At 45.7% G+C, this 57671-nt stretch carries 53 protein-coding genes, 12 tRNA genes, 1 rRNA gene and 1 other annotated feature (1 of these 67 running past the window's edge); of the genes, 8 read left to right on the top strand and 58 right to left on the bottom strand.

Annotated features, from left to right (window positions below; translation table 11 throughout):
• The 12 genes from ACJMM4_RS00330 to ACJMM4_RS00275 form a co-directional block, all read right to left on the bottom strand.
• Window positions 1-84, bottom strand: the 5' end (the start) of a protein-coding gene (locus ACJMM4_RS00330; RefSeq protein WP_405382495.1) for a hypothetical protein. Its footprint begins 132 nt before the window's first position; the window shows 84 of its 216 coding nt (coding positions 1-84); its start codon is at window positions 82-84; its stop codon lies off the left edge, out of view.
• An 83-nt stretch (window positions 85-167) separates the two neighbouring features.
• Window positions 168-256: transfer RNA gene (locus ACJMM4_RS00325), tRNA-Leu, on the bottom strand.
• Between the two features lie 26 nt (window positions 257-282).
• Window positions 283-356, bottom strand: a tRNA-Cys gene (locus ACJMM4_RS00320).
• 8 nt (window positions 357-364) lie between these two features.
• Window positions 365-439 (bottom strand) — tRNA-Gly (locus ACJMM4_RS00315).
• 5 nt (window positions 440-444) lie between these two features.
• Window positions 445-520: transfer RNA gene (locus ACJMM4_RS00310), tRNA-Phe, on the bottom strand.
• A gap of 5 nt (window positions 521-525) precedes the next feature.
• A tRNA-Asp gene (locus ACJMM4_RS00305) sits at window positions 526-602 on the bottom strand.
• Between the two features lie 52 nt (window positions 603-654).
• Complete coding sequence (locus tag ACJMM4_RS00300) at window positions 655-1344, bottom strand: hypothetical protein (protein ID WP_405382493.1); 690 nt, start codon at window positions 1342-1344, stop codon at window positions 655-657.
• Window positions 1345-1375: 31 nt separating this feature from the next.
• Entirely contained in the window at window positions 1376-2689 is a 1314-nt protein-coding gene (locus tag ACJMM4_RS00295) for a uracil-xanthine permease family protein (protein ID WP_405382492.1), read from the bottom strand.
• Between the two features lie 9 nt (window positions 2690-2698).
• Window positions 2699-3283 carry a xanthine phosphoribosyltransferase gene (locus ACJMM4_RS00290; protein WP_405379734.1) on the bottom strand — a complete coding sequence of 195 codons (585 nt, stop codon included), beginning with the start codon at window positions 3281-3283 and terminating at the stop codon, window positions 2699-2701.
• 142 nt (window positions 3284-3425) lie between these two features.
• A complete protein-coding gene (locus ACJMM4_RS00285) occupies window positions 3426-5981 on the bottom strand; it encodes an AAA family ATPase (RefSeq protein WP_405382490.1) in 2556 nt (851 codons plus the stop codon).
• Window positions 5978-7138: an exonuclease SbcCD subunit D gene (locus tag ACJMM4_RS00280; protein WP_405379738.1), complete on the bottom strand. Its 1161-nt coding sequence runs from the start codon at window positions 7136-7138 to the stop codon at window positions 5978-5980. Before ACJMM4_RS00280 ends, ACJMM4_RS00285 begins: the two co-directional genes overlap by 4 nt.
• Window positions 7139-7140: 2 nt before the next feature.
• Window positions 7141-7977 carry a deoxyribonuclease IV gene (locus ACJMM4_RS00275; protein WP_405379740.1) on the bottom strand — a complete coding sequence of 279 codons (837 nt, stop codon included), beginning with the start codon at window positions 7975-7977 and terminating at the stop codon, window positions 7141-7143.
• Window positions 7978-8152: 175 nt separating this feature from the next.
• Between ACJMM4_RS00275 and ACJMM4_RS00270 the strand changes: the two genes are divergently transcribed.
• The 4 genes from ACJMM4_RS00270 (at window position 8153) to ACJMM4_RS00255 (ending at window position 9327) form a co-directional block, all read left to right on the top strand.
• Window positions 8153-8226, top strand: a tRNA-Gln gene (locus ACJMM4_RS00270).
• 4 nt (window positions 8227-8230) lie between these two features.
• A tRNA-Glu gene (locus tag ACJMM4_RS00265) sits at window positions 8231-8305 on the top strand.
• Window positions 8306-8368: 63 nt separating this feature from the next.
• On the top strand, window positions 8369-9172 hold the full coding sequence (gene lgt, locus ACJMM4_RS00260; RefSeq protein ID WP_405379742.1) for a prolipoprotein diacylglyceryl transferase: 804 nt from the start codon (window positions 8369-8371) through the stop codon (window positions 9170-9172).
• Between the two features lie 78 nt (window positions 9173-9250).
• Window positions 9251-9327, top strand: a tRNA-Arg gene (locus tag ACJMM4_RS00255).
• Between the two features lie 285 nt (window positions 9328-9612).
• Here the strand turns inward: ACJMM4_RS00255 and ACJMM4_RS00250 are convergent.
• From ACJMM4_RS00250 to ACJMM4_RS00145, 22 genes are all read right to left on the bottom strand, one after another.
• Window positions 9613-10731 carry a CaiB/BaiF CoA transferase family protein gene (locus ACJMM4_RS00250; protein WP_405379744.1) on the bottom strand — a complete coding sequence of 373 codons (1119 nt, stop codon included), beginning with the start codon at window positions 10729-10731 and terminating at the stop codon, window positions 9613-9615.
• A gap of 15 nt (window positions 10732-10746) precedes the next feature.
• Window positions 10747-11970, bottom strand: coding sequence for a class I SAM-dependent rRNA methyltransferase (locus ACJMM4_RS00245; RefSeq protein ID WP_405379746.1), 1224 nt, complete (start codon window positions 11968-11970; stop codon window positions 10747-10749).
• Window positions 11971-12082: 112 nt separating this feature from the next.
• Entirely contained in the window at window positions 12083-12901 is an 819-nt protein-coding gene (locus tag ACJMM4_RS00240) for a MetQ/NlpA family ABC transporter substrate-binding protein (RefSeq protein WP_405379748.1), read from the bottom strand.
• A 140-nt stretch (window positions 12902-13041) separates the two neighbouring features.
• Complete coding sequence (locus tag ACJMM4_RS00235; RefSeq protein WP_405382488.1) at window positions 13042-13608, bottom strand: Fe-S-containing hydro-lyase; 567 nt, start codon at window positions 13606-13608, stop codon at window positions 13042-13044.
• Between the two features lie 13 nt (window positions 13609-13621).
• A complete protein-coding gene (locus ACJMM4_RS00230; RefSeq protein WP_405382486.1) occupies window positions 13622-14467 on the bottom strand; it encodes a fumarate hydratase in 846 nt (281 codons plus the stop codon).
• An 11-nt stretch (window positions 14468-14478) separates the two neighbouring features.
• Window positions 14479-15705, bottom strand: a complete 1227-nt coding sequence (locus ACJMM4_RS00225) for an NADP-dependent malic enzyme (RefSeq protein ID WP_405382497.1) — start codon at window positions 15703-15705, stop codon at window positions 14479-14481.
• Between the two features lie 245 nt (window positions 15706-15950).
• On the bottom strand, window positions 15951-17192 hold the full coding sequence (locus ACJMM4_RS00220) for an HlyC/CorC family transporter (RefSeq protein ID WP_405382484.1): 1242 nt from the start codon (window positions 17190-17192) through the stop codon (window positions 15951-15953).
• A gap of 146 nt (window positions 17193-17338) precedes the next feature.
• A tRNA-Met gene (locus ACJMM4_RS00215) sits at window positions 17339-17415 on the bottom strand.
• A gap of 131 nt (window positions 17416-17546) precedes the next feature.
• Window positions 17547-17622, bottom strand: a tRNA-Thr gene (locus ACJMM4_RS00210).
• Between the two features lie 9 nt (window positions 17623-17631).
• Window positions 17632-17707: transfer RNA gene (locus ACJMM4_RS00205), tRNA-Met, on the bottom strand.
• Window positions 17708-17716: 9 nt separating this feature from the next.
• A tRNA-Tyr gene (locus ACJMM4_RS00200) sits at window positions 17717-17801 on the bottom strand.
• A 52-nt stretch (window positions 17802-17853) separates the two neighbouring features.
• Window positions 17854-18639 carry a TrmH family RNA methyltransferase gene (locus ACJMM4_RS00195; protein ID WP_405382482.1) on the bottom strand — a complete coding sequence of 262 codons (786 nt, stop codon included), beginning with the start codon at window positions 18637-18639 and terminating at the stop codon, window positions 17854-17856.
• Window positions 18639-19301: a potassium channel family protein gene (locus ACJMM4_RS00190; RefSeq protein WP_405382480.1), complete on the bottom strand. Its 663-nt coding sequence runs from the start codon at window positions 19299-19301 to the stop codon at window positions 18639-18641. Before ACJMM4_RS00190 ends, ACJMM4_RS00195 begins: the two co-directional genes overlap by 1 nt.
• A gap of 13 nt (window positions 19302-19314) precedes the next feature.
• Entirely contained in the window at window positions 19315-20649 is a 1335-nt protein-coding gene (locus ACJMM4_RS00185; RefSeq protein WP_405380126.1) for a TrkH family potassium uptake protein, read from the bottom strand.
• Window positions 20650-20701: 52 nt separating this feature from the next.
• The gene (locus ACJMM4_RS00180) at window positions 20702-21628 is read right to left on the bottom strand and encodes an AEC family transporter (protein WP_405380124.1); all 927 of its coding nucleotides are present in this window, start codon (window positions 21626-21628) and stop codon (window positions 20702-20704) included.
• A gap of 91 nt (window positions 21629-21719) precedes the next feature.
• On the bottom strand, window positions 21720-22073 hold the full coding sequence (rplT, locus tag ACJMM4_RS00175) for a 50S ribosomal protein L20 (protein WP_405380122.1): 354 nt from the start codon (window positions 22071-22073) through the stop codon (window positions 21720-21722).
• 31 nt (window positions 22074-22104) lie between these two features.
• Window positions 22105-22302 (bottom strand): 50S ribosomal protein L35, encoded by a 198-nt coding sequence (rpmI, locus tag ACJMM4_RS00170; protein ID WP_009145115.1) that lies wholly within the window; start codon window positions 22300-22302, stop codon window positions 22105-22107.
• Window positions 22303-22319: 17 nt separating this feature from the next.
• Window positions 22320-22823: a translation initiation factor IF-3 gene (gene infC, locus ACJMM4_RS00165; protein WP_405380119.1), complete on the bottom strand. Its 504-nt coding sequence runs from the start codon at window positions 22821-22823 to the stop codon at window positions 22320-22322.
• Between the two features lie 53 nt (window positions 22824-22876).
• Window positions 22877-22984: a sequence feature (ribosomal protein L20 leader region), on the bottom strand.
• 65 nt (window positions 22985-23049) lie between these two features.
• On the bottom strand, window positions 23050-23889 hold the full coding sequence (locus ACJMM4_RS00160; protein WP_405380115.1) for an Asp23/Gls24 family envelope stress response protein: 840 nt from the start codon (window positions 23887-23889) through the stop codon (window positions 23050-23052).
• On the bottom strand, window positions 23880-24692 hold the full coding sequence (locus ACJMM4_RS00155; RefSeq protein WP_405380113.1) for a PHP domain-containing protein: 813 nt from the start codon (window positions 24690-24692) through the stop codon (window positions 23880-23882). The genes ACJMM4_RS00160 and ACJMM4_RS00155 overlap by 10 nt, the downstream gene beginning before the upstream one ends.
• A 5-nt stretch (window positions 24693-24697) precedes the next feature.
• A complete protein-coding gene (locus ACJMM4_RS00150) occupies window positions 24698-26185 on the bottom strand; it encodes a leucyl aminopeptidase (protein ID WP_405382478.1) in 1488 nt (495 codons plus the stop codon).
• Between the two features lie 32 nt (window positions 26186-26217).
• Window positions 26218-27510 carry an SH3 domain-containing protein gene (locus ACJMM4_RS00145; protein WP_405382476.1) on the bottom strand — a complete coding sequence of 431 codons (1293 nt, stop codon included), beginning with the start codon at window positions 27508-27510 and terminating at the stop codon, window positions 26218-26220.
• A 236-nt stretch (window positions 27511-27746) separates the two neighbouring features.
• Between ACJMM4_RS00145 and tyrS the strand changes: the two genes are divergently transcribed.
• The 3 genes from tyrS to ACJMM4_RS00130 are packed head-to-tail and all read left to right on the top strand — an operon-like array spanning window position 27747 to window position 31219.
• The gene (tyrS, locus tag ACJMM4_RS00140) at window positions 27747-28967 is read left to right on the top strand and encodes a tyrosine--tRNA ligase (protein ID WP_405382474.1); all 1221 of its coding nucleotides are present in this window, start codon (window positions 27747-27749) and stop codon (window positions 28965-28967) included.
• A gap of 51 nt (window positions 28968-29018) precedes the next feature.
• Window positions 29019-30353 (top strand): branched-chain amino acid transport system II carrier protein, encoded by a 1335-nt coding sequence (brnQ, locus tag ACJMM4_RS00135; protein WP_405382472.1) that lies wholly within the window; start codon window positions 29019-29021, stop codon window positions 30351-30353.
• Between the two features lie 2 nt (window positions 30354-30355).
• Window positions 30356-31219 carry a P-loop NTPase gene (locus ACJMM4_RS00130; protein ID WP_405382470.1) on the top strand — a complete coding sequence of 288 codons (864 nt, stop codon included), beginning with the start codon at window positions 30356-30358 and terminating at the stop codon, window positions 31217-31219.
• A 56-nt stretch (window positions 31220-31275) separates the two neighbouring features.
• Here ACJMM4_RS00130 and pepT read toward each other — a convergent pair whose 3' ends face one another.
• The 23 genes from pepT to leuS form a co-directional block, all read right to left on the bottom strand.
• Window positions 31276-32526: a peptidase T gene (gene pepT / locus ACJMM4_RS00125; protein WP_405382468.1), complete on the bottom strand. Its 1251-nt coding sequence runs from the start codon at window positions 32524-32526 to the stop codon at window positions 31276-31278.
• 33 nt (window positions 32527-32559) lie between these two features.
• Window positions 32560-34113: an AbgT family transporter gene (locus ACJMM4_RS00120; RefSeq protein WP_405382466.1), complete on the bottom strand. Its 1554-nt coding sequence runs from the start codon at window positions 34111-34113 to the stop codon at window positions 32560-32562.
• 166 nt (window positions 34114-34279) lie between these two features.
• Window positions 34280-35065, bottom strand: coding sequence for a tryptophan synthase subunit alpha (trpA, locus tag ACJMM4_RS00115; protein ID WP_405382464.1), 786 nt, complete (start codon window positions 35063-35065; stop codon window positions 34280-34282).
• On the bottom strand, window positions 35058-36242 hold the full coding sequence (trpB, locus tag ACJMM4_RS00110; protein ID WP_405382462.1) for a tryptophan synthase subunit beta: 1185 nt from the start codon (window positions 36240-36242) through the stop codon (window positions 35058-35060). The genes trpA and trpB overlap by 8 nt, the downstream gene beginning before the upstream one ends.
• Entirely contained in the window at window positions 36235-36867 is a 633-nt protein-coding gene (locus ACJMM4_RS00105) for a phosphoribosylanthranilate isomerase (RefSeq protein ID WP_405382460.1), read from the bottom strand. The genes trpB and ACJMM4_RS00105 overlap by 8 nt, the downstream gene beginning before the upstream one ends.
• Window positions 36860-37639 carry an indole-3-glycerol phosphate synthase TrpC gene (gene trpC / locus ACJMM4_RS00100; protein WP_405378801.1) on the bottom strand — a complete coding sequence of 260 codons (780 nt, stop codon included), beginning with the start codon at window positions 37637-37639 and terminating at the stop codon, window positions 36860-36862. The genes ACJMM4_RS00105 and trpC overlap by 8 nt, the downstream gene beginning before the upstream one ends.
• Before the next feature lie 12 nt (window positions 37640-37651).
• Complete coding sequence (gene trpD, locus ACJMM4_RS00095) at window positions 37652-38668, bottom strand: anthranilate phosphoribosyltransferase (RefSeq protein WP_405378798.1); 1017 nt, start codon at window positions 38666-38668, stop codon at window positions 37652-37654.
• A 436-nt stretch (window positions 38669-39104) separates the two neighbouring features.
• Window positions 39105-39683 carry a hypothetical protein gene (locus ACJMM4_RS00090; RefSeq protein ID WP_405378795.1) on the bottom strand — a complete coding sequence of 193 codons (579 nt, stop codon included), beginning with the start codon at window positions 39681-39683 and terminating at the stop codon, window positions 39105-39107.
• 9 nt (window positions 39684-39692) lie between these two features.
• The gene (udp, locus tag ACJMM4_RS00085; protein WP_405382458.1) at window positions 39693-40481 is read right to left on the bottom strand and encodes a uridine phosphorylase; all 789 of its coding nucleotides are present in this window, start codon (window positions 40479-40481) and stop codon (window positions 39693-39695) included.
• 94 nt (window positions 40482-40575) lie between these two features.
• A complete protein-coding gene (locus tag ACJMM4_RS00080; protein WP_405382456.1) occupies window positions 40576-41766 on the bottom strand; it encodes a phosphopentomutase in 1191 nt (396 codons plus the stop codon).
• A gap of 33 nt (window positions 41767-41799) precedes the next feature.
• Window positions 41800-42438 (bottom strand): lactate utilization protein, encoded by a 639-nt coding sequence (locus tag ACJMM4_RS00075; protein ID WP_405378807.1) that lies wholly within the window; start codon window positions 42436-42438, stop codon window positions 41800-41802.
• Window positions 42439-42450: 12 nt separating this feature from the next.
• Complete coding sequence (gene pyrR / locus ACJMM4_RS00070) at window positions 42451-42999, bottom strand: bifunctional pyr operon transcriptional regulator/uracil phosphoribosyltransferase PyrR (RefSeq protein ID WP_405378787.1); 549 nt, start codon at window positions 42997-42999, stop codon at window positions 42451-42453.
• A 30-nt stretch (window positions 43000-43029) separates the two neighbouring features.
• A complete protein-coding gene (locus tag ACJMM4_RS00065) occupies window positions 43030-43977 on the bottom strand; it encodes an RluA family pseudouridine synthase (RefSeq protein WP_405378784.1) in 948 nt (315 codons plus the stop codon).
• The gene (lspA, locus tag ACJMM4_RS00060) at window positions 43932-44384 is read right to left on the bottom strand and encodes a signal peptidase II (RefSeq protein WP_405382454.1); all 453 of its coding nucleotides are present in this window, start codon (window positions 44382-44384) and stop codon (window positions 43932-43934) included. Before lspA ends, ACJMM4_RS00065 begins: the two co-directional genes overlap by 46 nt.
• 181 nt (window positions 44385-44565) lie before the next feature.
• Window positions 44566-45705, bottom strand: a complete 1140-nt coding sequence (locus ACJMM4_RS00055; protein WP_405378780.1) for an acyl-CoA dehydrogenase family protein — start codon at window positions 45703-45705, stop codon at window positions 44566-44568.
• A gap of 67 nt (window positions 45706-45772) precedes the next feature.
• Entirely contained in the window at window positions 45773-46150 is a 378-nt protein-coding gene (locus ACJMM4_RS00050; RefSeq protein WP_405378778.1) for a PaaI family thioesterase, read from the bottom strand.
• Between the two features lie 234 nt (window positions 46151-46384).
• A complete protein-coding gene (locus ACJMM4_RS00045; protein WP_405378776.1) occupies window positions 46385-48292 on the bottom strand; it encodes a glutamine synthetase in 1908 nt (635 codons plus the stop codon).
• Window positions 48293-48459: 167 nt separating this feature from the next.
• The gene (gene holA / locus ACJMM4_RS00040) at window positions 48460-49500 is read right to left on the bottom strand and encodes a DNA polymerase III subunit delta (RefSeq protein WP_405382452.1); all 1041 of its coding nucleotides are present in this window, start codon (window positions 49498-49500) and stop codon (window positions 48460-48462) included.
• Window positions 49501-49527: 27 nt separating this feature from the next.
• The gene (locus ACJMM4_RS00035; protein WP_405378772.1) at window positions 49528-49800 is read right to left on the bottom strand and encodes a helix-turn-helix domain-containing protein; all 273 of its coding nucleotides are present in this window, start codon (window positions 49798-49800) and stop codon (window positions 49528-49530) included.
• A gap of 51 nt (window positions 49801-49851) precedes the next feature.
• On the bottom strand, window positions 49852-50154 hold the full coding sequence (locus ACJMM4_RS00030; protein ID WP_405382450.1) for a type II toxin-antitoxin system RelE/ParE family toxin: 303 nt from the start codon (window positions 50152-50154) through the stop codon (window positions 49852-49854).
• A 54-nt stretch (window positions 50155-50208) separates the two neighbouring features.
• Window positions 50209-52335 (bottom strand): DNA internalization-related competence protein ComEC/Rec2, encoded by a 2127-nt coding sequence (locus tag ACJMM4_RS00025; protein WP_405382448.1) that lies wholly within the window; start codon window positions 52333-52335, stop codon window positions 50209-50211.
• Window positions 52336-52343: 8 nt separating this feature from the next.
• Window positions 52344-52943, bottom strand: a complete 600-nt coding sequence (locus ACJMM4_RS00020) for a helix-hairpin-helix domain-containing protein (RefSeq protein ID WP_405382446.1) — start codon at window positions 52941-52943, stop codon at window positions 52344-52346.
• Between the two features lie 166 nt (window positions 52944-53109).
• The gene (gene leuS / locus ACJMM4_RS00015; protein ID WP_405382444.1) at window positions 53110-55599 is read right to left on the bottom strand and encodes a leucine--tRNA ligase; all 2490 of its coding nucleotides are present in this window, start codon (window positions 55597-55599) and stop codon (window positions 53110-53112) included.
• Window positions 55600-55930: 331 nt separating this feature from the next.
• On the opposite strand from leuS, the gene ACJMM4_RS00010 reads away from it, so the two are divergent.
• Window positions 55931-57127, top strand: a complete 1197-nt coding sequence (locus tag ACJMM4_RS00010; RefSeq protein ID WP_405381819.1) for a pyridoxal phosphate-dependent aminotransferase — start codon at window positions 55931-55933, stop codon at window positions 57125-57127.
• Window positions 57128-57472: 345 nt separating this feature from the next.
• Here the strand turns inward: ACJMM4_RS00010 and rrf are convergent.
• Window positions 57473-57589: ribosomal RNA gene (rrf, locus tag ACJMM4_RS00005) — 5S ribosomal RNA — on the bottom strand.
• Between the last annotated feature and the right edge of the window lie 82 nt (window positions 57590-57671).

Here is a 57671-nt window from a genome sequence, read left to right as displayed (position 1 = left end):
TGTCTTTTTGGGTCTACCTGCTCCCGCTCGTGCACCTCCAGAGTTTGGGCGTGCACCTCCCCATGTTCCTTTTTGTTCTGTCATTATTGCTCACCTCTTTGCAATTACATTACGCCTATGTATATAAAAAACCTCCCTAACAACGTTAGAGAGGTTATTTTCTGTATTGGTGCCGCGGACCGGAATCGAACCGGTACGGGTATCACTACCCGAGGGATTTTAAGTCCCTTGCGTCTGCCAGTTCCGCCACCGCGGCAGACAAACTAAAAAAGAAAATAAAAATGGAGGCGACACCCAGAATCGAACTGGGGATAAAGGTTTTGCAGACCTCTGCCTTACCGCTTGGCTATGTCGCCTTAAAAAATGGAGCGGAAAACGAGATTCGAACTCGCGACCCCCTCCTTGGCAAGGAGGTGCTCTACCACTGAGCTATTTCCGCATATATGGTGCCTCAGCACAGAATCGAACTGTGGACACAAGGATTTTCAGTCCTTTGCTCTACCAACTGAGCTACCGAGGCATGTTTGGCGACCCGGATGGGACTCGAACCCACGACCTCCGCCGTGACAGGGCGGCATTCTAACCAACTGAACCACCGGGCCAAACAACATGTTTATTATAACGCAAAGTTACGTATATGTCAACTACTTTTTTCTACTTTTTTAAAAACTCCATGGTCTCCAGCAAATGCTTCTGCAAATGCTCCGTCAAGAGCTCCAACTTCTTGTCGTCAGGCACCACCGCAGGCACATCAAAGACGTTAGTAGTCAAAGGCAGACCATGCTGCTTCATCTCCGCAAAAATCTCGTTGCGGAAAATGTTGTAGGAAAAATAAATTTGATTACCACCTGCAAAATCGGTGTAATCCAAAAAGATAAAGGAGCCATTGATATAGGGCAGCAAATGCTCCGGAGTAATGAATAGTTCAAAGCCATCCACAGGCTGGGGCAAATCACGCCAAGCGTTCCATCCGTCCATGCCAATACCTGCACCTTCATAGCCCAAACTGCGCATCCTGCTCATATCCATTTCCGCCAGCATGGCAGGCAAATGCTCCCTCAGCTCTTGGAAAAATTTATCCCGTTCCCGCGAAAAATAGCGTTCATCCCTAAAGGTATGCAAGCCCACTGTCTTCACAGGCACATAATCGAAAGTTTCAGATGTATAAGTAATATCAAGACGACAATGGGCAGCTTCATTAACATAGGCAGCAATATTCAGAATCTGTCCTTGTATGCCACTGCCCTGCTCCAGCTTAAAGCCACCTATTTCCTTAGGCAATTCTTTAAGGGGTTCGTAATCCTGCAGACTTTCTTCAATTTCTGTAATACTAGCCTGACCCATTTATGCCTCCCACCGCAACCGCGGTTTTATTTTACGCTTCTTTATCTTGGGGCAGAATCAAATTCAACACTGCTGCCACCAAGAAAACTACTGCTACACAGTTTTCTGCAAAAACATTCTTCACTAAAGCCGGCGCAATCTTAAAAATCGCAGGTGTTTGGGTAAAGCCAATACCAATAGACAACGCCAAAGAGGCAATGGTAATATTGCGATGAGTAGCACCACATTTAGCAATCATCTGCACACCACTAACTACGATGGAGCCAAACATCATCAAAGTGCAACCACCTAGAACAGATTCCGGCAGAGATGCCAAAAGCACGCCCAAAGCAGGGAATAAGCCTGCCATAATCATAATCACAGCACCGCTGGCAATAGCAGAACGATTGACAACCTTTGTCATAGCGATCAAGCCAACGTTTTGGCTAAAGGAAGTAATTGGCATACAGCCAAAAACAGATGCCAAACTGGAAACAAGACCATCACAAGTAATAGAGCCGGAAATCTCCTTTTCTGTAGCTTCACGATTCAAGCCGATGGCGGTCATGGCGGTAGTATCGCCAATTGTTTCCGTCGCAGAAACCATGAAAATCAGGAAGAAAGCAAAAATAGCGCCAGGTTCAAATACCATTTCAAAGGGCATAATAGTAGGAATAGCAATTAAATCTACATTGGACAAACGACTTAAATCAACCATACCCATGAAGGAAGCCACAATATAGCCTACGACCAAACCAAACAGCACAGAAAGCTGCTTATAGAAAGATTTAGCAAAAATATTAAAACCAATGCAGCTTAATAAAGTAATAGTACCTACTAAAATATATTTACCATCACCAAAATTAGGATTGCCAAAGCCTCCGCCAAAAGAGTTAGCGCCTACAGCCAAAAGGCTGAAACCAATGGAAGTTACCACTGTCGCAGCCACAATAGGAGCAATAATGCGGCGCCAATATTTTGCGAACAACCCCAAAACGCCTTCCAAAATACCGCCCACCAGAACTGCACCCATAATACCACCGTAACCGTACTTGCTGCCAATTACGCAGGCAATGGAAACAAAGGTAAAGCTAATACCCATAACTATAGGCAGACCACTGCCAACGCGCCAAATAGGATATAGCTGGATTAAGGTACCAATGCCTGCCACCAACATAGCAGACTGTACCAAAGCGCCACTTTGTTCCACAGGCATTTTAATAACGCCAGCCACAATCAAAATCGGAGCGATATTAGCAACAAACATCGCCAAAATATGCTGCAACCCAAAAGGAACAGCCTTACTTACAGAAATTTTCCCATCTAATTCATAAATTGCATCAGTAACAGCTTTCTTTTCTTGCATACTTCCCTCTTAATCTTCCTGACGGAACTGAATGGTACCCGTTCCAGCGTCCATTTTGTCGATAATTGCCAAGGAGTGCAGATTTACCCCCATTTGACGCAGCTTATCGCCACCGCCTTGGAAACCTTTCTCTACTACCACACCGATACCTTCCACAATACCGCCTGCTTGACGTACGATATCCATCAGGCCTTCCAATGCACAGCCATTAGCCAAAAAGTCATCAATAATCAGCACGTGGTCGCCTTTATTCAAGAATTTTTTGGACACAACTACATCATTGGTTTTGCTATGAGTATAGGAATAGATCTGGGTGAAGTAGACATCCTTATCCATGTTGCTACCGCTAGTCTTTTTGGCAAAAACTACAGGCACACAAAAATACATGGCAGCAACGCAGGCAATACCGATACCGGATGCTTCAATAGTAAGAATTTTATTAATAGGACGATCAGCGAATAAACGCTTAAATTCCTTGCCACATTCCGCAATAAAAGGCACATCGATTTGATGATTCAAGAAACTATCCACCTTGAGCACATTACCGCTTCTAATAACGCCATCCTTGAGAATTTTCTCTTCCAACAATTGCATAAATAAAGCCTCCCCCTTCAGAAAAAATAACCGTTTTTATAGAATTACCGTTAAATTATAAGGTCTATTCTATCACAACGTAAAGAACAGGTAAAGGGAAAATCGTAACTTTTTTGACAGTTCCGTAATTAATGTTCGGGTTTTATGGTGTCTGAATCGTCACACTGCTGCCTACGCCCCCGGCAGTGTGGTTTTTCGTTACGACAACCTTACGCTCTATCATATCCTGTAAATCCTGCACATGGCTAATAATGCCTACCAAGCGACTGCCTTCGCTAAGTCCTTGCAATGTTTGCACCGCCTGCTGCAATGCATCCCCGTCCAAAGAGCCAAAGCCTTCGTCTACAAACATAGTATCCATATGGATACCTCCGGCGTTAGCCTGCACTTCGTCCGCCAAGCCCAGTGCCAAAGCCAAACTTGCCAAAAAGGATTCACCACCGCTTAAAGTTTTAACGCTACGGCTTTTTCCACTATAATGGTCGATAACCTCTAGCTCCAATCCTGTCTTACTGCGTTTATTATCAGCATTTTCCACTGCCTCGCGATGGAGTTCGTACTGACCTTTGGTCATATTAGTCAAACGGATATTAGCCTTGCGAATAATACGGTCAAAATATGTCATCTGGATATAAGTTTCCAAATCAACTCGTTGCTTACCTGTCAAATTGCCATTAACAGTATCGGACAAAGTACGCAACCATTGGTTTTCCGCTTCACAAGCTGACAGTTGCTGTTGAGTTCCGCCTGCTTCCCCTTGGATATCCTTGTTTTTGGCAATATCCGCAAAGACTGCCTTGCAAGCTTTGTCCGCCTCAGTTAATTTTTGCTGCAGCTCTTGTGCCAAAGTTTCCAGTTGTTCATCTCCCTGCGGCACTTGCGCCTGAGCAAGCTGCTCCGTCAAGCTTTGAACGCGTCCGTGCAATTCCTGCAATTCCTTCTCTCTTTGTTGAAGATTTTTTTGCATCCCTTTCAGCTTATTTTCCTGCGCCAAGCGTGCAGCAACCTGTTTTTGCGCTTCATTTACCGCAACACGGCATAAGCCTAGCGCAGAACCGACCTTATTATTAAGTTCTTCAAGACGGTGTGCAGTTTCCTGCTCTTTAATAGCTACAGCTTGATGAATTCCAGTTACAGTTTCTTCGCCTACCAACGCTTTCCCTTGCTCCGCTAGCAAGCTTTGCGCCTCATCTAAATTTCTTCTCTGGTTCACGCCCTCCCCATACAGGCCATCCTTTTTAGCCTTGGCTTGTTCCGCCTCTACCTTCGCCTGCTTCACTTGATTCTCATTCGGTACGTTATGAGCAACAACTGCTAGCCGTGGATGATGCACAGAGCCACAGACGGGGCAAGGAACACCCTCCTCCAGCTTTTGCGCCATAATGCCCGCTTGCGCTCCTAAGAAAGCGACTTCCAAAGCATCCTGTTTTTCACTTAATTTTCTATATTTATCCAGCGCCTGCTTATACGCAGAACGTAATTCATCTAACTTCTTCTGCTGCAATTCTACGCGGACAGCCTGCTCATCCAATGCTTTATAGCTTTTCAAAGTATTTTGCAGTTCTGCCTGCAAGCTTTCCACACCTGCCAGTTTCTGTTGCGCCTTGGTTATTTCCTCGGAAATATTCTTCTCAGCAACTACTGCCACGTTGGCAGGAGCAATTTTAGGAAAGCGCTGTTGCAAATCATTATAGACAGTTTGGACACGCTGCAGTTCCGCCTCTGCGCTCCCCATGCTCTCCAATGTTTTTTCCTCGTCCTCCTGCTGTTTTTGCAGTTGCTCCACTTCAGGCGTAACAAGTTCCACGCGCTTTTGGGCTACAGCCAAATTGTTTGCCAGCTCTTGATAATTTTGTACCACCTGCAGTTTTTCTTTAACGCTGCCCAACTGGGCATCCAAATCATGCTTGCTTTGCTCCATTTCTGCAAGCTTAGCCGTATCCAAAGTCAGAATCTCCTGCAGCAGTTCCATAACTTCCACACTGCGACCTGCATAAGCACTTGCCGCCCATTGGTTCAGCTTAACTCCCTGTTCCGCATATTCCTCCCTACATTTAATGCCGTTAAAGGATTGCGCCAAACTGCGTTTCAATTCTTCCAAACGGCTTTTGTTTTGGTTATAAGCAGTCTTAATCTTTTCTTGCACATCCTTATAAAAATACGTATGGAAAAGCTTGCTGAAAATAGCGCGACGTTTTTCCGTATCTGTTTCCAAAAGCTCGCGGAAACGTCCCTGGGCAATCATGGCAATCTGCACGAACTGTTGGTAGTTCAACCCTAAAAGCTCCACTATGGCAGGCGTTACGGCACTCATTTTCGTTACCGGCGCCCTATCGTCAGGATATTCCAAAATAGCTGCCGCCTTTTCCGTAGTCATGCCACCGCCGCGCTTAGCAGGACGCTCGTACTCCGGATTACGCCTAACAACGTACTCTTGCTCATTATACTTAAAGGTCAGCTCCACAAAAGTGGGCGTATCCCCATCGGCGTACTGACTGCGCAACATTTTGCCATCACGGGAACCGCCGCTTGTTTCGCCATACAAAGCATAGGTCAGAGCATCAAAAAGCATGGTTTTGCCTGCACCGGTATCACCGGTAATCAAGTACAGCCCTTGCTCGCCCAAAAAGGTAAAATCTATTTCCGTACGTCCGGCATAAGGGCCGAAAGCGCTAATCACCAAGCGAAGAGGCTTCATTGTTCACCCTCCAATCTCTCCAACAAATCCTGTACAAACTGCTTTTGTGCATCATTTAGCTCTTGATTGTTCTGCAAAGCGTAAAACTCGCTAATAAGCTCTAAACTGCTTTTCTGCTCCACTGCCTCCGCAGCCTCCACCTGACCTGTCATACGGGTGCGGGCATTGTCGTATTCCAACTGCAGTAAATTTTTGTAGACGGAACGCAGCTTTTGCACTGCATCAGGCACATCGAACTCATCCGTCAGAGTAATATGGTAAAAATCCTTTAGCTGTTCATTTTCATCCATGGGAAAATCTTTATAAAAGCTTTTGCTAAACACTTCCGCATAAGTACCGCGCACCTTGTGCAGCTCCCGTAGGGGAACTAAAGGAAGCAGACGCACCTTTACGTCGCCTTTAGCACCCAGTTCTACTACGGTTACGCTTTTTTCTTGTTTCCATTCGGAGAAGGAATATTTCAATGGCGTACCGCAGTAACGGATGCGCTCGCTGCCAACGTTCTGGGGACTGTGGATATGTCCCAAGGCAACATAGTCAAAGTCTTTGAAGACTTCCGCACCAATATTATCCAGACCGCCTACATTAACTGCCTCACTATCGCACATTTGGGCGCCTGTAACAAATTGGTGGCACACCAACACATTGCGCTCCGTAGTGTCCACCGCCATCAGCTCCACTGCCTTGGCTACAGCTGTATGGTAGGAAGTTATTTCTTCCGCCATTGCTTCAGGCAAGGCATGGCGCACTAAGGCAGGCTTAACGAAGGGCAACAGATAGATGTTTACCGGTCCGAACTCGTCCTGCAGCACTACAGGCTTGCTTTCCGCCCTGTAGCAGGCACCCACATGGACACCGCTGTGCTGCAAAAGGCGGGCACCGAAATCAAGTCGTTCCGCAGAATCATGGTTGCCGCTAATCATGCACACGGGTACTTTGGCAGATGCCAGTTTCGTTAAAAAATCATCACACAACTGCACTGCTTCCGTAGTTGGGATGCTCTTATCATAAATATCCCCAGCCAACAACACTGCATCAGGCTGTTCTTTTGCCACCAGCTGCAGGATTTGCTCTAAAATATATTTTTGATCCTCAATAAGGGGATACTCATTAAGGCGTTTGCCTAAATGCAAATCGGACAAATGCAACAGCTTCATAATCAGTCCTCCTTGTACAGACTGCGCAGCAATTTGATTTCCGCAGCGTAACCGGGCAGTTCATTGGGTGTTTCCAAATAAAAGGGTAAATGACGTAACGCAGGATGATTCGTCACCGCAGCCAGCGCTTCCAAACCGATATTGCCTGCACCAATACAAGCGTGGCGATCCTTATGGCTACCCAAAACATTCATACTGTCATTCATGTGGATAGCACGCAAACGTTCCAAGCCGATGACCTTGTCAAATTGCTCCAGAACACCGTCCAAATCATTGACGATGTCATAACCGCCGTCAAAAATATGACAAGTGTCCAAGCATACGCCCATATATTCGTTAAGCTGTACCTTATCAATAATAGCTGCTAATTCTTCAAAACTACGTCCCACTTCGGAGCCTTTGCCTGCCATCGTTTCCAAAAGTACAGTAGTATGCAGGCCGCGATGCAGCACACTGTTGAGCATGTCTGCAATCTTGGCAATGCCAACTTCCGCCCCCTGTTTAACATGGCTACCTGGATGGAAATTATAGAGATTTCCCGGTACGTGCTCCAGCATCGCCAAATCACCTTCCATGACCATGTGGGCAAACTCCACCAGATTGGGCGCAGCAGCACAAGGATTCATAGTGTAAGGAGCGTGCGCTAAAAGCGGAGCAAAATTGTGCTCCGCACATAAAGCGTTCAACGCTGCAGTATCCGCTGGGTCAACAGCCTTCGCCTTACCCCCGCGGGGATTGCGGGTAAAGAATTGGAAAGTGTCCGCGCCAATGGACAGGGCAGTTTTGCCCATGGCTAAAAAGCCTTTAGCAGAAGATAAATGACAACCTATATGTAACATAATAAATGCTCCTTTGCAAAGTATATTCTACTTAATAATATACAGCCCCTGACACTCCTTGTCAAAGAAACAAAAGCATAAGCACCACATAAAAAACTTGGTCTAATCCGAAAAAAAAGGCTTGCCAAACGCAAGAAAACCTGCTATAATTTTTCTTGTTCTTATGAACGGTTACTCCGGGATGGTGTAATGGTAGCACAAGTGACTCTGGATCATTCGGTCTGGGTTCGAGTCCTAGTCCCGGAGCCAATATGGCGCCATGGTCAAGCGGCTAAGACGTCGCCCTCTCAAGGCGAAATCCGGGGTTCGATTCCCCGTGGCGCTACCACGAAAACTCAACTCCAAGCAAAACTGCTTGGAGTTTTTTGTTAACTACGCAAGGAGGCTTTGTATGCATCAATACTTGTTTTTCATTGGCGATTTCCCCGTGCGCATGTACGGACTTGTTTTATGTATGGCCATCTTCCTCGCTACGGGCACTGCTTACTTTTTGGCAAAGCAGGACGGCCGTTGGCATGAACATGTAGTGGATATCGGTATCTACGGTGGTTTTGCCGGACTTATCGGCGGACGCTTGTGGGATGTGTTCTTCTTCGACTGGGAATACTACAGCGAGCATTTGCTGGAAATCCCCTACGTATGGCAGGGAGGCATGGCAGTGCAGGGCGGTATGCTGGCAGGCACTTTAGCAGGCATTGCCTACTGCAAAATGCACAAAATTGACTGGCTCGCCTTCGGCGATATCGTCGTTCCTTCTTTAGTAATTGGCCAAGCCATCGGCCGTATGGCCAACCTGCTCAACGGCGATGCCTTCGGCACCCCTACCGGTGGCAACTTCGGCATTCTCTATCCAGAAGGTACTTTGGCTTATAAAACCTACGGTGCTACACCCCTATGGCCTGCAGAAGTATGGGAAGGACAGCTGGATGTAGTTATCTTCGTCCTACTGCTCTTGTTCCGCTGCACCAACCACGCCCGCGGTCAAGCTCTGTGCCTCTACCCCATGCTTTACTCCGTAGTACGTTTCTTCTTGGAAATGCTCCGTGGCGACTACGCTGAACCGTGGATGTTCGGTCTGAAAAGTGCCCAAGCAACCAGCCTTGGCTTCTTCCTCTTCGGCCTAGTCTGCTTTATCTACTGCGGTTGGGCAGAAAAGCACAAAGCAGCGCCCCAAGCCAAGCGCAATAAAAAATAGAAAAACTTGCAAAAAAGCTGTTGACAAATCAGCGTTATTCCGCTATAATATCAATGTTGCTTAACCAAGCAGCCGAATGGCCTCGTAGCTCAGCTGGATAGAGCGTTTGACTACGAATCAAAAGGTCGCAGGTTCGAGTCCTGCCGAGGTCACCATTATGAAAATAGCACCGCAACTTCCGTTGCGGTGTTTTTGTTTTTTATACGAAAAGTAAAGGCGGAGACAACAGTAGTCATTGTTGCCATATCCCTAGACGAATCATTGCGATTTTAGCTCATGAGTGCTTAGAATCACAGAAGTGAAGCGAACTGAGAAATACCTTGTTTTTCGAACAAGATCGGCCGCGAACCTTCGTCGTGATTCTGCACGGAATGAGCGTTAAGAAATCGCACGTGAGTTGGGATATGGCAACATGACTATATATTGTGTCTCCGCCTCTTTTATTTACCCAATATTTCGTCGTTATCTTCCCCAAGACGTGGTGCACGCTTACGCAGGGACGCAGGCGTTTTGCTCAGCTTCATGGCAAAGCCAAGCTGCTTGTATTCGCCCAGTTCCTCGTCTTCCACCTTGAGCACCATCTCATTAGCAACGGTCTGCTCCGCTGCCACAGCCTCAGCAAAATTCAAGACAGGCGTAACGCAGGTATCCTTGCCTGCCAAGTATTCCGTCCACTCCGCCATAGTGCGTTTAGCGAACTCCAGCTGCAGCTGCTGCGCCAAATATGGGTGATTCTTCGTATCGTCCACCAAATCAACCATATCCGCGCGCTCTAACGCTTGGCACAGATTTGTCCAAAACTTCTTCTCCAAGCAGCCCACGGAAACGTAACGATGATCCTTAGTTTCATAAATATTATAGTTGGCATTGGCGCCCGTCAGCCAATTATTGCCACGCTCCGCCACAAAGCCACTGCCAAAATACAGGCTGGCAGCCCCAGGCATCATGGTCATAGCCACATTGTACAGGGAAATGTCAATCTCCTGCCCTTCCCCCGTCATTTGGGCGTGGCGCAATGCAATCATAATCGCCATGCCTGCCGCCATAGAAGCGTTCATATCCGCCATTAGTACACCGGGAATCGCAGGCTTACCCCCTGCTTCCCCGCTCATAGCGGTAATGCCTGCTAAGCTTACGTAGCCAATATCGTGGTCCGCCTGTTTTGCTAGCGGACCTTTACTACCATAACCACTGAGGGAACAATAAATAATTTTAGGATTAACCTTGCTTGCTACCGCATAATCCACGCCCAGTTTTTTTAGCACACCGGGACGATAGCTTTCCACAACCACATCCGCTGTTTCCACCAACTTCAAGAAGGCAGCACGCCCTTCGTCGCTTTTCAAATCGATGGTTATGCTCTTTTTGTTGCGGTTCAGTTGCAGGTGCCAATAGCCAAAGTCCTTGAGAAAAGGCGGAAAACTGCGGGAATAATCACCGCGGCCGGGCTCCTCAATCTTAATAACCTCCGCCCCAAAATCAGCCAAAAGCATGGTGCAGTACGGACCGGGTAAAAGCCTGGACATATCCAAGACTCGGATACCTTCTAAAGCAAGCATGGTTATCCCTCCCTGCTAGACAACTTGGAAAATATAGAATTTAAGATAATAAGTTTCCGGAACATTCCACAGCACCGGATGGTCAGGCGCTTGTTGGCGCGCCTCGATTTGGCGCAAAGACACATTGGCATCCTTGGCTGCATCTTTCAGCATTTGTACAAAAAGTTCTTCCTTCATAAAATGAGAGCAGGAACAGGTTGCCAAATAGCCACCGCGAGGTAATAACTTCATCGCTTTGAGATTGATTTCCTTATAACCGCGAATAGCGTTCTTCACCGTGCTACCGGATTTAGTGAAGGCAGGCGGGTCCAGAATAATGAAATCGTACTCATGGGAATGGTTATTGAACAGCTCGCTGAGCAAATCAAAGACATTGGCCTGCAAGCCTTTCATGACGTGGTCATAGCCATTGATTTTGGCATTATGGTCTGCCATCTGCACAGCTTCGGCGCTAATATCCACCGCAGTAACGGAAGCAGCACCACCTTGAGCCGCATTTAAAGCAAAGCTGCCCGTATGGGTAAAGCAGTCCAAAACATGACGTCCCTTGGCAATCTTCGCTACAGCCTGACGATTATATTTTTGGTCCAGGAAGAAACCTGTCTTCTGACCGTTCTCTACATCCACAGTATATTTGATACCGTTTTCTACAATCTCCGTAGTTACAGGCCCATGTTCAGGCAATTGAGGGCTGTCGAACCAGTTCTTGCCTTCCTCCATGCCTTCCAACAGACGGATTTTTACATCATTACGCTCGAACAGACCGCGAATGTTCTGCCCCATTTCCTTTAAAATTTTAATTAGCAGTTCAAAAATCATCTGCTTGCGCACTTCAATACCCAAACTTAAAGTTTGCGTTACTAAAAGGTCGTTGAAACGGTCCACAGTCAAACCGGGGAATTGGTCCGCCTCGCCAAAAATCAAACGGCAGCATTGGAAGTCCTGCTCGCCCATAACGGTACGGCGGTACTCCAAAGCGTAGCGCAGACGGCGCTCCCAAAAGGCTTCGTCAAATTTATCATTAGTATTGGTAGAGATAATGCGAACACGGATTTTAGATGTATCGTTCACAAAACCTGTGCCGATATATTTACCCTTCGCCGTTACTACATCAACAAGATCACCATTGGCATAAGCACCTTCAACCTTGGTTACTTCTTCGCCAAAGACCCAGGGATGCCCATTTTTAGCAGCCCTTTCTCCCTTCGGAGTCACAAAAAATTTCGCATATTTGCGCATAAGACACCTCCTGATTTATTACCTTTAGTATAGCACATCGCCCCACCCCTGTACAGACACAAGAAAAGGCCCGCCCTTACGGACGGACCTTAACAGTACGGCTAAACAGTTATTAGAATGCAGGAACAACTGCGCCTTTGTATTTTTCTTCGATGAATTTCTTAACTTCAGGAGATTGCAGAGCTTTCATCAGCTTAACGATTTCCGGACGTTTTTCGTCGCCTTTGCGAACAGCAACGATGTTAGCATAGGGAGATTCTTTAGGTTCGGTGAACAGGGAGTCTTTAACCGGGTTCATCTTAGCTTCCATAGCGAAGTTGGAGTTGATTACGGACAAATCAGTATCGTCCATGGAACGAGGCAGCAGAGCAGCTTCGATTTCAACAATTTGCAGTTTTTTGTCGTTGCCGGTGATATCGCCAACGGTAGCTTTAACGCCAACGCCGTCTTTCAGTTTCAGCAGTTTAGCACTTTCCAGCAGAGCCAAGGCACGACCTGCGTTGGAAGGATCGTTAGGAATAGCAATCTTAGCGCCGTTAGGAATATCTTTCAGCTCTTTAATTTTCTTGGAGTAGATACCCATGGGCTCGATATGAACTTTGCCTGCGGAAATCAAGGGCATTTTGCGTTCGGTTGCAAAGGTGTCCAGATAAGGTTCATGTTGGAAGAAGTTAGCATCCAACTCTTTATCGTTCAAAGCCATGTTGGGTTTTACATAATCGCTGAATTCGATTACTTGCATATCAACGCCGTCTTTAGCCAGACCAGCTTTGATGTGGTTAAGAATTTCAGCATGGGGAACTGCAGTTGCACCAACTTTAATGGTAACCTTTTTACCATCAGCAGGAGCAGCTTTTTTGTCACCGCCGCAGCCTGCTGCAACAACAGCAATGCTCAGCAGAGCTAACATAGCTACTAATAATTTTTTCATTATACATTCACTCCTTCTTTTTACTCTAACACATCTTGTAGAGACCATAACAAAGGATATATTAACCTAGTTATTTTGTCAATATTTACATTAGAAAAAAATAGAGCCAACATAAATTAGCTCTATTTTTGTAAATTTTGTTACTCTTTGCTATATTTTGCAATACCAACTTTGTAGAAGTCGTTGCCTTCAGCATCAATGCAGACGATAGCAGGGAAGTCTTTAACTTCGTAACGACGGATTGCTTCCGGCCCCAAATCTTCATAAGCGATCATGGTCTCGCTTTTAATAGATTGGGAAATAACTGCTGCCGCACCACCCACAGCTACAAAGTAAACAGCTCCGTATTTAACGCAGGCATCAATAACTTCCTGGCTGCGCAAGCCTTTGCCAATCATACCACGCATACCTTGTTCAATCATAGTAGGAGTATATTTATCCATACGGCCGCTGGTAGTAGGGCCTGCGCTGCCTACGATTTCGCCCGGTTTGGCAGGAGTAGGACCAACGTAGTAAATAATATTGTTGTGCAAATCCAAAGGCAGTTTTTCCCCACGTCCCAATGCTTCATAAAGGCGTTTATGAGCAGCATCGCGGGCAGTGTAGATATAACCGCTAATGCGTACTACATCGCCTGCATGCAGATCTTTAATGGTTTCAGCCGTCAGAGGCGCTTGAATATATTTAACAGTTGCTTGTTCACTCATTTCCACAACCTCCTTACAGCTCTGCTTCCGCACTACGTGCTTGGTGACAGTTCAGGTTAACTGCGCACGGCATACCGCCAATGTGGGTATGGGTAAATTCTACGTTGACAGCCAAGGCAGTAGTGCTACCGCCCAAACCGCTGGGACCAACGCCGGTCTTGTTCACCAATTCCAATAATTCTTCTTCCAAAGCAGCATAGCGGGCATCAGCGTTGTGTTCGCCGCAGGTACGGGTTAAAGCGTACTTAGCCAAGATAGCTGCTTGTTCCATGTTGCCACCAATGCCGACGCCGACAGTAATGGGCGGACAGGGATTGGGACCTGCAGCACGTACAGTATCTACCACAAATTTCTTAATGCCTTCCACGCCATCAGCAGGTTTCAGCATCTTCAAAGCACCCATGTTCTCGCTGCCACAGCCTTTAGGGCATACAACCATTTTTACTTTGTCACCGGGAACAATCTTGGTGTGGATGATGGCAGGAGTGTTATCACCACTGTTCTTGCGGTCAAAAACAGGGTCGCCTACGGAAGATTTACGCAGATAGCCATCAGTATAGCCTTTGGCTACGCCTGCATGGATAGCGTCGTACAAATCGCCGCCAACAAAATGTACTTCTTGGCCAATCTCTAAGAAAACAACGGTCAGACCGGTGTCTTGGCACAGAGCCACGCCCTTTTTAGCAGCTAATTCGTAGTTTTCTACCAAAGTATTTAAAATTTCACGACCTAAGGGAGATTCTTCAGTTTTAATAGCAGCTTGAATCTTTTCTTTTACAGCTTCAGGCAGATAGCAGCAGGATTCGATGCATAATTTTGCAACAGTATTAGTGATTTCGCTTACGTTAATTTCTCTCATGATTGTCCTCCTTAACGGGCAAGACGTTTAGCAGTGTTAGCTCTTACAACCTCGGGGTCTACGATTTTACGCGCCAGACCGGTTTCAATAGCAACCTTAGCTACAGCGGCAGCTACAGCAGGTGCTACGCGGGGATCGAAAGCATTGGGAACTACGTAATCTTCACGCAGATCCTTTTCGTCAATCAGATTAGCAATGGCAAAAACTGCAGCAACCTTCATTTCTTCGGTAATAGCGCGGGCACGTACATCAATAGCGCCACGGAATACGCCGGGGAATACGGTAACATTGTTAACTTGGTTCGGTCTATCGCTGCGGCCGGTGCCTGCAACAGTTACGCCTGCTTCCTTAGCCGCATCATAGCTAGTTTCCGGAACGGGGTTAGCCAAAGCAAAAACGATGTTTTTCTCAGCCATACTTTGCATAATTTCTTTAGTGAAAACATTGGGAGCGGAAGCGCCAATCAGAACATCGGCACCTTTGGCCGCATCAGCAAGAGTGCCTTGTTTATGTTCTTTATTGGTGTGTTGCGCCAAGAACGCTTGCACACGGTCCAGTTTTTGGTCAATACCTTCGTAGAGAATACCCCAACGGTCAACCATGGTTACATCTTGTGCACCCATACTTACCAACAAACGGCCAATGGCGCTACCTGCAGCACCGCAACCATTAACTACGAATTTGGCAGTACGGAAATCCTTCTTCAAATAACGCAGACCGCCCAATACTGCGCTCAAGCAAGCAATGGCAGTACCATGTTGGTCATCATGGAAAACAGGAATATCAGAAATTTCTTTCAGTCTGTCTTCGATGTCATAGCATTTGGGAGAAGAAATATCTTCCAAGTTAATGCCTGCATAGTTAGGTTCTAACAGTTTTACAGTGCGGATAAATTCTTCCGGATCTTTGGTATCAATGCAAACAGGAACAGCGTCTACATCGCCAAAGGTTTTAAACAATGCAGCTTTGCCTTCCATTACGGGAATAGCGGCTTCCGGGCCGATATCGCCCAAGCCCAGTACACGAGTGCCGTCGGTGCAGATAGCAACCATGTTGCCACGGCAGGTATATTCAAAAGAAAGGTTCTTGTCTTCTTTAATGTCTTTGCAAGGTTCTGCAACACCCGGGGTGTATGCAACAGCCAAATCATGGCGACTAGCAATAGGGACTTTGCTAACTACAGCAATTTTGCCATTATTTTCTAAATGCAATTTTAAAGCTTCTTCACGCAGTGTCATTGTCATACAATTTGCCTCCAATTGGTGTTATTTAGTATACGCTAATTATATATGAACCATACCAATATTGCAAGCAAAATCAATGTGAAATGGAGCATCTGCGCAATTTATTTTTGAAAAATTTATGAGAAAAGGCATCTTAGCATATAAAAAAGCGAGGCAGCATAACTACCTCGCTTTACTGACTTTCATTACATCTACACAACTTGTCAAATTTTTGTTTAGGTTTGACTCAAGCTCCCAACTTATTCTTCCTCTTTGGGGCTTTGTTTAACAGTAACAAAGAATACTCGATGTGCGTCAACATCGGTCACAGTAATCTCTAAATGTTCAACAGTAAAAGCTTCGCCTTTCACCGGAATATGGTTTAAATGCTCCATAATCCAGCCACCTACGGATACACTTTCAGAATCTAACTTAAGATTGAAGAAATCTTCAAAATCCGTTAGCGTTACCTTGCAATCAACACGATATGTATCTACAGCCAACTTTTCAAAATCAGCCTCCACCTCGTCATGTTCATCCCAAATTTCGCCAACCAATTCTTCCAATATATCTTCCATAGTAACAATGCCCAAGGTGCCGCCATACTCATCCACAACTACAGCAATATGAGATTTCTTACATTGCAGTTCTTTGAGCAAATTGCGTACATGCTCGTATTGGTGTACAAATACCGGCGGAGTCATTATTTCCGTTAAAGTCTGGGCAGCTACGCCACCATTGACATAGAAATCTTTTTGGTTAATTACGCCCACAATATTATCAATAGAGCCATCATAAACAAGCAGACGGGAATAATGGGTCTCAGTAAACTTTTTACCAATAACTTCTTTACTATCGTCAATGCTTACCGCTTCCAAATCAACACGGGGCGTAAGAATATCCTCCGCCTGCACATCACGAAACTCAATAGCGTTCTTCAACAGCTCGCCTTCGCTCTTATCAATAGCGCCTTCCTGGCGAACCTCCTCTACCAACATCAGCAGTTCTTCTTGGGACATCTTGGTTTCATCACCGGAACCAAAGAATCTATTCACCAACAACTTCCAATGAGAAAAAATAAAAGTCAACGGTGTTAAAAGCCACTGCAAGAATTTCAGCATAGCAGCAAAATTTCTAGCCAAACTTTCAGGTGCGTCCTTAGCTATACTTTTAGGCGTAATCTCGCCAAAGATCAAAATAACAGCAGTAATGACAACAGTAGAAACGGTAGCACCAAAGTCGCCATACAGTTCAACGAATAACAGCGTACTAATAGACGCTACAGCGATATTAACTATATTGTTACCGATAAGAATGGTAGACAGTAATCTATTATAATCCTCTGCCAAACTCAGAGCCAAAGCAGCCTTTTGATCCCCTGCATCAGCAAGCACTTTAAGCCTCGTTTTATTAAGCGAAGAATAGGCAGTTTCCGCAGCGCTGAAAAAAGCACTCATAACAACACAAACAATAATAGCCAATATACTGGGTAGGTGGTCCATAACTATCTCCTTTACAAATAAAATAAAACAACGGCTGCACTATAGCAGCATACAGTAATAATATTGTAACAGAATAAATTGTTTTCCACAAACATTAAATAAATACAAAAAAGACTTCCCATAATCAGGAAGCCTCTAGTTTCAGTTGGTGGCGGCGCACGGATTCGAACCGCGGACACTGCGGGTATGAACCGCATGCTCTAGCCAACTGAGCTACGCCGCCATATAATCACCATAAGCGCCAATCTGCTTCGTTGCGATTGCGATTGCTCGCTCGCAGTACCATTTAGTACAGCTTCGCTTCACAATCTCATCACGCCTTGTATCTTAGCACTTCTGATGCTTAACAACAAATGGAGCTGATGACCAGGATTGAACTGGTGACCTTATCCTTACCAAGGATACGCTCTGCCGACTGAGCTACATCAGCATATTAAGTTGGTTGCGGGGGGCGGACTTGAACCACCGACCTTCGGGTTATGAGCCCGACGAGCTACCAACTGCTCCACCCCGCGATATTATGTTGGTGGAGAGGGTTGGATTCGAACCAACGAAGCGAAACGCGGCAGATTTACAGTCTGCTCCCTTTAGCCACTCGGGAACCTCTCCGTAGACAACATGGTTATTATACTACTATTCAGCCAAGCTGTCAACTACTTTTTTACAACATTTTTCTCCGCAATGCTTCAAACATTACTATACCTGCAGCCATTGCCACATTCAAGGACTCTGCCTTCCCCGCCATAGGGATATACACGCGCTTATCCGCAGCCTGCAATAAAGTATCGCTAACACCGTTGGCCTCGTTACCCATAACAAACGCCAAACGGCCGCTTAAATCAGCCTTATACAGATTATCTGCACCATCCAGACAGGTTACCAAAAGCTCGTAACCTGCTCTTTGGGCGCACATAATGAATTCATTCTCATCCATACCGCTAAGCACAGGCACATGGAACAAAGAGCCCATGGAAGAACGCACTGTCTTAGGAGCGTAAATATCAACGCAGCCCTTCAACAGCACCACACCGCCAATGCCTGCAGCATCAGCTGTACGCAGCATGGTGCCTACATTACCGGGATCACCCACTCTATCAAGCACCAGCAGCATCTTGCCACTGCCCATCAAGCCTTCCAAGCTGACCTTCTGCATCTTGCACACAGCAATAACGCCTTGAGGAGTTTCCGTATCCGCAATCTTCTTCAATACTTGCTCAGTAACGCACACCAGCTTAACATTTTGGGCAGCAGCCTGCTCTAACACAGCACGAGTGCGTTCATCCTCAACGGCAGTATAGAAAATTGCCTGCGCAGCTTTATAGGCTACCGCCTCCTCCACCGTCCGCAAGCCTTCTGCCAAAAACAGTCCCTGCTGTTGGCGGTGCTTCTTTTGTTTCAGCTCTGCAGCAGCCTTCACCTGAGGATTATTTACAGCACTTAGCTCCATTAGAATTCCACTCCCATCTTCTTGACACCTTCATGAGTGCCTAAAACAACGATTTCGTCACCTTGCTCAAACACAGTCTGCGCTTTGGGGTTGACCATAGTAACTCCCCCTCTTTTTATCGCCACCACGTTAACATCATAGCGTCCGCGTAAATCAGCTTCGATCAAATTCTTGCCAATCAGCTCAGGGGTAACCTGCAAATTCATGACGCTGATTTCTTCAGAAAGCTCGATATAATCCATAACACTATCGGAAACCAAGTTATGCGCCACACGTTTGCCCATATCTTTTTCCGCATAAACTACTTTGTCCGCACCAATTTTGCTCAGCATAGCGCCATGCAGCTCGCTTTTCGCTTTGGAGATTACTCGGGGCACGCCCATTTCCTTCAACATCATGGTGCACATCATATTGCTTTCGATGTTGCCAATGGCAACTACCGCTACATCAATATTATCTAAGTTCATGGAACGCAGCGTTTTGCGGTCCACAGCGTCACCACACACTACGTAAGTAAGTTGGGAGCTTAAATCCTGCACAATACTTTCGTCCCCATCCAATGCCAGAACATCATAGCCCAACTGTTGCAAGGTTAAGGCTACACTACTGCCGAATAAGCCCAAGCCAGCCACTAAAAACTGTTTTTTTCTATTATTTCTCATTACAACTACCTCTTTAGCCAACCAAAATGTTTTCTGTAGGATAACGGAGTTTATCCACTTTCTTATTCAAGAAGGACATACTAAAGGTCAAAATGCCGATACGCCCGATAAACATGGTAATAATCAACACCAGTTTGCAATAAGCATTCCACTCCGGTGTAATCCCCACGCCCATGCCTACAGTACCCATGGCAGAAAAAACTTCAAACAAAACAAATTGAAAAGGCTGTCCCTTATCATCCAACACCAAAAGCAAAAACGTTGCTACTACTACCCACATCAAAGCTAATAGGAAAACGCTATTACTTTTATGCACCAAGGAAGCATCCACCCGCCTGCCAAAAAAGACGATATCTTTTCTATTGCGCAGCAACGCGTAGGCAGAAGCAGCGACTACCGTAATGGTAGTTGTTTTGATACCGCCACCGGTTGAAGTAGGAGAAGCACCGATAAACATCAAGCTCATCATAAAAAACAAGGTAGCATTACCGCAGGACGCGATATCGATAGTATTGAAGCCTGCAGTACGCAAAGAAACGGACTGGAACAAGGCACCTAGCATTTGCTGCCCGCTATTAAGAGTCCCCAAGGTTGCAGCATTGCCCTTCTCCAAAAGGAAGATGCAAACAGTACCTGCAAGAAAGATCACTGCGTTAGCAATAAGCACCAATTTAGTGTGCAACGTATAGCTGCGCCAACCGTGCTTGTTAAGCAAGTCGCCAATAACTGTGAAGCCTAGGCCGCCCACAACAATCAGCACGATAAAGCAAAGATTAGCTGCTACGTTAGTCTGCAATGCAGTAAAGCCACCCATTAAATCGAAGCCTGCGTTACAAAAGGCAGAAACGGCGTGCCAGTAGCCCCAGTAGATGCCTTTAGCACCAAAATCATCATAAAAGAGATATGCTAATAGCGTGCCAAAGCCTAACTCCAAAAGCAGGCTGTATTTGACAATCTGCAGAGTCAGGCGGATAATACCGGAATTATCTTCCATATTCAAAGATTCTTGAATCAAAAGCCGTTGACGGATATTAATTTGTTTCTTCAGCCCCACTGCCAGCAAAGTGGTGATGGTCATAATGCCCAAGCCACCTATTTGGATGAGAAAAATCAGGACAAGTTGACCAAAAAGCGTAAAGTCTTTACCTGTGTCCAGCACTGCAAGACCGGTTACGCAGGAAGCGGAGGTTGCCGTAAACAGCGTATCTAAAAGATTGCCCCACTGGCCATCCGTGCGTGCCCAGGGCAGCAACAGAAGCAAAGTACCAACCGCTATCAGAACAACGAAAGACATCCCGATGAGCATGCTGCGATTCATGTTCGATATTGTATTTAATAAACTCTTCACACGCCCACCTCCATATGCTGAGAATAGCTTTGCCTCCAATATTATAACATTTTTATGAATTGGTTACTATAAAAAACATTGTAAAGAGTAGCACGCTGACCACAATGGTAATAGAATTGAACAAGCTCGCCAATTGCACATTACCACCCAATTTTTCCACAAAAATAGGGCCGATAATGGTGCAAGGAGCCAAAATGCCCAAAGCTATTACATAATTTACCTCTTGAGCAAAAGGAGCAAAATAGAGGCACGCACCTGCTAAGGCTAGGCATACGCCATACCGTACAGCAAAAAGCTCTTTTATATAACCCAAGGATCTTCTGTCCAATTTAATTTCAAACATCATGCCAATCATTAACATACTTAAAAAAGGATTGGCTGCACCTACTAAATTAGTAAAAGTATAGACCGGCGCCGGAAAATGCACGCCCGCTACGGACAAAGCAAGCATGGAGATATAGACCATAAACGGCGCAGAATGGAGCAGCTTGTCCACAATATTGCGCACATTAAATTTATCCTTGGTGCCGTCCGCATAGCCAATGCAGGAAGCTGTGAGAGCATAGGTCATGCCCGTGCACATAATGGAGTTGCCCACGTCGAACATACAGATAGCAATAACGGCAAAAGGTGTTAAGAACGCCTGTACAAAAGGCATGGTAAAGCAACCGATATTGCACCCTGCCAAACTGAAGATGTAAAAAATTTTAGCAGCGTTAGTATCGCGCTTCGTCAAAAGCAGCGCTACCAAGAGCATGAAAATATTTAAAAGCAAGCCCAAAACAACCGCTGCAAACAGGGAATAATCCATTTGGAAATGGGCAAAGCTGGAAATAACTGCACAAGGCAGCGTGATATTGAGAATAATTTTGGCTACCAGCTGATAATCTGTAGGGGTGAACATTCCCTTTTTCTTGCTATAATAGCCAATCAGGATCATTAGAATGAAGGCCGCAGCCTTACTTAAAACCTCAAGCATTTCCCTCACCAATAAACTGTATTTTTGAAGAATGTTTCAGAATGTATAAAAGCCTGCTCCCGAAGGAACAGGCTTGATATACGTAATAAAATTACAGAGCGGCTTTAGCAGCTTCTACCAATTTAGCGAAAGCAGCTGCGTCGAAAATAGCCATGTCAGCCAGAACTTTACGGTTCAGGTTGATGCCAGCTTTGGTCAGACCGCAGATGAAACGGCTGTAGCTCATGCCGTTAGCACGGGTAGCAGCGTTGATACGAGCGATCCACAGACGACGGAATTCGCGTTTTTTAGCGCGACGGTCGCGACGTGCATAGCTCAGAGCTTTCATAACCAGCTCGTTAGCTTTTTTGAATTGTTTGCTGCGGGAACCATAGTAACCTTTAGCCAGTTTCAGAATGTGTTTATGACGACGATGAGCGGTAACGCCCACTTTAACTCTTGCCATTGTTAGTCTCCTCCTTTAATTCTCTTGCTTATTAAGCGTACGGCAGCATCTTTGCAACATGCTCTTTGTCGGTCTTGTGAACCAGAGCAGCTTTGCGCAGGTTTCTCTTACGAGCAGGAGATTTATGTTCCAGAATGTGGCTCTTGAAGTTTTTAAAATGTTTGAATTCACCGGAAGCGGTTTTCTTGAAGCGCTTTGCAGCAGCTCTACGGGTTTTCATCTTAGGCATTGTAATTTCCTCCTCTATTATTTAGCAGGTTTAGGCGCAACAATCATAATCATGTTTTTGCCTTCTAATTTGGGCACTCTTTCAACGACGGCAATTTCTTTAAGCTGCTCTGCCATCTTTTTCAGCAGCACTTCGCCAAGTTCAGGATGGGACAGTTCGCGACCGCGGAACATGATGGTAACTTTTACTTTGTCGCCATCTTCCAGGAAACGTACTGCGTTCTTGTACTTAACGTTAAAGTCATGGTCTTCGATACCGGGGCGCAGCTTAACTTCTTTAATGTCGAAGGTTTTTTGCTTCTTGCGAGCTTCCTTCTCACGTTTTTGCTGCTCGTAGCGGAACTTGCCGTAGTCCATAATTCTGCACACAGGCGGTTTCGCAGTGGGGGCAATCTCAACCAAGTCCAAGTGTTTTTCCACTGCCAATTGCAGGGCAGCACGGCTGGACATAATGCCAAGCTGTTCGCCGTCACCGGCTATAACACGTACCTCGCGGGCACGAATTTCTTCGTTAATGCGCAAGCTTTCTTTGGCTATGACAATTCACCTCCGGGAACACAGATAAGCGTTTGCTTATAAAATAATAAATGCGGGCAGAAAGCTTCTACCCGCATGAAAATATCATATCCAACCCTGTCGAGTGCGACCGCAAGGTGAGAAGCGGGAGGCTTCTGCTTTGTTACCTAAATATGATACCATATTTATTCTTCTACGTCAACATTCTTTTGTAATCTTTTTTACAAAAATTTTAGCCGCGATGCCCATGGTTACGCACTGCCAAGCTACGGATGGAAACATTGACATTCTTCACCTGCATAGCAGTCATATACTCCACTTTTTCCTTAATCTTCGCCTGCATTTTGCGCGTAACTGCAAAAAGCTGCACGCCATAGTACAGGATAACTTCCACGCTAATGACAATACCCTTGCTATTGTCGCTGCGGCGGCGTACCTTAATATCCGTTACCCGCTCCACGCCTTCCAGCTTTTCGCCGATGATATTGATAATATCCTCAATAGCGCTGTCTGCAATCAGCAGCTTACCGTAGAAACTAAAGGAAGGACGCACAATACTACGGTCCGCTTCCTTCTCCTCCCGGCGTTTGCTGGAAAAAAGGTTATAGGGAAGGTCCGCAAAGTAGCCTGTAAAATGGGGCTTCAGTTCTACCGTAGGTACGGGCACAATATGCTTGCCCTCCTGCAGCCTGGAATAACGCGCCTTCTTAATCTCCGCCTTGCTGGCAATCTGGTTGATATACACAGTCTTAACAGGGGGATTCAGCTGCAGCCTTCCCACAATCTTGTTAATCATATTGTCTGAGGTAGCAATAATCAAAAGACGTTTAATATCATTTTTAGCTAAAGCTTCCCGCACCTGCTTAGCGTGGCTGTCTTCCGTAAAGATAGCACGCTTGACGGCTTGGATTCTGTTTTGTTCGTTCTTGGCAGAAGTGCCTGCCAAAATTTTCGTGCCTTTGATGAGCAAGCCATCGTCAATAATGGCGTCGCACTTATTATCAAAGGCCACACCAATGGCATGATGGCTCTTGCCCGTGCCACTGGGACCAACAAAAGCTACTACTTCCATTCTATTACACCCTTAACATCTTCATACTCCACAGGCCAAATTCCCAAAGTTTTTGGGAAGCGGTCGGGAATGGCGTGGAAATCACTGCCACCGCCTACTAAAAGGTTACGCTCCTTTGCTAAAGCCAACCAATGGGCTTGCTGCTCCTGCGTCGCCGCACTGGGATGATATACCTCCAGTCCGTCGAAAGGCACCTCTGCCAGCAAGCGTTCCGGCAAGGTCATGTCCGCCAATTCGCTAGGATGCGCCAACACGGCAATACCCCCCGCCTTATGGATCAGCTCCACGCCTTCAGCAGGAGTCATCTTGGGCTGGGGTACGTAGGCAGGACCACCTTGATGCAGCAGTACATCAAAAACATCCTGTACTGTTTTAAAATAGCCCTTGGCAACCAAAGCTTTAGCCACATGAGGACGTCCTACTGCCCTGTTCTTCGGGTCGCAGGCATCAACTTCAATATGATAGCCCAAACTATCCAGTTTCGCCAACATTTCAAACAAACGATGTTCCCGCTTGTGGCGCATCTCGTTCATCCGCTCCAGCAAAGGCTGGCAGGCTGTAGAAACGTGGTAGCCTAGCACATGGACGGAATCTTTCTCGTATTGGGTGCTCAGTTCCACACCTGTTAAAACACGTAGCCCTGTTCCTTGCGCTGCTGCCAACGCTTCCTCTATGCCATTCCAGGAATCGTGATCCGTCAAGGCAATCACCTTTAACCCCTTGGCAACTGCTTCCTGTACCAGCTGAGTTGGCGTATAACGGCCATCGGAAAAGGTGCTGTGCATATGTAAATCCACTAACATGGTTATCACAACATTTCGGCAAGCTTAATCAGTGTCAAGGTGCCAAAGCCTGTGCCACCCTTCACCTTGCAGCCTGCAGTTTTTTCTGCGGTAGAAGTACCGCCAATATCAATATGCGCCCAAGGAATGCCTGCATCTACAAATTCGCCGATGAAAAGGCCACCGGTAATACAACCGCCTGCGCGGCCTGCACTGTTCAACAAATCCGCAACATCACTCTTGATAGCTTCTTTGCACTCCGGCAAGCTGGGCAGCTGCCAATAATTTTCACCGGCATATTTGCCTGCCAGTTTGATTTCTTCCACTACTTTATCATCATTTGCTACAATACCGCTGGTTTCCTTGCCCAAGGCAATAATTACTGCACCGGTCAAAGTAGCGATATCAATAACCTTTTTCGCTCCCAAATGGCAAGCGTACCACACTGCATCCGCCAAAACCATGCGTCCTTCTGCATCGGTAGAAACAACTTCGATAGTTTTGCCGTTGGCAGCACGTACCACGTCACCGGGGCGTTGCGCCTTACCCCCGGGCATATTCTCTGCACAGGCAAGCACGCCCATGACATTGCACTTTAGCTTCAAGGACGCAATAGCCTTCATGGCGCCCAAAACTGCGCCTGCACCGCTCATATCGTCCTTCATTTCACCCATATTGTCATCGGGCTTAATGGAAATACCACCGCTGTCAAAGGTAATACCCTTGCCTACGAAAGCAGTATAGGGTGCATCCCCTGCGCCATTATACTTCAAGACCACCATACGGGGCGGATTGTTGCTACCTTGGCCAACTGCCAAAATAGCGTGCATATTATTTATTTCCATAAAGGTTTCGTCTAAAACTTCTACTTCTAAGGGCAGAGTCTGTGCCAGCTTTACAGCTTCGTCAGCCATCAGTACAGGGTTAAGAATATTTCCCGGTAAATTAATCAAATCTCTGGTGTAGGACACTGCCTCTGCAGCAATGGCAGCCTTAGCCACCAAAGCGTCCGCTTCCGCCACTGCGGAAAGCAGCACAGCTTCGCACTCCTTGTGCTTGGTTTCCTTGCTCTTGAACAAGGTAAAGGTGTACGCGCCAAGGTAAATACCTTCGGTAATCGCTTCCACGTACGCTCCGCGTTTGGGATTCAGCAGAATCGGCGCTGCCAATACTGCCTTGCCCACCTTCGCCTTGCGCAAAGCACGAGCTGCTTCGCCTGCTGCCTTACGAAAAGCCACAGGCTTGCACTCCGCACCTTCGCCACAGCCTGCTACAACAACGGTCAGCAGACCTTCCCCTTGAGGCAGGGTTAAGGTGTTAATAGTGCCAATTTCAAACATATCCTCATGGATAGCTGCGTACGCTTCCACTGCCTTAGCTACAGCAGAGGGAAGTTCCAGCTTGCCTAATCCTTGCAAGCACTCCTTGCACAAGAAGAGGACAATGCCCTCTGCATTATCATAAGCAGCGGTATTCACACCACCGCTAGTAATATTAAAACCATTAATCATCATTTATCGTCCTTTCTCCATAAGCATACTTCGCATTATTTAAATTCCATAGCGCTATTCAGTTCTGCCAAGAAGGTTTCCCCATTAAGGCGTTGCAAACTCAAATCGCTGACAACTACCTTCATCACTACATGGCGCTGACCATTAACAAAACAGCTGCCTAAAGAATGAATAGCATAAGGCACACCGTTAATATCGCCAAGATACATAACCACATGACCGTCCATGTACAGGCAGGCGCCGGGAGTAAGCTCTTTAATAGTTGCAGTCTTAGCAGAATCACCCAAACCTTGTAGCAAAGTCTTAGTACCTGCAGTATTTTCCTGTTCATCAGCATCGCGAGGCAGTACCACACCCACAGTACGATAAGCATTGAACACCAAGGAAGAGCAGTCCACACTGTTCTTTTGTCCGCCCCAACCGTAGGGCATATTAATAAACTCCAAGGCTGACCTAACAATATTATTGGCAGTGTAGGGTAAATAACCTTTATGCACTTGGGCAGTTTTGGGCACAAGCAGTTTTTCCTTACGTAGGTTGCCGTTAGTAGCACGAGTAGGTGCTTCCACAGTATAGGTAGCAGCCTGCTCGCTATCTAAGAGCATACGGGAGCCTTGTTGGTACACAACCTGTTCAGCGCCTGTCTTGAGGCTGACGTTAGCACCGGTCACTACCAAAAACTCCTTGGGGTCTGCATACTGCAGCCAAGTTTTGCGGTCCGTAAAGCCAAGGTTGAACTTGCTTACCCAACCGCTGTAATTAACGCTCTGCACATAGTAGAAGTATTTGTTAGCGCTTTCATGGAGCACGATTACTGATTCACCGGGGTCAAGGCTGGTTTCCTGCAGCACGTCAAAATTGCGTTCCCCTGCGTAATAGTACAAGCCTTCGCCTGTAGGCAGATTGCGCACAGGGGTACGGCGTACAGTTACGGCATAACGTACGTTCACACGATTGGGAATCGCGCTCACGTTAGTCTGCTTTCTCAGGATGTCCTTATAATGTTCACTAACCTTATTACCATGGAGATACAAATCATCCTCCAGCACTTGGTAATTCATAATCCGCGTCTTTAAAGCATCTCCGCTAACAGTACCAGGATAGATTAAAAGGCTAGGTACACTGCGGGAAGCATTGCGCACTTTAGTATTAAAAGCAGTAACACCATCGCTAGTTAAAATCAGCTTATCACCTGTAGGATTTTTTGCTGTCCAATAGTCTGCAGTCAATAACTGCGGATAATTGGTAATACCAGCAGCACTTGCCGCCATAGGAACTGCTAAAAGAAAAATGCTCAATAATAAGGTAGAAAGCAATCTATACAACAAAGTCTTCACTCCTCAAAATATTAATTATTATTGTTAAATTCTTGTTACAAGCAAAAAATCCTGCTACGAGATAGGCAAAGTGGATAAAAAAAGCAGATGTTACAGTTTTTGTTTGCTTATGTATCACCAATTTGTTATAATTAAATGTATTATTACTTACATAGCAGCAGCCGCTGCAAGCTTTAATAGACACCCTTTTTTAGAGGGTGACCGCAATATTTTAAGGAGGTCAGAAGATGTCTGTCTTTGACGTACTGCAGGAACGTGGCTTTATTAAGCAAATGTCCCATGAAAATGAAATTAAAGAATTATTGGAAAAGGAAAAAATTACCTTCTATATTGGCTTCGACCCCACTGCCGACAGCCTCCATGTAGGCCATTTCATCGCCCTGATGATGATGAGCCATATGCAAAAAGCAGGCCATCGCCCCATCGTACTTTTGGGCGGCGGCACCGGTATGGTTGGCGACCCCACCGGCAAAGACGAAATGCGCAAAATGCTCACCCCTGAGTTCATTGCCCATAATATCGAATGCTTCAAAAAACAAATGAGCCGTTTCATCGACTTCAGCGAAGGCAAAGCAATCATCGCTAATAACGCTGATTGGCTGCTAAACTTGAACTATGTAAATCTGCTCCGCGAAGTTGGCGTACACTTCTCCGTTAACCGTATGCTGACCGCAGAATGCTTCAAAAAACGTTGGGAAAAAGGTCTGACCTTCTTCGAATTCAACTACATGATTATGCAGTCCTACGACTTCTGGAAACTGCACCAAGACTATAACTGCGTTATGGAATTGGGTGGCGACGACCAATGGTCCAACATGTTGGGCGGCGTTGAATTAATCCGCCGTAAAGAGCAAAAACCTGCTTATTGCATGACTTGCAAACTGTTGACCAATAGCGAAGGCAAAAAAATGGGCAAAACCGAAAAAGGTGCCCTGTGGCTGGATCCGGAGAAAACTTCTCCCTACGATTTCTACCAATACTGGCGCAATGTTAACGACGGCGACGTAGAAAACTGCTTGAGCCTGTTGACCTACCTGCCCATGGACGAAGTACACCGTTTGGCATCCCTGAAGGACGCAGCTATCAACGAAGCTAAAAAAGTATTGGCTTACGAAGTTACCAAACTGGTACATGGCGAAGAAGAAGCGCGTAAAGCCCAAGAAGCTGCAGAAGCTCTGTTCGGCGGCGGCGTAAACTTAGAGAACGTACCTACCATCGAAATCACTGCAGAACAAATGACTGCCAAGGTTATTGACGTACTCACCGCTGCTAAAGTGTTCAGCAGCAAACGCGAAGCACGCCAAATGATCGCTCAAGGCGGTCTCACCGTTAAAGACTCCGTTCTCAGCGACCCGGAAGCAGCTCTCAGCGAAGACCTTTTCGATGCTGACAAGAGCCTGCTCATCCGCAAAGGCAAAAAGAAATATTTCCGTCTGTTAGTAAAATAATTTAACCCAACCTATAATAATGAGGGGATTTCGTTTTATAGGAGTTAACTGATGCATAATGAATCTGAAATAAGCTTTGGCAAAATTCTGCCCATAGGCTTAATGCTTTTTTCCTTTTTCTTCGGCGCCGGCAACTTGATTTTTCCGCCGGTGCTAGGACAATTGGCCGGTGAAAACCTTTCTAGTGCTACTATAGGCTTCTGCCTTAGCGGCGTAGGCTTCCCCCTGCTGGGCATTTTGGCTATGGCTATCGTCCGCGCTGATAACCCAGACGCCATGGCTAGTCCTGTTAGTCCGCTTTACGGACGCATCGTGACCATCCTCTGCGCTTTAAGCATTGGTCCCTTTTTCGCCATCCCCCGTACCTGCGCCGTATCCTTCGACACCGGTATTTTAAGTCTTCTTCCCGCAGGCTGGGGAACCACGGCACTTATGGCATACTCCGTGTTTTTCTTCGGATTAAGCTATTTTTTATCCGTTAATCCCTCCAAAATCATCGATAATATTGGCAAAGTTTTAAGTCCCCTTTTGCTTTTCTGCCTAGGCGTGCTGATTATCTTTGTCCTGACCAATCCCATGGGCAGCCTTTATCCCGCCAACGGCATCTATAAGAATGCCGCTTTCTTCAAGGGTTTCCAAGAAGGCTATAACACCATGGATCTTCTGTGCTCTTTGCTCTTTGGCTCGCTGGTAATTAAAGCCATTGAAAACCAAGGTATCAAGGACCACAAACTGCTGACACGCATGGTAGTTTACGCAGGTATTATTGCCGCCATCTGCCTTGCTTTGATTTACAGTGCCCTGTCCTATGCAGGTGCTGTCAGCACCGAAGCTTTCGGTATCGTTTCCAACGGTGGCCAGCTGCTGAATATGATTTGCGTATACTACATGGGTTTCCCCGGTCAGATCATCTTGGCGTTGATTATTTTCTGCGCCTGCATCACCACCTCTATCGGTATCACCACTTCTATCAGCGGCTACTTCCACGAACTGAGTAAGGGCCAGGTATCCTACCAACGGCTGTGCCTGTACATTTCCCTTTTTAGTTTGGTGGTTGCCAACTTTGGTCTCAGCAATATTATCAAATTCTCCATCCCCGTAATCTGTATGCTTTACCCCATTGTTATTGCCATCGTTATCCTTAACATTGGTCAAAGCATTTTCCATCGCGATAAAGTTATTTTCCGTGCCTGCCTGTCCTTAACCACGTTGTTCGCCCTGTTCGACGGTCTCCGCGCCGGCGGCGTCAACATCCGCGCTTTGGACAGAGTGCTGACGGAATACCTGCCCCTCTTCGATATCGGTTTCGGCTGGGTTTTCCCCTGCTTTGGCGGTATCCTGCTAGGCTTCCTTTACCGCCTCATTTTTTCTAAGGAAGGTAAATAACCATGAGTAATGAACAACAATGCAGCAATGCTTCTTCCTGCGGCCGCAGCAGCTGCGAAGGCTGCCCCTCCGCTAACGGCGGTCATCACGAAGCAGAAGATTTTTCCGCTAAGCTCAACGAAATGAGCAGCGTTAAGAAAGTTATCGCCGTAGTCAGCGGCAAAGGCGGTGTAGGTAAATCCCTTGTCACTGCTATGATGGCTTGCGCTATGCAGCGTCGCGGTCAACGTGTAGGCGTGCTTGATGCGGATATTACCGGTCCCTCCATGAGCAAAAACTTGGGCGTAAAAGGTAAAGCTAAAGCTAGCGAAATCGGTATTCTGCCCCAAACTGCTCCCAGCGGCATCGAGGTTATCTCTGCCAATATGTTCCTGCCCAACGAGTCCGACCCCGTCGTATGGCGCGGTCCCCTCATCGCCGGCATGGTAAAACAATTCTGGAGCGATGTAATTTGGGCGGATATTGATTGGATGTTTGTGGATATGCCTCCCGGAACAGGCGACGTGCCTTTGACCGTTTTCCAATCCCTGCCTGTGAATGGTATCATCGTTGTAACTTCTCCCCAAGAGCTGGTTTCCATGATCGTTGCGAAAGCAGTAAAAATGGCGAAGATGATGAACATTCCCATCTTGGGCTTAGTAGAAAACTACTCTTACTTCCACTGCCCCGACAATGATAAGGATTACCAAATCTTCGGTCCCAGTCACCTGCAGGAAACTGCCGATGCTTACGGTCTCAAGATTTTAGCGCGTCTTCCCATCGATCCTGCCATTGCCGCTGCTTGCGATGCAGGCAAGATTCACGAAGTACAGCTTCCTGAGATCGACGCTTGCTGTGAATATGTAGCCAACGCATTTAAAGAATAATATATCCAAGCATACAAAAACGCCGTGGTTTTCACCACGGCGTTAATTTTTTGCTCTTATTTTGTAATCAGCTCAATAAGCTTCAAGGTCATTTGGCAGCTCTTTTCTACTGCATCCATGGGCATAAATTCGCAATAGGAATGGAAGTTATGGGCACCGGTGAAGTAGTTGGGAGTGGGAATGCCTTTAGTGGAAATAAAGGAGCCATCAGTACCGCCACGCATAGCAATATCCTTGGGAGTAATGCCCAATTCGGACATAGCTTCAAAGATATGGTCAACGCATACACGGTTTTCATCGTTAATAGCGTCAGCAATATTGCCATATACGTCCACAATCTGCATCTCGACTTTTGCCTTAGGATTCTTAGCCTTTACATATTCCACAGCATCAGCAATAAATTTCTTGCGAGCTTCGTACATAGGCTTGGAATGGTCGCGAATCTTCAGGTTCAAGGTAGCCTCGGACACATTGGTCTGCATGGATTCTACCCAGATAAAACCTTCAGTACCTTCCGTGTGCTCAGGAGTCTGCATACGGTCTAAGCAGTTGATAACGTCCACTGCTACCAAGGTAGGATTAACCAAAGTGTTCTTAGCGCTCATGGGATGAGCAGTTACGCCCTGTACTTTAATAGTAGCGCTGCCTGCATTGAAGGTTTGGTATACAACTTCGCCCAATTCGCAGCAGTCAATGGTATAAGCAAAATCGACGGGAAATTTGCTAAAGTCCATTTTCTTGCTACCGCACAGGCCAACTTCCTCGTCAGGAACGAAGCATACATAAATATCGCCATGGAGAATGCTTGCATCCTCGTGAAGAGTTTCCAGTGCTACCAACAGGTTGGCAATAGCAGCTTTGTTATCTGCGCCCAGTACGGAAGTACCATCGGAGGTAATCAAATCGCTACCAATGTATTTTTCCAATTCGGGATGCTCGCTTACTTTAATGTAAATTTGTTTTTCAGCGTTCAGCAGTACGTCGCCACCTTGGTAGTTCTTCACAATTTGCGGATGTACATCGGGGGACAGGTTAACATTAACCGTGTCCAAATGTGCTACCCAGCCAACAGTGGGAACCTTGTGGTAGCCTGCAGGCAGATTGCCAGGCAGACGACCGGTGAGTACGCAGTACTCGCTAATTTCTAAATCAACTACGCCCAAAGCTGCCAAATCTTCTTTTAACAGCTTTGCCAATTCCCATTGGCCGGGGGTGGAGGGCACAACTGCGGAACCCTCAACACTTTGAGAGCTAACTGCGGCATAACGCAGAAAGCGCTCGGTCAGACGTTCTTGCATGGATTTCATAATTCAGGACTTCCTTTCAAAATTAAAGCTTGCTTACATCATTCTGCGAGGATATACATAGTCTGCTTGCAGACCTAAGGGAATATCCAAGCCCCAGAAGATGTACAGCATAATAGTAAGACTTACCAAAAGGGCAATGGTATAGGGCAGCATCAGGGAACTGAGAGTACCGATACCTGCGCTCTTAACATATTTTTGGCAGTACAAAATAATTAAAGGATAGAAGGCAAACATGGGGGTAACAACGTTTACAGCAGAGTCACTGACACGGAAAGCAACCTGGGTAAGCTCCGGAGCAATGCCTACTGCCATAAGCATGGGTACGAAGATCGGTGCCAAAATTGCCCATTTTGCAGAAGCAGAGGTAATAATCAGGTTCAGGAAGGCAACGAAAATAATGATACCGAAAACGGTAACTTGGGGAGGCAGTGCCAAAGATTTCAAGAATTCTGCACCTGCTACAGCAATCAAGGCGCCCATATTGGATGCGCCGAAGGCGTAGAGGAACTGCGCAGCAAAGAAGTAGAATACGATTAATTGTACCAAGGTTTTGGTAATATCTTCCATAGCTTTAGTTACATCCTTGGAGGATTTAAACTTGCCTACCAATACACCATATACCAAGCCCACAGCACCGGTGAAGATGAAGAGCAAGGAAACAATGGATTGCATTACAGGAGCTTTGAAGCTTGCCAGCATACCATTAGCATCGCGCAAAATGGAATCTTGGGGAATAAGCAGGGCAACCAGGCCTGCAGTCATTGCTAAAAGCACCGCAGTAGCAGCGTAGAAAGCACGGTTTTCTTTAGGAGTAACTTCGGTATTACCGTCTTCGCCTACATCGATATCTGCATCCAGAGGGCAGTTTTTCCACAGCCAGGGCTCTACAACCTTTTCAGTTACGTACCAGCAGCTGGGGATTACGACAAAGGTAGCACCAAAAGCGTAGAAATAGTTGCACAGTACGTTTACTTGATAAGTGGGGTCGATAATCTGGGCTGCGCTTTGGGTGAAGCCTTGAATTACCGGGTCAATGGCAGACGGAGTGTAGTTAGCTGCGAATGCGCCGGCGATACCTGCAAAGGAGGCGCCAATGCCAGCCAAAGGATGCTTACCGGTAGCATAGAACATGTAGGCAGCAACAGGAATAATGATAACATAGCCGGTATCAGGACCCAGATGGCTCAGCATACCAACTAAAATAATAATCGGGGTGATTAAAACTTTAGGGGTAATGGCAAGGATTTTCTTCAAGGCAGTGTTGATATAGCCGGAGCCATCAGCAATACCGATACCCAAAGTAGCAACGATTACCATACCCAGCGGAGGGAAGCCGGAATAGTTGGATACCATTTTGCTAAGCAGTGTTACTAAATTCTTACCGCTGAGCATATTATTTACGACAATCTCTTTACCGGTAGTGGGGTGCACGTAGCCGAAATGCATGGTGGACAGCACCGCGGACATCAAGCAGCAAATTACAAAGGCACCAATAAAGAGGATGGTAATATCGGGAATCTTATTACCTACTCTTTCAATCAGGCCCAGTAAACCGCCGGATTGGGATTTTTTCTGTGTTTCTTGCATTAAAAAAATCAACTCCTTAACTATTAATAAAAATAAAAACACAAGCAACATTATACCATTTTTCTAGTTAAAAGGGAATACTGTCCACTATAAGAAACACACAAAAACGCCGCAGCCTTTGCTGCGGCGTTAAATATATTGGTGAAGATTAAGAAGCAGAAAAACTTTACTCTATAGCTTTTTCTACAACAGCAACCATTTTCTTGCAGTATTCATAAACGTATTTGGGAGAATCATCTCCGTACTGTTCCACAATCTTTTCAATAGCACTGCCAACGATAGCACCATCTGCAGCTTTAGCCATAGCGTAAGCCTGTTCCGGGGTGGAGATGCCAAAGCCAACGGCAGTAGGAACATCTGTAACCTTGCGTACTTCTGCTACCATCTTGGCAACATCGGTTTCAATCTCGCTGCGCACGCCTGTTACACCCAATGAGGAAACTATGTAGATAAAGCCTTGCCCTACTTTGGCAATCTTATCAATACGATCACGGGAAGTAGGCGCAATTAAAGGCACCAACGCAATTTTATGCGGATCGCTGTAAGGTCGCAGTTCCTCCCGTTCTTCGTAAGGAATATCGGGAACGATAACGCCGTCCACGCCCACTTCTTCGCAGCGGGTGAAGAACTTTTCAGCACCATAAGCGTAGATAGGATTAGCGTAAGTCAAGAATACCAAAGGCACTTGGGTCTCCTTGCGTACTTCCGCTACCAAATCAAAAATTTTATCCGTAGTAGTACCCGCAGCCAAGGAGCGTAAATCCGCACGCTGAATCACAGGTCCTTCGGCAACGGGGTCGGAGAAAGGTACACCAAACTCAATCAAGCCTACGCCTGCTTTGACCATGGCCAAAACAAGCTCCTTAGAAGTCTTCAGATTGGGGTCACCTGCCGTAATAAAGCCAATGAACAATTTCTTTCTATTTTTAAATGCTTCTTGAATTCTAGTCATGTAAATCAACCCCCATATAACGTGCGATAGCAGCAACATCCTTGTCGCCACGACCGGAAATATTTATTACAATAATCTTATCCTTCGGCAGAGTCGGTGCCAATTTCATAGCATAAGCAACAGCGTGAGAACTTTCAATAGCAGGAATAATGCCTTCTACTTTGGAAAGATAGTTAAACGCCTCCACCGCTTCGGCATCCGTAGCGGCTACGTATTCCGCACGACCTGTGTCGTGTAAATTAGCGTGTTCAGGCCCAATACCGGGATAATCTAAACCTGCGGAAATAGAATACACAGGAGCGATCTGGCCGTACTCGTTCTGCAGGAAGTAAGACTTCATACCGTGGAAAATGCCCAGCGTACCATTAGTAATCGTTGCCGCATTCTTGGGATTATCCACGCCCAAGCCTGCTGCTTCAACACCAATCAGACGCACATCCTTATCAGGAATGAAATCATAGAACATACCCATGGCATTGGATCCACCGCCTACGCAGGCAATGAGCACGTCCGGCAAACGTCCTTCTGCTTCCAACATCTGCTTGCGGATTTCCTCGCCAATAATCTTTTGGAAATCGCGAACAATGGCAGGATAGGGATGGGGTCCCATAACGCTGCCCAATACATAATAGGTATCCTCTACACGCTCAGTCCATTCGCGCAGGGCCTCGTTGACAGCGTCCTTCAGCGTACTGGTACCAGTGGTAACAGGCACAACCTTCGCACCTAAAAGTTCCATACGGAACACATTCAATTTTTGGCGTTCACAATCTTCTGCACCCATGTAGACAACACATTCCATATCCATAAGTGCTGCTGCCGTAGCAGTTGCTACACCATGCTGACCGGCGCCTGTCTCTGCAATCACGCGTTTTTTGCCCATCCGCTGTGCCAGCAAAATTTGTCCCAAAACATTGTTAATCTTATGAGAACCGGTATGGTTCAAATCTTCACGCTTTAAGTAAATTTTAGCGCCGCCCAAATCTTTGGTCATCTTTTCTGCATAATATAGCAAGGACGGACGACCTGCATATTCCTTATACAGTTTGGTCAAGTCCGCTTTAAACTGCGGATCATCTTTATATTTTTCATAAGCTGCTTCTAGTTCCAAGACTGCGTTCATTAATGTTTCCGGTATATATTGGCCACCGTGAATACCATATCTTCCTTTAGTCATGTTGATCTCCCCTTACTGCTTTAATAAATGCTGCTATTTTCGCGGGATCCTTTACCCCGTCCGTTTCCACCCCGCCGCTTACATCTACGGCAACGGCCTGTGTATTTTGAGTGGCAACTGCCACATTGTTTGCATCCAGCCCCCCTGCCAAAAAGTAGGGTTGCTCCAAATGCACTTTGGTCAAATCTATCTCCATGCGTTGCCCCGTACCGCCATAGACACCTTTTTGGTACGTATCTAAAAGCAGGTATTCCACAGGATATGCGCCTAAACTTCGTAACGTTTCCTCATCCTTCACCCGTACTGCTTTAATAATGGGCTTCTTGGTTAACGCTTTGAGCTTAGTAATGTAGACTTCATCTTCATCGCCATGGAGTTGGATATAATCAATAATATCTGCGTTAGCTATCTTGGCAACATCTTCGGATAAGCTATTAACAAAGACGCCTACTGCTTTAATTTTAGGACTCAATATCTGCTTCAGCTCGCTTGCCTGCGCCACTGTTACGTAACGCTTGCTTTGAGGGTAAAAGACAAAGCCGATAAAATCAGGCTGCAGTTTATTGACACACTCTATGTCTTCTACTCGGCTCAACCCGCAAATCTTGATCTTCAACCTACCCACTACGTATCGCCTCCAGCATTGCTTTAGGGTCTGCAGTCCGCATCAAGGCTTCACCTACCAGCACTGCATTTACACCTGCCGCCTTCAGCCCCACTGTATCACTGGCTTTGGTAATTCCGCTTTCCGCAACGAAGATTTTCTCAGCGGGAATTTTATCCCGCAGCCGCAGGCTGTTCAAAGGATTAACGCTAAAATCCTGCAGATTCCGATTATTGACACCGATGATATCAGCTCCCACTGCCAACGCCATATCAACCTCCGCCGAGCTATGGGCTTCTACTAAAGCGCTCAACCCGAGTTCTCTTGCTTGGCACAGGTACTCGTCAAGCTGCCCCTTACTAAGCAAGCTGCAAATTAAGAGGACTGCATCTGCACCAATGCACTTGGCTTCGTAGATTTGGTACTCATCCACGGTGAAATCCTTGCGTAGAATGGGCAGCTCCACTGCCAACCGCACCTGCTGCAGATAATCGTCACTACCTAAAAAGTAGTGGGGCTCCGTCAGACAAGAGATGGCTGCTGCACCGCCTTCTTGGTATTGCACCGCTTTCTTTAAGTAAATTTGCTCAAAATCAGGAGCAATCAAACCTTTAGAAGGAGATGCCTTTTTTAACTCCGCAATCACGTTCAACCCAGGTTGCCTAAGAGCTACAGTAAAATCCTTGCCCGGCGGTCTGCCTTCCGCCTCATCCCTCACTGCGTAAAGGCTTTTCTTGTCTTTTAACGCAGTTACCCTTGCACGCGTAAATGCGGCGATTTCATCTAAAATCATTTTTCCCATCCTTTACTCTTGGCTCACCTTGATTAATTGTTCCAGTGTCGCCAAAGCTTTACCACTATCAATAATTTCCGCTGCCAGTTTCACCCCATCGGCAAAAGTTTCTGCTTTACCACCAATGTAAAGGGCTGCGCCTGCGTTCATAAGCACTGCATTACGCTTATGCCCTTGGGCACCGTTTAAAATATCCCGAGTGATTTGGGCGTTTTCAGCAGGTTCGCCACCGACTAAATCTGCTTTTTGGCAACGTTCAAAACCAAAATCTTCCGGAGTAATCACGTAATTTTTCATCCAGCCATCTTTGAATTCGCACACGGTAGTGGGCGCGCTTAGGGAAATTTCGTCCAACTTGTCCTGTCCGTAAACTACCATGCCGCGGGTAACGCCAAGGTTAATCAATACTTGCGCCAAAGGCTGTACCAAATATTCATCGTATACGCCCAAAAGCTGCATCTTGGGGCTGCCGGGATTGGTCAAAGGTCCAAGAATGTTAAACACTGTGCGGAATCCCAATTCCTTGCGAATAGCACCAACGTATTTCATGGAAGTATGGTATTTCTGTGCGAAGAAGAAGCACATACCAACTTTTTCTAGCAGTTCTACACATTTTCCCGGAGATTGGGAAATGTTCACGCCCAACGCCTCCAAGCAATCTGCTGTACCGCATTTAGAGGATGCTGCCCTGTTGCCATGCTTGGCAACCTTCATGCCGCCTGCAGCAGCAACTAAAGCGGAAGTTGTGGAAATATTAAAGCTGTGGGCATTATCACCGCCCGTACCAACGATTTCAAAAATATCCATGCCCGTTTCTACTTTTGTCGCATGGTCACGCATAGCTGCTGCGCAACCAGCGATTTCATCCGTAGTTTCGGCAGTGGTACTCTTAGTAGAAAGCGCTGCTAAGAAAGCTGCGTTTTGCGTGGGAGAAGTTTCTCCGCTCATAATCTCATTCATTACTGCGTATGCTTCATCATAGCTCAGGTCACCCTTGTTGACGATTTTTACGATTGCGTCTTTAATCATTTTCCTTGCCTCCAAATTTTTTGAGCTCCCTGTTGGTCAGAAGCAGTTAATAAAAAAGACCTGTCCTCGAATATATCAAGGACAGGTCATATATACTTACACCTGCGGTACCACCTTGTTTCGTCTTGCGACGCACTTTGCAGAATGCCAACACATCCCTCACCCTTAACGCAGGTGCTACGTTGTAGAATACTCTCTTCCCAAGGAAAATTTGACTACACCCTCAACGGTCCATTTGTCGGTCTGCATCTCTATCCGTTCCCAGCTACCCGGACTCTCTGTAAGCGCATCTACCGATTTGATCTCCGTCTCAACGGTTTGTGGTAAGTTTTAAGTTGTGCCTATTGTACTACTGCACAGCAACGACGTCAACACATTTTTACAAAAATCGCAGAAAAAGAAAACTGCGTTACAATAGTGTAACGCAGTTAACAAATTACGCACCAATAATAGGTCTGCCTTCCATAGTATTCACTAATTTGGACAGTTCCCACTTGATGGTTTCTTCCGGATGAGTTACATTCCCCATATCATAGAGATGACGCTCACGCAGTTTTTTCTTGAGAAATTTTTCACCATCTTTTTTGTAGACGAACATATCGGCACTGGCGCGGACGCGTACATAGGTATCGTGATCATCAGCCAAAGCCCAGCTGGATACCATTTCTTCGTCCAATTCGTAGACGCGCACCAAAACCAGCACATCTACCTTGGCTTTTTCTGCCAACGCCGCCATAGTTGCCTGCTCCACCTTGGCACCACCACGAACCGCGTCGGTCACAAGTTTCTGAGCAGTTCCATCGTCGGTAATCTTATAATAGGGAAAATGGTAGGCCCACTTAACAACGCTACGCCATTCTTTGTAAATAGCGCCATCCACGTCGCCATCTTGATCCATAACCACAAATCCTACAGGATGCTCAGGAAACTCTGCATGGGCATCTTGGGGCAATACAGTAAAACACATTCCCAACAATACTACTAAACAGCTGAAAAATCTAAGCAAGTTTTTCATAAGCTCACCTCATTTTTTCAACAATAGTTTGATTGCTCCCCTTACAATTTTAATTTGATAGCTTAAAGCACGTTCATAAGCGCTAGTGGGAGCGACACTTTCACTTTCCGTACGTTTAGCTACAACACCGCAGACAGCACCTGCCTTAATCCCCAATGCTTGACAGGTGACGAATAAAGCGGAAGTTTCCATTTCGTAGTTTAAGGCGCCCAAAGCCTGCCATTCCTTCATAGTGCCTTGGAAACAGCGGGGAACGTAGCCTGTAAAGCTATCATAGCGTTCCTGCCCCGGCCAGAAGGTATCGCTGGACACAGATACGCCTACGTGGAAGGGTGCGCCACATACTGCTGCAGCCTCTGCCAAAGCACCGGTTACAGCAAAGCTTGCCACTGCCGGGAAAGGCGCAGGTGCATAATGATGACTAGTGCCATCAAGGCGCACCGCAGCTTTATTGATAATTACATCGCCAAGGTTAATTTTTTCTTGGATAGTGCCCGTTGTGCCCACGCGGATTACGTGGGTAATCCCCATCCGCGCCAACTCTTCCAAGCAAATAGCTACGGAAGGACCGCCCATACCGGTGGAGCATACCAACACAGGCTGTTCATCAACATGAGTTAGCCAACTGGTGTATTCACGATGAACAGCTATAGGCATAGGCTCCGTACCAATATCCTTAGCTAAGGTCTCTACCCGCCCTGGGTCCCCAGGAAGTACAGCGATAGTAGCGCCCTGCAAATCTTTTTTTGCAAAGCCTACATGGTATAATATTTCGTTTAAATCAGCATAATGCTTCATGATAATCACCTAAATTCATTTTGAACGCTCTCCAATGAGAAGTGTCAGTTCCTACCGACATAGAGGAAATATCCTCTACAATATCATAAATATACTACTCAATTTTCATATACTTGCCGATATACTCTCCTATCTCAGAGAAGGTTTCCATAGGCTTCATTTCACTGCAAGGCACACCTGCACCACTAAAAAGCACAGGTATTTTCTCACGAGTATGGTCCGTACCTGTCCAAGTGGGGTCATTGCCATGATCCGCTGTAATGAGTAGCAAATCATCGGGCTTTAGTAGTGCTGTCATCTCAGGCAAACGTTTATCGAAATATTCCAAAGCTTCGCCATAACCTTTGGGGTCGCGGCGATGACCATAGCTGGAATCAAAATCCACAAAATTAGTGAAAACGATGGTATTATCAGGAGCATCACTAATAGCCTGCTTAGTAGCATCCACTAATTTCTCCAAGCCACCGGCAGCATAGTGTTTCGTAATCCCGCGATGAGCAAAAATATCAGCAATTTTGCCTACTGCATAGACACTACCACCTGCTGCTACCATTTTATCCAATAAGGTAGCTTCAGGCGCAGGCACTGCGTAATCGTGGCGATTGGTAGTACGAGTAAAATCAGTAGCACAGGTACCCACGAAGGGACGTGCTATTACCCGGGCAATATTATAGGGACGCACTAACTTATAGGCAAGCTTGCACAAATCGTACAAACGCTCCAAGCCAAAAGCTTCCTCATGAGCAGCAATCTGCAGCACGCTATCCGCAGATGTATAGATAATAGGCTTACCGGAACGCACATGTTCTTCGCCCAATTCCTTGATAATCTCCGTACCGGAAGCATGGCATTCGCCCAACACTCCGGGCAGATGACCTTGTTCTATCAAAGCATCCACCAATTCCTGCGGGAAACACTTGGGAACATTAGGAAAATACCCCCAGTCAAAATCCACAGGTACACCGGCAATTTCCCAATGCCCACTTAAAGTATCCTTGCCACGGCTCACTTCCTGAGCATAGGTATAGAATCCAATAGTATGCTCACCACCTAAAGGCGCTGCCAAAGCTGCACCGCGACTCAATTCTGCTGCCTTTTGCAAGCCACGCGCTGCCAAATTAGGTAACTGCAAAGGCATAGGTTTGCCTGCTGCATCCTTACGATTGGCAAGCATCCATTCTGCAATATGACCTAAGGTATCAGCGTCCTTATCCCCATATTTTTCTGCATCACGGGCATAACCAATACCAAAGGAATCCATTAATAAAATAATAGTTCTAGACATAGTATCACCTGCTTTCAAGTGACCCTTCCCTAATTAAAAGCCTAAGCTTTCGCCTACTAAAATAACCTTTATACGTTGAGGTACGCGGCAGGTTCTGGTGATAACGATTTGGGAGCAAATGCTTTCCGGTAAAGTGCATTCAGCACAGGTGCCAAGTTTGGCGCAAGGAGTAGGCAGACCGGCAAAACGAGCAGCATTAATAGGCGCCGCCACATTGCGGGCACGATCCATAGCCCCTTCCAAGGAGCCTGCCACCTTGTTCATGCCTACGATCATCACAACCTGTTTAGGCCCAAAAATCATCGCTGCAACACGGTTGCCGTTACCATCGATATTTACCAGTTCGCCGTTCTTGCTAACAGCATTGCTGCTCATCAGATAGGTGTCGCAGGTCAGTGCTTTACGCATCAAATCCGTCTTTTCTGCAGGGTTAGCAGCGGTGTCCCTATCAATTACAGGATTGCGTTTCTTGACAGCTTCCAGCAAACCGACTTCTTTCAAAGAGACAGAACCGCCCCAAGAAACGACATCTGTTGCAGGAATCAGCTCCAAAGCCTTAGCTACAGCTTCTTCCTTGGTTGCGCAATAATAAGCACCGAAGCCGCGAGCAGTCAGTTTTTTGACCAATGTGTCTCCCAAATTCTTATTGCGTAAAACTTCTGCCTGTTCCATCATAGCACCTCGTTATTCCAAATCGCCGATTACGACTTCATCAATTTCGTCTTGTTCAGCCAAGCAAACTTTAATATCCTCTTTGCGGGAGGTAGGTACATTTTTACCTGCAAAATCTGCACGGATAGGCAACTCACGATGACCACGGTCGATGAGTACTGCCAGTTGGATTGCTTTTGGACGACCCATATCAATAATAGCGTCCAAAGCTGCACGGATAGTACGACCGGTGTACAGAACATCGTCTACCAAAATAACGGTTTTACCGTTCAAATCCATGTCGATTTCCGTACCATGCACAATGGGATTATATGCCAAAGTGGACAAATCATCGCGATAGAGAGTGATATCCAGCATGCCAACGGGAATCTCTACCTTTTCGATATCACCGATGACGGATGCCAAACGTTCTGCAATGGGTACACCGCGAGTACGGATACCAACTAAGACAACGTTTTCTACGCCTTTGTTCTTTTCAATGATTTCATGGGAAATACGTACGATAGCACGGCGCATAGCGTCAGCATCCATAATTACATTTTTCTTAACAAAAGTAGTCATAATTATCACCTCATAAAAAAATATATAAAATTAGTTAAATTGACCTAATCTTAACCGAGTTACAATTTTATGCATATCTTCCGGTAAGGGAGCTTCAAAACGCATCCGCTCACCTGTGCGGGGATGGGTGAACTCCAAAGTTTGGGAATGAAGTGCCTGCCCCTTAATAGCAAAAGGCGTCTTCATGGGAGAATACTTAGGGTCGCCCACTAAAGGATAGCCTAAATATTCCATGTGTACGCGGATTTGGTGCGTACGCCCTGTACGCAGTTTGCAGCGCACGATAGTGTATTTACCAAAACGCTCCAGTACTTCGTACTCCGTGATTGCATGACGACCGCCTTCTTTGACAACTGCCATCTTTTTACGGTCATCCTTATCCCTAGCAATCTCCGTTTCAATAATCCCGCTATCAGTTTTAATGTTGCCGCGTACTACGGCTAAATAGGTACGTTGCGCAGTTTTATCTTGAATCTGCTGGGATAGAGAAACATGAGCAGCATCATTCTTAGCGCAAATCATAATACCGCTGGTATCCTTGTCCAAACGATGGACGATGCCCGGACGGATAACGCCGTTAATCCCGGACAAGTTTTTACAATGATAAAGTAAAGCATTAACCAAGGTACCCGTGTAGTTGCCTGCAGCAGGATGAACAACCATACCCCTAGCTTTGTTGACAACAACAACGTCATCATCTTCATAAATAATATCCAAAGGAATATTTTCCGGCTGTACATCAAGAGGTTGCGGCTCAGGCAAAGTTACCAGAATCTCATCACCTAATTTGACCTTGTAGTTTGATTTCAACACTTTAGTGCCCTTTACAGCACGCCCCTCCTCCAACAGCTTTTGCATGTTGGACCTAGTAATATCCAATAAGGATGCCAAAGCTACGTCAGCACGCTGACCAGCCTCGTTCTCCGTAACAATCAATCTTTCCTGCTCTGCAGCAGTTCCGTTTTCAGTATGCTCCATATAATACAACCCACTCCTGTACAAATAGCAATATCAGCCACGTTAAACACAGGCCAAATACGAAAATCAAAAAAATCAATAACTAAACCTTGGCGGATGCGGTCAATTAAATTGCCTACAGCGCCACCGGCAAACATGGCAGCACCCCAGCAAGCCCACATTCCGTTGGCGGCAATCTCTTTACGCAAATACCAAACACCGCCCATAACGCCCAAGGCAATCAGCACGAATAACCATCTACTGCCTTCCATCATACCAAAGGCAGCACCGGGATTCAAAATATACGTCCAATGGAAAATATTTTCCACCACCGGTACGCTTTCCCCCAGCAAAAAATGTGTCACCACATAATACTTTGTCAGTTGGTCTACAACAACTACTGCCAAAGCAAACAAAATATAAAGCATAATAACAAAAAATCTCCTGTTTATATATCTATACTATTATATTATACCACAGAAAACTGTATGAAAATACATCGGCTATGAAAAGTTAGTAAAATATCAATACAAAATTCTACTCTTAAATACACAAAAACCCCCGGACATACATCCGGGGGCAAAATTGCAAATTCCTTTGATCTGCAGATTAGTACAGCAGTTTGTTAGCAATAACCAAACGTTGGATTTGGTTGGTGCCTTCGTAGATTTGCATGATCTTAGCGTCACGCATCATTTTTTCTACAGGATATTCACGGCTGTAGCCATAACCGCCCATTACTTGAACAGCATCGGTGGTTACTTGCATAGCTACGTCAGCAGCATAGCATTTAGCCATAGCAGCTTCTTTGGAGAATTCCATGCCTTGGTCACGCATCCAGCAGCATTTTTGAACCATCAGGCGAGCAGTTTCAACCTTCATAGCCATATCAGCCAGCATAGCTTGAACCATTTGGAAGGAAGCGATAGGTTGACCGAATTGACGGCGTTCCTTAGCATATTTAACAGCGCAATCCAAAGCGCCTTGAGCAATACCAACGGATACAGCGCCAACGAAAGGACGAGCACTGTCCAAAGTATTCATAGCAATACGGAAGCCTTCGCCTTCGCGACCTACGCGATAGGATTCAGGAATAACAACGTCTTGCAGAATCAGTTCGCAAGTATTGGAAGGACGAATGCCCATTTTGTCTTCTTTTTTGCCGATGGAGAAGCCCGGGGTGTCTTTCGGAACGATGAAAGCGGTCAAACCACGGATACCACCGGTTTTACGGGTGTTAGCGAATACCAAGAAAATATCAGCGATACCACCGTTGGTGATGAACATTTTGGTACCGTTCAGGGTGTAGGTGCCTTCTTCTTTATTTTTTACTGCACGGGTAGAAACACCGCCGGCATCGCTGCCTGCGCCGGGCTCAGTCAGAGCAAAAGCAGCCAGACCGCCGTTGTTCAGCACGTCGCAGTACATTTTCTTTTGTTCATCGGTACCAGCCAGCAGTACGGGCAGAGTTGCCAAGCTGTTTGCTGCCAAAGAAGTTGCAACACCTGCGCAACCTTTGCCCAGCTCTTCATAAATAGTAGCAACGGAAATGCTATCCAGACCGGGACCATCCAGTTCTTCCGGAACGATAACGTTCAAGAGACCCATTTCGTCTGCTCTTTCCAGCAGGCCGTCACGCATATGGTTTTCTCTATCCATTTCTGCAGCATAGGGAGCGATTTCTTTCTCAACAAACTCCCTTACCATTTCCTGTAATTCTAATTGTTCCTCATTCAGTGCAAAATCCATTAGTGTCCTCCTTAAATTTGCGGCTATGCCACAAGGCTCCTCCCATCACAGATAAACTCGGACAAGCTCACCATTCTCTGGGGATTTCTTCAAATCTTCCGACAATAAACATCGTTGTCAAAATTGTTGCCATTAAATGCTCATCTGCATCATACATTTCAGCTTCGATTACCATAGTAGTGTGACCATGGTGACGGACTCTGCTTTTTACATAAACTCTGCCCGCACTATGCACATTTCTGATAAAGTTCATACTGAAATTAAGGGTTGCTACCGCCGCGCCAACGCTGGCACCGGTCACACCTAAGACGGAATCGGACAATGCAGTCAACACACCGCCGTGGCAAATGCCTCGATGATTAAAATGCTTCATAGGGTCGATTTCGATACTTACAACCGCACCACCGCAAGTTATCTCATCTATATGGATCCCAAAGCCATTCATAAATGAGTTGTAACCATACATCTTGCGAATATAAGCAGGAACATCTTTAACCTGTTCCACCATCAACCATCGCCATCCTTTCGACAGATACAAATAAGACTCTCATTATATCCATAGTATTTTATCATAGAATGTCTATTAATTCAACAGTTAAATACAAAAAATGCCGATGAAAAGCCAATTTTTAGCCTTCCATCGACATTTTAACCCTATATTATTTTAGTACCTAGAACATTAATCAATGATGTTTTGCTTATAATCATGGTAAAGAACTTTCAGTTCTTCCATAATTTTGCCCATTTCCAACTTCATAGCAGAAGCGGTATCATAATCGCCGGCAGCAATTGCTTGGCGGATTGTAGTGAACACACTCTTCTCCTCGAAGGAATCTTTAGCAAGTTTTGCACGCAGGCTTTGGATTTTATGCCACATAGCCAAATCGCAATCGGTGCAGGTATCAGGATTATGCAAACGCTTCATATCAACTACAGCTTGATAGTTTTCCGGAATCAGGCGGTTCAGCAGTTCAGTTTTCCAACGGATGAGGGCACCTTGTCTGAAGGACTCAATATATTCCTTCTTCAAGATGTCGCCTTGGGTCAGCACTGCTACCTTTTCAGGATATTTATCGAATGCGCACAGGTTTTCCCAAACGGTTGCAGGAGGTTCACCAAAGAGTCTGCCGCGTTCTTCCGCAGTGAAGTCTTCAAATACGTCTTCTTCCGTACGATATTGACGGTCAGTATCCAGATAGAAGCCTTCTTCGCCAGCCTTCTTGGAAATTTCTTTCTCCAATGCTTTCAAGTCTTTACCGGATTCTACGCAAGCTTTAATACCGTCCAAGCAAGACAGGTAGAAAGCTGCAATAGCGATGTAGGTATTAGTATACGGGTTGGGAGAACGCATCTCGATACGAGTAGCCTTATCGTTATCTAAATCACGAATCAAGCCAGCCAAAATGGTTCTGTTACGGGACGGATTATCAGGGCTCATGCCCAAGCTGGTAACGATGCAGACAGGAGCTTCAAAACCGGGTTTCAGACGGTTCAAAGAATCAATGGTACAGGAAATAATGGGATTGGTAACTTCATAGTTCTTCAGCAGACCCATCAGCGCACCATAGCCAATAGCGGAAAGGAAGTCTTCATACATATTTTTCGGACTGAACAAGTTAATGATCTTGCCATTCTTCATTTTAGCAGCAATACCTACATGGGTATGTTCGCCGCTGCCTGCAACACCGGGGATAGGCTTAGCTTGGAAGGAAACTTCCAAACCATTCATACGGAATACTTCTTTAACGATGATACGTGCCAAAAGTTCATTATCAGCAGTTTGTACACCGGTGGCGAATTTCCAGTCTACTTCCAACTGTTCCATAACGTGAGTCATGTGACCTGCGCCATCAATCTGACCTTTAATACCGCCACATTCTTTGTGACCCATTTCCGGTTCCAAACCATAACGGTCCAGCATTTCTACAGTTTGTTCCAAAGCAGTACGCACGTTGCCGCGGGTACGTTGCCAATATTGTTCCTGCATCATTTGGGAAGAAGACAATGCTTCAATAGGCGCATCTTCACGGGGAGATTTAACCCAGAATTCCAATTCGGTAGCGCTGGTGAAAACCAATTTTTCAATTTCTGCAGGATTTACATGTTCCAGACCGGGAATCATAGGATGCTTTTTGAACAGCTCCATGATTTCGCCTTCTACATAATCCAAAGTATTCTTCAAAATAGAACGGGAATCCACGAAATTGCCATTATGCAGCAGGTAGCAAGGAATACGCAGGGTACCAATCATCCGGCCATTGGTAGCATCAAAATGTTCATAATTATAATCAACAAACCAATTTACGGATTTATCTACAACTAAATCTACACGAGCGTTATTCAAAGTAGCAATGCCTGTCAGCACAACGGAAGAACCGTCAGTTTGGGCAGCGCTGCCTTCCAAAAAGCTTTCCATGTCGTCAAGAAAAACTTTCAGAGGAATTTTTTCATCAGTATCATTACCTGCGAAATCAACGCCCATAAGGGATACAAATTTGATTTCCGGATGTTGGCTCAAAATTTCACGCAAAGCCTGTTCATTTTGTTGCTCAGGTTTAATAACGTACAGTAAATCTTTGTTGTTCATGATAGTCTGCAGCCGTGAAGACTGCTCTCCTTTCGTAATACTCCCTAATTTTACTCCAGAAAAACGAAAAAGACTTTCTCAAGCTGCGGGCACACTCCCCCTGCTTAAAAAAGTCCTCGTTGACTGTTCCAGTCAATTATACCAATTTTCTCAAACTTTGGCAAGTATTATTTATTTCCTAGGAGGAGCACCATTATCTCCTCCAAACGGGCGTAATCACGCCCACCCTTGCGAATGTCGGTGTTCATGGCGCTAATAGCCAAAAGCGCCTGCTGCAATGTTTCTTCCGTAAACTGACGACACTGACCCTGCATCTTTCTAGCTACGTAAGGATGAAGCTTGAGTTCCGCTGCAATGCCTTTTTGATCGTAACCCTGACGCCGCAGCTCCATAAACTGCAGCATTTGGCGTAACTTGAACATAATCAGCGCGCACACAGGCAAGATATTCGTGCCTTTCTTTCGCTCCACCGCCAACAAGAGTAATGTTTCCGCCAAATCGTGGTCCGCCAAGCTGTTAGTAATAGCAAAACCGGATACTTCCGGCAAGGCAGCAAAAATTTCTTCTACATCGTTTTTCGTCCATGTTTTGCGTTCCCCCGCATAAACGGCTAGTTTAGCGATTTCCTGTTGCAAAAGCTGCAAAGGTGCTTTCTCCACCGGTGCCAAATACTCCAAAACCACGCCAATAGCATCTCGCTCCCAACGGGCATCGTATTTGCTCGCTTGTTCCTCCAGCCATGTTCCCAATTCATAGGATTTTATGCTAAGACATTCGCAGACCAAACCTTGTTTCTTTAGCTGCTTAAACAATTTCGTGCGCTTATCCAGTTTAGGAGCGCTAATAAAAACTGTGCAGTAGTCAGGTACATCACCTAAAATTTCTGCCAGTTTATCCAACTGCTGCTTCTTGCTTTCGCTTTCTTGGCGTGTCCAGATCTTATCATCTTTCAATAGTACTAAAGACTTGCCGCAAAAGAAGGGATAGGTGTTGATCACAGCAGCAAGTTGGCGTAAATCCGTATCTTTTTCAAATACAGTTATATCCCTGTCCGCTGGGTCCACGCCTTTAAAGACGTACTCAGGCACTACAGCAGCGATTTTGCTACGATAATAGTCTTCTTCACCGTACACTGCCATTACGTTGGGCCAGCCCTGTTCTTCTCCCTGTTGCAACTTATATAATAATTCTTCCGCTTTTATTTCCATACGTGTATCCTCATGAGTCAGAATTTTTTATTCAAAAGAAATTACCAACTTTTTTCCCAAGCCTTTAGCCAAAGCTTGCAAAGTAGTAACTGTAGGTATGCACATGCCATTTTCAATTCTACTTATATTGGATTGACGTACACCAGATACTTCAGCTAGTTCCTTTTGTGTCATATTTTTTTCAATACGCGCTCCAATTAAAGTGTGCATCAGCTCATACTCTAAACGGCTCTCATCATGAATTTTTTTAAACTCAGAATCTTGCATCTGCTCCTCAATATATTTTTCCAAATCACTCATGAGTTACGCCCCCTTTATTTCTCTGCTCATAGTCTAATTTATATTTTTTAGCTAACGCCAACTCTCCTTCCAGAGTTTTTTTGTTTTCTTTATAAATCCATTCGTTACTATTATTTTCTTCCCACTGTAGAAAAAGTAAAATATCCGGCTGATGTCATTAGAAAACTTTATTCTCAATTCGAAAATACCATTCCCCATAGCCTTTGAATATGGCTCACGCATTTGACTTCCATACTCAGCTAGTAATGTAAGGCTATCCAATGCTTTACTTCTCATTTTCTTTTCTAGGCTATCAAGAAATTGCTTTACCGGAATTTTTCCATTTGGCAAGCGATAGAAATTTACTTCAAACACTTTAGTTACCTCCTCCATTATATTCCTTTCAAGGAATATAATCAAGTTATATTTTCAACGGCTAATGACAGATATGCCTATAGACGTAAACTCTATAACAACACATTCATCTTCGTCCGTACGCAAAATCTTACTGCCAATGTCTTGCAGGCGCTGCAGCGTTTCTTGATGAGGATGTCCGTAGGCATTGCCCGTTCCGCAGGAAATCACCACATATTGCGGACGCACCTGTGCCAAAAATGCTTCACTACTGCTACCTTTTGACCCATGATGGCCTGCCTTCAACACTGTGTGCTGCTGCCAACGATAAGCACTTTCCCCCTCGCTCCCCAAATCACCTGTAGCTAGCAAACTGCCATGAGGACTGTAAATTCCTAGAACTGTAGACGCATCATTGCCAGTAACTGCTTGCTCCGGTACAGCCACCACCTGCGCCACTGCACATTCCCCTAAATCCCAACATAAACCTTCTCTAACCACCGTAACTTTGCTACCTTGCGCCTGCAGCGCAGCAGTAATGCTTTGAAACAAGGCTACACTTTCCTTATCCAGCACTTGTTTAGGCAAAACGACTTCATCAACCTGCAGTTGCTTTAACAAACCCGCTGCACCTCCTGCGTGGTCAAAATCATAATGGCTAAGCACCAACGTATCTACTTTGCCCTTGCCTAAACTACGTAAAAAAGGAGAAATCACTCTGCTACCTGTGTCCAAACCTTTTAGCCCACCTGTATCGTACACCAGCGTCCGCCCATTGCTACCTGTAACCACGAGGCAATCCCCCTGCCCTACATCTAGAAAATACGCTGTTAAAGGCTGCGGACGCAGTTGCTGCCACGCTAGCATTCCTGTAAGCACCATTCCCAACGCAAATAATAATAACCCTCGTTCCTTGAGTGTAAAAAACTGTACCGCCGGTAAATAAGCCCAAAGCAACAAAAAAGCATAATAAACAAGTCCACACCATAAGGGCAGGCAGCCAATGACAATACTGCTTCCCGGCAAAGTAGCAAGCCAAGTACCTTGCACCAAAATAGCTTGCATAAGAAAATCTGCTGCCTGCAACAACATCTGCCCGAACGGAAGTAATAACCCTAATAGGCCTAAAAATGCCGCCATTTCCAAAAGGGGCAACAATACTATATTGCTGATAATGGCATATGGCGTCAGCACATGAAAATAACCAATCGTTAAAGGAAGCGTCGCTAATTGCGCTGCCAAAGTTACAGCTATGCCTTCACGCAGAAAATCAGGTACTGTTTCAGGCAGCAACCGTTGACATTTAGGTAGCAGCCATAGCAAACCTGCAGCAGCAGCGAAGGATAGCTGAAAGCCTATATCATAAAACCACAAAGGTTTCACTAAAAGCATAGCGCTAGCTGCTAAGCACAGTAATCTTCCTCTTGCAGCACCCGTACCGCCCACAAGTAATACGCTGCTCATTAAAAACGCCCGCACAATAGGTGGCTTTAACCCACAAAGTAACGCATAGCAAGCTAAAACGACGATAATCATCGTCTTGCGCACCCAAGATGCTACAGGAAGAACGCCTAACACCGCCCTGAGCAAACCTGCTAAAAGTAAAAGATGGGTACCGGAAACAGCAAGAACATGAGAAATGCCGTTAATGGCAAAAATATTGCGCACCTCATCCTCCATAACGCCACTACCACCCAAAAGCATACCGCTTAAAACAGTGCCGCTTTGAGTTCCCATTCCCTGCTGCAACCTTTGGCGCAGCTCGAGATTGGCTAACTGTAATTTTTCCTGCCATGTGCAATTTGCTTGTGCTGCTAAAAGCTTGGCATTTTTCAACCTGCCCTTAAAATTGTTTATGCGGTTATAAAGTTCCCCATCAAAACAGCCTGGATTGCGCAATGTCGTTAAAGGCACCAGCGTTCCAGATACAAGCAAGCTACCTGTTTTAGGTAAATTTTTACTATCCTTCAAGCCAAGGCGTACTCTGCCTGAATAAGCTCTACATAAATTGCCTTGGGTAATACTATTGCAGTCTAAAATTATAGAAGTATAGCCCTCACCTACCTTGACGGAAGCAGGCTCTACCCGACCTTCAAGAACTACATTAGAACCATAGTAGCTGTCCGTAAGCTCTCCGCCCGTTTTCCAAGGAATATACCATGACAAAACGCAGGCTAAAACTACATAAATAACCTTGACCATATTGCCCCCTACTCCACACAAACATATTCCTTTAATTTTTCATATTTACTTTTACCAATGCCCTGTACTGCCATTAATTCCTCAATCATATTAAAGCGTTGCAAGTTACGTCTTGTTACAATCCGTTGTGCCAAAGCGGGTCCAATCCCAGGCAATGCGTCCAATTCCGCTACTGTAGCAGTATTAATATTCACTTTGATATTGCTAGTGTTTCTAACATCATTACTAGATGAACGTTTGCTAGTACCAGTCTTTCCCTGCTCCCGCACTTGTTTACGAACAGGCACATTTACTTGGCTGCCATCCTTCAACTTACGTGCCAAATTAACACGATCTGCGTCCGCATCCTCACGCAGTCCGCCTGCTGCATCCACCGCCTGTAATGCTCTTGCCCCTGCAGGCAACTCATATAATCCAGGCTGCACAACAGCGCCACTAACATAAATTTGCATCAACTTGGACTCCTTTTTAGTTGCTACTTGCTGCACCACTGCAGGTATAGGCTGAGTAGGCTGATGTTTTTCCCCAACTTTTGCTACTACGCCTGTAGCTATACAACTTACCAAGAGTACAGCCAGAAAAATTAGTTTACGCTTTTTATTATCCATTTGTCTCCTCCTTAAACACTTTAAAAAATGACAAAAAGTCCCTGAGAATAACGTTAGTTACTCTCAGGGACTCTGAAATGTATGCGTTATTTTGGTACTACTAAAATGCTATAATCCAAAAACTACATATACAATTTTTAAGGAACAACCTGCATAGCAGGAGCAATTATTTTGCTACGATATTTACCAGACGACCGGGTACGCAGATAACTTTGCGTACAGTTGCACCGCCGATATGTGCTTGTACATTAGCATCAGCCAAAGCAATCTTCTCCAGATCTTCCTTAGTTGCAGCAGCAGGAACAGTCAGACGACCGCGAACCTTGCCGTTAACTTGCAGAACGATTTCTACATTATCAACAGCCATAGCTTCTTCGCTGTATTCAGGCCAGCTTTGTGCATGTACGCTGGTGTTTTCGTCAACAGCACCACGCCACATTTCCTCGGTGATGTGAGGAACGAAGGGGCTCAGCATCTTAATCAAATCGGTAACTGCTTCGTAAACCAAGCCTGCATTGGGCTCTTTAGCAGCTTCTTTATAGGCATACATAGCGTTAACCAGTTCCATCAAAGAGGAAATAGCGGTGTTGAAGTTGAAACGGGTTTCAATATCGCTGGTAACCTTTTTAATGGTAGCATGGAGAATACGGCGCAAATCTTTATCCACATCGGACAGAGTTGCAGGATCGTAGCTGATAACTTTTTGCTCCATTTGGGGCATGAAGTTCAACACAATACGCCATACGCGGTTCAAGAAGCGGAAGGAACCTTCTACGCCTTGGTCGCTCCAATCCAGTTCTCTTTCAGGCGGAGCTGCGAAGAGGATGAAGAGACGAGCAGTATCAGCGCCATATTTTTCCAGAATTTCTTCCGGAGAAACAACATTACCCAGAGATTTAGACATCTTAGCGCCATCTTTGATTACCATGCCTTGGGTCAGCAGATTGCTAAAGGGTTCATCGTAATCAACCAAGCCTGCGTCACGCAGAACTTTCAGGAAGAAACGGGAATAGAGCAAGTGCAGGATTGCGTGCTCAATACCGCCGATATATTGGTCAACAGGACCCCAATACATGTTAGCATCCTTGTCAAAGGGTTTTTCTGCATTCTTGGGATCGGTATAACGGAGATAGTACCAAGAGGAGCACAGGAAGGTGTCCATGGTATCGGTTTCGCGAGTTGCATCAGCACCGCATTTGGGGCATTTGCAATGTACAAACTCTTCGGAAGTAGCCAAAGGAGATTTTGCACCTGCAGTAAAGCTTACGTCCTCAGGCAGGCGTACAGGCAGTTCTTCTTCCGGAACCAGCACTTCGCCGCAGTGAGGGCAATAAATGATAGGAATAGGAGCACCCCAATAACGTTGACGGCTGATCAGCCAATCGCGCAGACGATAGTTTACACGACGTTTACCAAAGCCTTCTGCTTCTGCTTTGTCCATGATTGCGGACATTGCAGCGTGCATTTCCATGCCGGTAAATTCGCCGGAGTTAACCAGCATGCCTTCTTTTTCTTCGTAAGCGCAGGTCATCTCTTCCAGCTTCAGCTCTTTGCCTACGGGGCAGATGGTAACAATCTTGTCGATGCCGTATTTATCTGCAAACATCCAGTCACGTTGGTCACCGGTAGGAACGCCCATTACAGCGCCGGTACCGTAATCATACAGTACATAGTTGGTTACCCAAATTTCAACCTTACGACCGGTGAAGGGATTGATGCAGCATACGCCGGTGAAGATACCTTCTTTTTCGGATTCGCTAGAGGTACGTTCAATATCGCTTTGGTTGCGTACACGTTCGCAGAAAGCTTTGATTTCTGCAGCTTTAGGATTGTTTTCACAAATCTTATTGATCAGAGGATGTTCTGCAGCCAATGCCATAAAGGTTACGCCATAGGCAGTATCCGGACGAGTGGTGTAAACAGCAACTTTGTCGTTGAGAGCAGGAATTTCAAATTCAAATTCCAAACCTTCGCTGCGGCCGATCCAGTTACGTTGCATGGTTTTTACACGTTCAGGCCAACCTTTCAGCAGGTCCAAATCCTTCAGCAGTTCGTCTGCATAATCAGTAATTTTGAAGAACCATTGGCTCAAATCCTTCTTTACTACATCATGGTCGCAACGCCAGCATTTGCCGTCGATAACTTGCTCGTTAGCCAATACGGTGTTACAGGTATCGCACCAGTTAACAGCGGATTCCTTTTTAACAGCCAGACCACGTTTGTAGAACAATTCAAAGAACCATTGGGTCCATTTATAATAATCTTCCTTGCAGGTAGCAACTTCGCGATCCCAATCATAGGACAGACCCAAAGCTTTTTGTTGGCGGGTCATGTTAGCGATGTTCTCCAAAGTCCATTTTTTCGGAGGAATGCCGTGTTTGATAGCAGCATTTTCTGCAGGCATACCAAAGGAGTCCCAACCCATGGGATGAAGTACGTTGAAGCCTTTCATGGTGCGGAAACGCGCAACTACGTCACCGATGGAGTAGTTACGAACGTGGCCCATGTGCAGGTTACCGGAAGGATATGGGAACATTTCCAGTACATAGGATTTCGGTTTGTTCTTGTCAATTTCAACCTTAAAGGTCTTGTTATCTTCCCAATATTTTTGCCATTTGGCTTCAATCTCATGGGGAGCATACTTTTCTTGCAGCATTTCATTACCTCCAGCTTAAAAATTAGCGGCTAATCTATGATTCCACTTCGTTTAGAAAACGGAAATTATCTGTAATATTATATACCTTGCAGTAACAAAAGTCAAACCATATCGCCGAAAACGCAGACAGGGACGCACTTTCAGCCTACGTAACGTAAGCAAATTTTGAAAAAATATATCAAAAAACTTCACATGTATACAGTATAACCATTCATGTATACACCAAAAGTGATAATCGTGTGTTATAATAATGGCATGATTGGTTATGGATGTTATGGCATCCCCATCATATGTTAATGTAAAGATTTTTTATAAAGGAGCAATACAAAGAATGAAACTTTCCGCACGTGTGCAGGCTTTGACCTCTTCCCCTATTCGTAAACTTTCTCCCTATGCAGATGCAGCTAAAGCTGCAGGCAAAAAAGTGTATCATCTAAATATTGGTCAGCCTGACATCAAGACCCCTGAACAATTCATGGACAGCATCCGCAACTACGATGCTCCGGTTATTGCTTATGGCAATTCTAAAGGCGAAGGCTTCCTCATTGAAGCAGTAAGAAAATATTACGCAGATAAAGGTATGAATTTTGCTACCGAAGACATTTTTGTTACCAATGGTGGCAGCGAAGCTTTGATTATGGCAGTTATGGCTCTGTGTGACCGTGATGATGAAATCATGGTTTTTGAACCTTTCTACGCTAACTACACCACCTTCTGCAAAGAATTTGGTGCAAAAATTAACGCTGTTCCTACCAGCGTAACCAATGGCTATCATCTTCCCAGCCAAGAAGAGATTGAAAAACATATTACTCCTAAGACTAAAGCCATCTTGTTGACCAACCCCGGTAATCCTACCGGCGTTGTTTACACTCCGGAAGAACAGGATATGATTTCTCGTATTGTTCTGAAATATGATTTGGCTTTAATTGCTGACGAAGTATATCGCGAATTCGTTTATGACGGTGAATATCGTAGCTTTGGCACTATGCCTGAACTGGATGAGCACCTGATTATCATCGACTCCGTATCTAAACGTTACAGCGCTTGTGGTGCTCGTATCGGTTGCATTATTAGCAAGAATAAAGAGCTTGGTAAGCAACTTATAAAATGCTGTCAAGCACGCCTGTGCAGCCCCATTCTGGAGCAAGTAGGTGCAGCAGCTCTGTATACCACTCCCGTTTCCTATTTGGAAGATGTTAACAAGGAATACAAGAAACGTCGCGACACTATTGTAAACGCGTTAGCAAAGCTTCCCGGTGTAATGGCTTCCGACCCCAAGGGCGCTTTCTACATTATGGTTAATATGCCTGTTGATGATGCGGAAAAATTTGCTATTTGGATTCTGGAAAACTTTGATATCGATGGCGAAACTGTTATGTTTGCACCCGGCAATGGTTTCTACAGCACTCCCGGTAGCGGCGTAAATGAAGCTCGCTTGGCATACGTTCTGAAATCCGAGGATTTGGAGCGCGCCATCTACATTTTGGGCGAAGCGCTGAAAGCTTATCCCGGCCGTGTAGAACGCTAAACAACGTCTTTAATTTTTAAATCAATCCTCCTGCGGTGGCTATGGCATCCCCCCTTAGCTGCCGTGGGAGGATTTTTTGTATATGATAGTCAGCTAAACATTGTGCAGCTATACTCAGTATGCTTCAGCCAATCGTTGCGCGCTAGCTCTTAATTTCTAGTAACCTTTCGGAAGAACACTACAGTGATTCGGCTCCCCTTTTCACCCTGCGGATATTAGCACGACCTACAGTTGTTCACTGCGCCTATGGCTTGTGATCAGGAGCTGTCAGCGGAGCATAGCGACGCTGACTGAAGGGTTTACGCATAAAAGAAAAACACCAACGCATTGCGTTGGTGTTTTTCTAACCGGCAGCTATCTATCCTCCCAGGCCGCTTCCAGCCAAGTACTTTCGACGTATAAGGGCTTAACTACTGTGTTCGGGATGGGAACAGGTGGATCCCCTTAGCCATCACCACCGGATTATTCATTTTTGAGAGGTTGTACCCTCAAAACTTCCACAGAAGAATTTTTTTCAAGATTGGGCTTTCTTTTTAGTCAAGCC

The sequence above is a fragment of the Phascolarctobacterium sp. genome (assembly GCF_045124115.1).
Classification (GTDB): Bacteria; Bacillota; Negativicutes; order Acidaminococcales; family Acidaminococcaceae; genus Phascolarctobacterium_A.
Note: the sequence above shows the minus strand (reverse complement) of the source record. Positions and strands in the feature narration are given on the sequence as shown.

What these genes read in the sequence shown, in the direction of transcription:
- ACJMM4_RS00025 (WP_405382448.1), bottom strand. Translation starts at nt 52,335, where the DNA reads ATGGTCAAGGTTATTTATGTAGTTTTAGCCTGCGTTTTGTCATGGTAT.
- ACJMM4_RS00300 (WP_405382493.1), bottom strand. Translation starts at nt 1,344, where the DNA reads ATGGGTCAGGCTAGTATTACAGAAATTGAAGAAAGTCTGCAGGATTAC.
- ACJMM4_RS00160 (WP_405380115.1), bottom strand. Translation starts at nt 23,889, where the DNA reads ATGGAAGTAGTAGCTTTTGTTGGTCCCAGTGGCACGGGCAAGAGCCAT.
- trpD (WP_405378798.1), bottom strand. Translation starts at nt 38,668, where the DNA reads ATGATTAAAGACGCAATCGTAAAAATCGTCAACAAGGGTGACCTGAGC.
- ACJMM4_RS00295 (WP_405382492.1), bottom strand. Translation starts at nt 2,689, where the DNA reads ATGCAAGAAAAGAAAGCTGTTACTGATGCAATTTATGAATTAGATGGG.
- ACJMM4_RS00275 (WP_405379740.1), bottom strand. Translation starts at nt 7,977, where the DNA reads ATGTTACATATAGGTTGTCATTTATCTTCTGCTAAAGGCTTTTTAGCC.
- ACJMM4_RS00245 (WP_405379746.1), bottom strand. Translation starts at nt 11,970, where the DNA reads ATGCGCAAATATGCGAAATTTTTTGTGACTCCGAAGGGAGAAAGGGCT.
- trpB (WP_405382462.1), bottom strand. Translation starts at nt 36,242, where the DNA reads ATGACTAAAGGAAGATATGGTATTCACGGTGGCCAATATATACCGGAA.
- ACJMM4_RS00195 (WP_405382482.1), bottom strand. Translation starts at nt 18,639, where the DNA reads ATGGAGCTAAGTGCTGTAAATAATCCTCAGGTGAAGGCTGCTGCAGAG.
- ACJMM4_RS00075 (WP_405378807.1), bottom strand. Translation starts at nt 42,438, where the DNA reads ATGGAACAGGCAGAAGTTTTACGCAATAAGAATTTGGGAGACACATTG.
- ACJMM4_RS00050 (WP_405378778.1), bottom strand. Translation starts at nt 46,150, where the DNA reads ATGAATGGCTTTGGGATCCATATAGATGAGATAACTTGCGGTGGTGCG.
- ACJMM4_RS00240 (WP_405379748.1), bottom strand. Translation starts at nt 12,901, where the DNA reads ATGAAAAAATTATTAGTAGCTATGTTAGCTCTGCTGAGCATTGCTGTT.
- ACJMM4_RS00290 (WP_405379734.1), bottom strand. Translation starts at nt 3,283, where the DNA reads ATGCAATTGTTGGAAGAGAAAATTCTCAAGGATGGCGTTATTAGAAGC.
- ACJMM4_RS00280 (WP_405379738.1), bottom strand. Translation starts at nt 7,138, where the DNA reads ATGAAGCTGTTGCATTTGTCCGATTTGCATTTAGGCAAACGCCTTAAT.
- lspA (WP_405382454.1), bottom strand. Translation starts at nt 44,384, where the DNA reads ATGCTTTATATTTTGTTTGCTTTGGCAGTAGTTGTTGTAGACCAACTG.
- pyrR (WP_405378787.1), bottom strand. Translation starts at nt 42,999, where the DNA reads ATGACTACTTTTGTTAAGAAAAATGTAATTATGGATGCTGACGCTATG.
- ACJMM4_RS00250 (WP_405379744.1), bottom strand. Translation starts at nt 10,731, where the DNA reads ATGCTTGCTTTAGAAGGTATCCGAGTCTTGGATATGTCCAGGCTTTTA.
- ACJMM4_RS00055 (WP_405378780.1), bottom strand. Translation starts at nt 45,705, where the DNA reads ATGGATTTTGCACTGAATGAGGAACAATTAGAATTACAGGAAATGGTA.
- ACJMM4_RS00120 (WP_405382466.1), bottom strand. Translation starts at nt 34,113, where the DNA reads ATGCAAGAAACACAGAAAAAATCCCAATCCGGCGGTTTACTGGGCCTG.
- ACJMM4_RS00180 (WP_405380124.1), bottom strand. Translation starts at nt 21,628, where the DNA reads ATGCTTGAGGTTTTAAGTAAGGCTGCGGCCTTCATTCTAATGATCCTG.
- leuS (WP_405382444.1), bottom strand. Translation starts at nt 55,599, where the DNA reads ATGCTGCAAGAAAAGTATGCTCCCCATGAGATTGAAGCCAAATGGCAA.
- lgt (WP_405379742.1), top strand. Translation starts at nt 8,369, where the DNA reads ATGCATCAATACTTGTTTTTCATTGGCGATTTCCCCGTGCGCATGTAC.
- ACJMM4_RS00150 (WP_405382478.1), bottom strand. Translation starts at nt 26,185, where the DNA reads ATGATGATTAATGGTTTTAATATTACTAGCGGTGGTGTGAATACCGCT.
- ACJMM4_RS00230 (WP_405382486.1), bottom strand. Translation starts at nt 14,467, where the DNA reads ATGAGAGAAATTAACGTAAGCGAAATCACTAATACTGTTGCAAAATTA.
- ACJMM4_RS00225 (WP_405382497.1), bottom strand. Translation starts at nt 15,705, where the DNA reads ATGACACTGCGTGAAGAAGCTTTAAAATTGCATTTAGAAAATAATGGC.
- udp (WP_405382458.1), bottom strand. Translation starts at nt 40,481, where the DNA reads ATGAAGCATTATGCTGATTTAAACGAAATATTATACCATGTAGGCTTT.
- ACJMM4_RS00155 (WP_405380113.1), bottom strand. Translation starts at nt 24,692, where the DNA reads ATGTTAGTGGATTTACATATGCACAGCACCTTTTCCGATGGCCGTTAT.
- brnQ (WP_405382472.1), top strand. Translation starts at nt 29,019, where the DNA reads ATGCATAATGAATCTGAAATAAGCTTTGGCAAAATTCTGCCCATAGGC.
- ACJMM4_RS00080 (WP_405382456.1), bottom strand. Translation starts at nt 41,766, where the DNA reads ATGTCTAGAACTATTATTTTATTAATGGATTCCTTTGGTATTGGTTAT.
- trpC (WP_405378801.1), bottom strand. Translation starts at nt 37,639, where the DNA reads ATGATTTTAGATGAAATCGCCGCATTTACGCGTGCAAGGGTAACTGCG.
- rpmI (WP_009145115.1), bottom strand. Translation starts at nt 22,302, where the DNA reads ATGCCTAAGATGAAAACCCGTAGAGCTGCTGCAAAGCGCTTCAAGAAA.
- ACJMM4_RS00220 (WP_405382484.1), bottom strand. Translation starts at nt 17,192, where the DNA reads ATGGACCACCTACCCAGTATATTGGCTATTATTGTTTGTGTTGTTATG.
- ACJMM4_RS00090 (WP_405378795.1), bottom strand. Translation starts at nt 39,683, where the DNA reads ATGAAAAACTTGCTTAGATTTTTCAGCTGTTTAGTAGTATTGTTGGGA.
- rplT (WP_405380122.1), bottom strand. Translation starts at nt 22,073, where the DNA reads ATGGCAAGAGTTAAAGTGGGCGTTACCGCTCATCGTCGTCATAAACAC.
- ACJMM4_RS00010 (WP_405381819.1), top strand. Translation starts at nt 55,931, where the DNA reads ATGAAACTTTCCGCACGTGTGCAGGCTTTGACCTCTTCCCCTATTCGT.
- ACJMM4_RS00020 (WP_405382446.1), bottom strand. Translation starts at nt 52,943, where the DNA reads ATGGATAATAAAAAGCGTAAACTAATTTTTCTGGCTGTACTCTTGGTA.
- ACJMM4_RS00190 (WP_405382480.1), bottom strand. Translation starts at nt 19,301, where the DNA reads ATGAGAAATAATAGAAAAAAACAGTTTTTAGTGGCTGGCTTGGGCTTA.
- ACJMM4_RS00285 (WP_405382490.1), bottom strand. Translation starts at nt 5,981, where the DNA reads ATGAAGCCTCTTCGCTTGGTGATTAGCGCTTTCGGCCCTTATGCCGGA.
- trpA (WP_405382464.1), bottom strand. Translation starts at nt 35,065, where the DNA reads ATGACTAGAATTCAAGAAGCATTTAAAAATAGAAAGAAATTGTTCATT.
- pepT (WP_405382468.1), bottom strand. Translation starts at nt 32,526, where the DNA reads ATGAAATCCATGCAAGAACGTCTGACCGAGCGCTTTCTGCGTTATGCC.
- holA (WP_405382452.1), bottom strand. Translation starts at nt 49,500, where the DNA reads ATGGAAATAAAAGCGGAAGAATTATTATATAAGTTGCAACAGGGAGAA.
- ACJMM4_RS00065 (WP_405378784.1), bottom strand. Translation starts at nt 43,977, where the DNA reads ATGGAGCATACTGAAAACGGAACTGCTGCAGAGCAGGAAAGATTGATT.
- ACJMM4_RS00035 (WP_405378772.1), bottom strand. Translation starts at nt 49,800, where the DNA reads ATGAGTGATTTGGAAAAATATATTGAGGAGCAGATGCAAGATTCTGAG.
- ACJMM4_RS00130 (WP_405382470.1), top strand. Translation starts at nt 30,356, where the DNA reads ATGAGTAATGAACAACAATGCAGCAATGCTTCTTCCTGCGGCCGCAGC.
- ACJMM4_RS00235 (WP_405382488.1), bottom strand. Translation starts at nt 13,608, where the DNA reads ATGAGTGAACAAGCAACTGTTAAATATATTCAAGCGCCTCTGACGGCT.
- tyrS (WP_405382474.1), top strand. Translation starts at nt 27,747, where the DNA reads ATGTCTGTCTTTGACGTACTGCAGGAACGTGGCTTTATTAAGCAAATG.
- ACJMM4_RS00045 (WP_405378776.1), bottom strand. Translation starts at nt 48,292, where the DNA reads ATGAACAACAAAGATTTACTGTACGTTATTAAACCTGAGCAACAAAAT.